The 57,671-nt window shown below is 53.4% G+C and carries 54 protein-coding genes and 1 pseudogene (2 of these 55 only partly in view); 37 read left to right on the forward strand and 18 right to left on the reverse strand.

Translation table 11 applies throughout. The features are described 5' to 3' along the window. Both KNV97_RS19920 and rpmE read right to left on the reverse strand, forming a co-directional pair. On the reverse strand, positions 1-793 hold the 5' portion of the coding sequence (locus tag KNV97_RS19920) for a malic enzyme-like NAD(P)-binding protein (RefSeq protein ID WP_136485354.1). 485 nt of this gene lie to the left of the window's left edge; only the first 793 of its 1,278 coding nucleotides appear in the window; the start codon lies at positions 791-793; the stop codon falls past the left edge of the window. A 236-nt stretch (positions 794-1,029) separates the two neighbouring features. After that, positions 1,030-1,248 carry a 50S ribosomal protein L31 gene (gene rpmE / locus KNV97_RS19925; protein ID WP_136485352.1) on the reverse strand — a complete coding sequence of 73 codons (219 nt, stop codon included), beginning with the start codon at positions 1,246-1,248 and terminating at the stop codon, positions 1,030-1,032. Between the two features lie 352 nt (positions 1,249-1,600). Between rpmE and priA the strand changes: the two genes are divergently transcribed. The 7 genes from priA (at position 1,601) to rraA (ending at position 9,560) form a co-directional block, all read left to right on the forward strand. Continuing rightward, on the forward strand, positions 1,601-3,802 hold the full coding sequence (priA, locus tag KNV97_RS19930; protein WP_218562632.1) for a primosomal protein N': 2,202 nt from the start codon (positions 1,601-1,603) through the stop codon (positions 3,800-3,802). 324 nt (positions 3,803-4,126) lie between these two features. Next, the gene (cytR, locus tag KNV97_RS19935; RefSeq protein WP_136485348.1) at positions 4,127-5,134 is read left to right on the forward strand and encodes a DNA-binding transcriptional regulator CytR; all 1,008 of its coding nucleotides are present in this window, start codon (positions 4,127-4,129) and stop codon (positions 5,132-5,134) included. 128 nt (positions 5,135-5,262) lie between these two features. Beyond that, positions 5,263-5,817, forward strand: coding sequence for an SPOR domain-containing protein (locus KNV97_RS19940; protein WP_218562633.1), 555 nt, complete (start codon positions 5,263-5,265; stop codon positions 5,815-5,817). Positions 5,818-5,963: 146 nt separating this feature from the next. Beyond that, positions 5,964-6,521 carry an ATP-dependent protease subunit HslV gene (gene hslV / locus KNV97_RS19945; RefSeq protein ID WP_218562634.1) on the forward strand — a complete coding sequence of 186 codons (558 nt, stop codon included), beginning with the start codon at positions 5,964-5,966 and terminating at the stop codon, positions 6,519-6,521. A 33-nt stretch (positions 6,522-6,554) separates the two neighbouring features. Further along, positions 6,555-7,886: an HslU--HslV peptidase ATPase subunit gene (gene hslU / locus KNV97_RS19950; RefSeq protein WP_136485341.1), complete on the forward strand. Its 1,332-nt coding sequence runs from the start codon at positions 6,555-6,557 to the stop codon at positions 7,884-7,886. 126 nt (positions 7,887-8,012) lie between these two features. After that, positions 8,013-8,930 carry a 1,4-dihydroxy-2-naphthoate polyprenyltransferase gene (locus tag KNV97_RS19955; RefSeq protein ID WP_136485339.1) on the forward strand — a complete coding sequence of 306 codons (918 nt, stop codon included), beginning with the start codon at positions 8,013-8,015 and terminating at the stop codon, positions 8,928-8,930. Positions 8,931-9,005: 75 nt separating this feature from the next. Then, positions 9,006-9,560, forward strand: a complete 555-nt coding sequence (gene rraA / locus KNV97_RS19960; RefSeq protein WP_136485337.1) for a ribonuclease E activity regulator RraA — start codon at positions 9,006-9,008, stop codon at positions 9,558-9,560. Positions 9,561-9,717: 157 nt separating this feature from the next. On the opposite strand, the gene KNV97_RS19965 is transcribed toward rraA, so the two are convergent. Both KNV97_RS19965 and tpiA read right to left on the reverse strand, forming a co-directional pair. Further along, complete coding sequence (locus tag KNV97_RS19965) at positions 9,718-11,088, reverse strand: MATE family efflux transporter (RefSeq protein WP_218562635.1); 1,371 nt, start codon at positions 11,086-11,088, stop codon at positions 9,718-9,720. Between the two features lie 202 nt (positions 11,089-11,290). After that, positions 11,291-12,061, reverse strand: coding sequence for a triose-phosphate isomerase (tpiA, locus tag KNV97_RS19970; protein ID WP_136485333.1), 771 nt, complete (start codon positions 12,059-12,061; stop codon positions 11,291-11,293). A gap of 231 nt (positions 12,062-12,292) precedes the next feature. On the opposite strand from tpiA, the gene KNV97_RS19975 reads away from it, so the two are divergent. Both KNV97_RS19975 and KNV97_RS19980 read left to right on the forward strand, forming a co-directional pair. Then, positions 12,293-12,640 (forward strand): 5-carboxymethyl-2-hydroxymuconate Delta-isomerase, encoded by a 348-nt coding sequence (locus KNV97_RS19975; RefSeq protein ID WP_136485331.1) that lies wholly within the window; start codon positions 12,293-12,295, stop codon positions 12,638-12,640. A 32-nt stretch (positions 12,641-12,672) separates the two neighbouring features. Then, positions 12,673-13,131, forward strand: coding sequence for a DUF805 domain-containing protein (locus KNV97_RS19980; RefSeq protein WP_256612378.1), 459 nt, complete (start codon positions 12,673-12,675; stop codon positions 13,129-13,131). A gap of 65 nt (positions 13,132-13,196) precedes the next feature. On the opposite strand, the gene KNV97_RS19985 is transcribed toward KNV97_RS19980, so the two are convergent. Both KNV97_RS19985 and KNV97_RS19990 read right to left on the reverse strand, forming a co-directional pair. Further along, positions 13,197-13,544 (reverse strand): DUF3135 domain-containing protein, encoded by a 348-nt coding sequence (locus KNV97_RS19985; RefSeq protein WP_218562636.1) that lies wholly within the window; start codon positions 13,542-13,544, stop codon positions 13,197-13,199. A 142-nt stretch (positions 13,545-13,686) separates the two neighbouring features. After that, the gene (locus tag KNV97_RS19990; protein ID WP_218563461.1) at positions 13,687-14,304 is read right to left on the reverse strand and encodes a helix-turn-helix transcriptional regulator; all 618 of its coding nucleotides are present in this window, start codon (positions 14,302-14,304) and stop codon (positions 13,687-13,689) included. A 252-nt stretch (positions 14,305-14,556) separates the two neighbouring features. Here KNV97_RS19990 and KNV97_RS19995 point away from each other — a divergent pair, with 252 nt between their 5' ends. The 3 genes and pseudogenes from KNV97_RS19995 (at position 14,557) to modF (ending at position 18,154) form a co-directional block, all read left to right on the forward strand. After that, on the forward strand, positions 14,557-14,847 hold the full coding sequence (locus KNV97_RS19995) for a co-chaperone GroES (RefSeq protein ID WP_136485327.1): 291 nt from the start codon (positions 14,557-14,559) through the stop codon (positions 14,845-14,847). A 54-nt stretch (positions 14,848-14,901) separates the two neighbouring features. Beyond that, a complete protein-coding gene (gene groL / locus KNV97_RS20000) occupies positions 14,902-16,539 on the forward strand; it encodes a chaperonin GroEL (protein WP_218562637.1) in 1,638 nt (545 codons plus the stop codon). A 161-nt stretch (positions 16,540-16,700) separates the two neighbouring features. Next, positions 16,701-18,154: pseudogene (modF, locus tag KNV97_RS20005) on the forward strand (molybdate ABC transporter ATP-binding protein ModF). An 80-nt stretch (positions 18,155-18,234) separates the two neighbouring features. On the opposite strand, the gene KNV97_RS20010 reads toward modF, so the two are convergent. Together KNV97_RS20010 and epmB are read right to left on the reverse strand one after the other, a co-directional pair. Next, the gene (locus KNV97_RS20010) at positions 18,235-18,708 is read right to left on the reverse strand and encodes an MgtC/SapB family protein (protein ID WP_136485320.1); all 474 of its coding nucleotides are present in this window, start codon (positions 18,706-18,708) and stop codon (positions 18,235-18,237) included. Positions 18,709-18,824: 116 nt separating this feature from the next. Beyond that, positions 18,825-19,847, reverse strand: coding sequence for an EF-P beta-lysylation protein EpmB (epmB, locus tag KNV97_RS20015; RefSeq protein ID WP_218562638.1), 1,023 nt, complete (start codon positions 19,845-19,847; stop codon positions 18,825-18,827). A gap of 33 nt (positions 19,848-19,880) precedes the next feature. Here epmB and efp point away from each other — a divergent pair, with 33 nt between their 5' ends. Both efp and KNV97_RS20025 read left to right on the forward strand, forming a co-directional pair. Further along, positions 19,881-20,447 (forward strand): elongation factor P, encoded by a 567-nt coding sequence (gene efp, locus KNV97_RS20020; RefSeq protein WP_136485316.1) that lies wholly within the window; start codon positions 19,881-19,883, stop codon positions 20,445-20,447. 228 nt (positions 20,448-20,675) lie between these two features. Continuing rightward, complete coding sequence (locus KNV97_RS20025; protein ID WP_136485314.1) at positions 20,676-22,079, forward strand: SPFH domain-containing protein; 1,404 nt, start codon at positions 20,676-20,678, stop codon at positions 22,077-22,079. Positions 22,080-22,149: 70 nt separating this feature from the next. Here KNV97_RS20025 and frdD read toward each other — a convergent pair whose 3' ends face one another. The 4 genes from frdD to frdA are packed head-to-tail and all read right to left on the reverse strand — an operon-like array spanning position 22,150 to position 25,472. After that, positions 22,150-22,512, reverse strand: a complete 363-nt coding sequence (frdD, locus tag KNV97_RS20030; RefSeq protein WP_218562639.1) for a fumarate reductase subunit FrdD — start codon at positions 22,510-22,512, stop codon at positions 22,150-22,152. A 10-nt stretch (positions 22,513-22,522) separates the two neighbouring features. Then, entirely contained in the window at positions 22,523-22,906 is a 384-nt protein-coding gene (gene frdC / locus KNV97_RS20035; protein ID WP_218563462.1) for a fumarate reductase subunit FrdC, read from the reverse strand. 2 nt (positions 22,907-22,908) lie between these two features. Next, positions 22,909-23,667 (reverse strand): succinate dehydrogenase/fumarate reductase iron-sulfur subunit, encoded by a 759-nt coding sequence (locus tag KNV97_RS20040; RefSeq protein WP_136485310.1) that lies wholly within the window; start codon positions 23,665-23,667, stop codon positions 22,909-22,911. Continuing rightward, positions 23,667-25,472 carry a fumarate reductase (quinol) flavoprotein subunit gene (frdA, locus tag KNV97_RS20045; RefSeq protein ID WP_218562640.1) on the reverse strand — a complete coding sequence of 602 codons (1,806 nt, stop codon included), beginning with the start codon at positions 25,470-25,472 and terminating at the stop codon, positions 23,667-23,669. The genes KNV97_RS20040 and frdA overlap by 1 nt, the downstream gene beginning before the upstream one ends. 306 nt (positions 25,473-25,778) lie before the next feature. On the opposite strand from frdA, the gene epmA reads away from it, so the two are divergent. From epmA to cysE, 5 genes are all read left to right on the forward strand, one after another. Next, positions 25,779-26,753 (forward strand): elongation factor P--(R)-beta-lysine ligase, encoded by a 975-nt coding sequence (gene epmA, locus KNV97_RS20050; protein ID WP_136485306.1) that lies wholly within the window; start codon positions 25,779-25,781, stop codon positions 26,751-26,753. A 149-nt stretch (positions 26,754-26,902) separates the two neighbouring features. Then, complete coding sequence (locus tag KNV97_RS20055; RefSeq protein WP_136485304.1) at positions 26,903-27,337, forward strand: rhodanese-like domain-containing protein; 435 nt, start codon at positions 26,903-26,905, stop codon at positions 27,335-27,337. Between the two features lie 179 nt (positions 27,338-27,516). Beyond that, a complete protein-coding gene (gene secB / locus KNV97_RS20060; protein WP_218562641.1) occupies positions 27,517-27,984 on the forward strand; it encodes a protein-export chaperone SecB in 468 nt (155 codons plus the stop codon). A 222-nt stretch (positions 27,985-28,206) separates the two neighbouring features. Continuing rightward, positions 28,207-29,244 carry an NAD(P)H-dependent glycerol-3-phosphate dehydrogenase gene (gene gpsA / locus KNV97_RS20065; RefSeq protein WP_218562642.1) on the forward strand — a complete coding sequence of 346 codons (1,038 nt, stop codon included), beginning with the start codon at positions 28,207-28,209 and terminating at the stop codon, positions 29,242-29,244. A gap of 91 nt (positions 29,245-29,335) precedes the next feature. Further along, positions 29,336-30,157, forward strand: a complete 822-nt coding sequence (cysE, locus tag KNV97_RS20070; RefSeq protein ID WP_136485297.1) for a serine O-acetyltransferase — start codon at positions 29,336-29,338, stop codon at positions 30,155-30,157. A 114-nt stretch (positions 30,158-30,271) separates the two neighbouring features. On the opposite strand, the gene KNV97_RS20075 is transcribed toward cysE, so the two are convergent. The 3 genes from KNV97_RS20075 to argE form a co-directional block, all read right to left on the reverse strand. Further along, positions 30,272-30,811 (reverse strand): PadR family transcriptional regulator, encoded by a 540-nt coding sequence (locus tag KNV97_RS20075; protein ID WP_136485295.1) that lies wholly within the window; start codon positions 30,809-30,811, stop codon positions 30,272-30,274. A gap of 348 nt (positions 30,812-31,159) precedes the next feature. After that, positions 31,160-33,793 carry a phosphoenolpyruvate carboxylase gene (gene ppc, locus KNV97_RS20080; RefSeq protein ID WP_136485293.1) on the reverse strand — a complete coding sequence of 878 codons (2,634 nt, stop codon included), beginning with the start codon at positions 33,791-33,793 and terminating at the stop codon, positions 31,160-31,162. A gap of 228 nt (positions 33,794-34,021) precedes the next feature. Beyond that, complete coding sequence (argE, locus tag KNV97_RS20085) at positions 34,022-35,158, reverse strand: acetylornithine deacetylase (RefSeq protein ID WP_218562643.1); 1,137 nt, start codon at positions 35,156-35,158, stop codon at positions 34,022-34,024. A gap of 179 nt (positions 35,159-35,337) precedes the next feature. On the opposite strand from argE, the gene argC reads away from it, so the two are divergent. From argC to argH, 4 genes are all read left to right on the forward strand, one after another. Beyond that, positions 35,338-36,342, forward strand: a complete 1,005-nt coding sequence (gene argC, locus KNV97_RS20090; protein ID WP_218562644.1) for an N-acetyl-gamma-glutamyl-phosphate reductase — start codon at positions 35,338-35,340, stop codon at positions 36,340-36,342. 9 nt (positions 36,343-36,351) lie between these two features. Then, the gene (gene argB, locus KNV97_RS20095; RefSeq protein ID WP_136485286.1) at positions 36,352-37,143 is read left to right on the forward strand and encodes an acetylglutamate kinase; all 792 of its coding nucleotides are present in this window, start codon (positions 36,352-36,354) and stop codon (positions 37,141-37,143) included. A 179-nt stretch (positions 37,144-37,322) separates the two neighbouring features. Next, the gene (locus KNV97_RS20100; RefSeq protein ID WP_136485284.1) at positions 37,323-38,540 is read left to right on the forward strand and encodes an argininosuccinate synthase; all 1,218 of its coding nucleotides are present in this window, start codon (positions 37,323-37,325) and stop codon (positions 38,538-38,540) included. Between the two features lie 264 nt (positions 38,541-38,804). Continuing rightward, on the forward strand, positions 38,805-40,679 hold the full coding sequence (gene argH, locus KNV97_RS20105; protein WP_136485281.1) for an argininosuccinate lyase: 1,875 nt from the start codon (positions 38,805-38,807) through the stop codon (positions 40,677-40,679). Positions 40,680-40,875: 196 nt separating this feature from the next. On the opposite strand, the gene KNV97_RS20110 is transcribed toward argH, so the two are convergent. Both KNV97_RS20110 and KNV97_RS20115 read right to left on the reverse strand, forming a co-directional pair. Next, positions 40,876-41,139: a DUF3624 domain-containing protein gene (locus KNV97_RS20110; RefSeq protein WP_136485279.1), complete on the reverse strand. Its 264-nt coding sequence runs from the start codon at positions 41,137-41,139 to the stop codon at positions 40,876-40,878. 252 nt (positions 41,140-41,391) lie between these two features. After that, positions 41,392-42,132 (reverse strand): glutathione peroxidase, encoded by a 741-nt coding sequence (locus KNV97_RS20115; RefSeq protein ID WP_218562645.1) that lies wholly within the window; start codon positions 42,130-42,132, stop codon positions 41,392-41,394. 143 nt (positions 42,133-42,275) lie between these two features. On the opposite strand from KNV97_RS20115, the gene oxyR reads away from it, so the two are divergent. Then, positions 42,276-43,196 (forward strand): DNA-binding transcriptional regulator OxyR, encoded by a 921-nt coding sequence (gene oxyR / locus KNV97_RS20120; protein ID WP_218562646.1) that lies wholly within the window; start codon positions 42,276-42,278, stop codon positions 43,194-43,196. A gap of 83 nt (positions 43,197-43,279) precedes the next feature. Here oxyR and KNV97_RS20125 read toward each other — a convergent pair whose 3' ends face one another. Beyond that, entirely contained in the window at positions 43,280-45,760 is a 2,481-nt protein-coding gene (locus KNV97_RS20125; protein ID WP_218562647.1) for a penicillin-binding protein 1A, read from the reverse strand. A 211-nt stretch (positions 45,761-45,971) separates the two neighbouring features. Between KNV97_RS20125 and pilM the strand changes: the two genes are divergently transcribed. From pilM to KNV97_RS20190, 13 genes are all read left to right on the forward strand, one after another. Further along, entirely contained in the window at positions 45,972-46,955 is a 984-nt protein-coding gene (pilM, locus tag KNV97_RS20130) for a type IV pilus assembly protein PilM (protein WP_218562648.1), read from the forward strand. Further along, a complete protein-coding gene (locus KNV97_RS20135) occupies positions 46,952-47,515 on the forward strand; it encodes a PilN domain-containing protein (protein WP_218562649.1) in 564 nt (187 codons plus the stop codon). The genes pilM and KNV97_RS20135 overlap by 4 nt, the downstream gene beginning before the upstream one ends. Continuing rightward, positions 47,512-48,120 (forward strand): type IV pilus inner membrane component PilO, encoded by a 609-nt coding sequence (locus KNV97_RS20140; RefSeq protein ID WP_218562650.1) that lies wholly within the window; start codon positions 47,512-47,514, stop codon positions 48,118-48,120. Before KNV97_RS20135 ends, KNV97_RS20140 begins: the two co-directional genes overlap by 4 nt. After that, positions 48,113-48,607 (forward strand): hypothetical protein, encoded by a 495-nt coding sequence (locus KNV97_RS20145; RefSeq protein ID WP_218562651.1) that lies wholly within the window; start codon positions 48,113-48,115, stop codon positions 48,605-48,607. Before KNV97_RS20140 ends, KNV97_RS20145 begins: the two co-directional genes overlap by 8 nt. A gap of 5 nt (positions 48,608-48,612) precedes the next feature. Then, positions 48,613-50,028: a type IV pilus secretin PilQ gene (locus KNV97_RS20150; RefSeq protein ID WP_407701912.1), complete on the forward strand. Its 1,416-nt coding sequence runs from the start codon at positions 48,613-48,615 to the stop codon at positions 50,026-50,028. Positions 50,029-50,216: 188 nt separating this feature from the next. Next, positions 50,217-50,735, forward strand: coding sequence for a shikimate kinase AroK (gene aroK, locus KNV97_RS20155; protein ID WP_136485260.1), 519 nt, complete (start codon positions 50,217-50,219; stop codon positions 50,733-50,735). A gap of 27 nt (positions 50,736-50,762) precedes the next feature. After that, on the forward strand, positions 50,763-51,848 hold the full coding sequence (gene aroB, locus KNV97_RS20160; protein ID WP_218562653.1) for a 3-dehydroquinate synthase: 1,086 nt from the start codon (positions 50,763-50,765) through the stop codon (positions 51,846-51,848). Between the two features lie 46 nt (positions 51,849-51,894). Next, complete coding sequence (locus KNV97_RS20165; RefSeq protein ID WP_218562654.1) at positions 51,895-53,382, forward strand: SPOR domain-containing protein; 1,488 nt, start codon at positions 51,895-51,897, stop codon at positions 53,380-53,382. Positions 53,383-53,496: 114 nt separating this feature from the next. Further along, positions 53,497-54,336 (forward strand): Dam family site-specific DNA-(adenine-N6)-methyltransferase, encoded by an 840-nt coding sequence (locus tag KNV97_RS20170; RefSeq protein WP_218562655.1) that lies wholly within the window; start codon positions 53,497-53,499, stop codon positions 54,334-54,336. A 113-nt stretch (positions 54,337-54,449) separates the two neighbouring features. Further along, positions 54,450-55,121 (forward strand): ribulose-phosphate 3-epimerase, encoded by a 672-nt coding sequence (gene rpe / locus KNV97_RS20175; protein ID WP_136485252.1) that lies wholly within the window; start codon positions 54,450-54,452, stop codon positions 55,119-55,121. A gap of 65 nt (positions 55,122-55,186) precedes the next feature. After that, a complete protein-coding gene (locus KNV97_RS20180; protein WP_136485250.1) occupies positions 55,187-55,867 on the forward strand; it encodes a phosphoglycolate phosphatase in 681 nt (226 codons plus the stop codon). A gap of 150 nt (positions 55,868-56,017) precedes the next feature. Then, positions 56,018-57,034, forward strand: a complete 1,017-nt coding sequence (gene trpS, locus KNV97_RS20185; protein ID WP_136485248.1) for a tryptophan--tRNA ligase — start codon at positions 56,018-56,020, stop codon at positions 57,032-57,034. A gap of 417 nt (positions 57,035-57,451) precedes the next feature. Next, positions 57,452-57,671, forward strand: partial view of an aminodeoxychorismate/anthranilate synthase component II gene (locus KNV97_RS20190; protein WP_218562656.1) — the beginning only. It continues 359 nt past the right edge of the window; 220 of the gene's 579 nt are visible here — the first part of the coding sequence; it begins with the start codon at positions 57,452-57,454; its stop codon lies off the right edge, out of view.

The following is a 57,671-nucleotide window of genomic DNA, read 5'->3' on the forward strand; positions in this document are numbered from 1 at the left end:
CGCCGGCAATCACATCTTCCAGGGTGCGTTTGTCGGTGTTGTTGGCAAACAGTTGCTTGTACTGGTTCAGATCGTCACGACGGGTGTGGATGACACCTTTACGGTCGAGCATGTAAATCTTCTCACGCATCGCACCGCACTTAATCAGCAGTTCCATACACGCTACCGCTGCGGCACCCGCACCCAGACAGACAATCACACACTCAGACAGTTCTTTGCCTTGCAGTTCAATCGCGTTCAGCATGCCTGCTGCGGTCACGATCGCCGTGCCGTGCTGGTCATCGTGGAACACTGGCACGTCACAACGTTCAATCAGGCGACGCTCGATCTCAAAACAGTCCGGCGCTTTGATGTCTTCCAGGTTGATACCGCCAAAGGTGTCAGCGATGTTAGCGACGGTGTCGATAAACTCATCGATGGTGCGGTGTTTTACTTCAATATCAATGGAGTCGAGGCCGGCAAAACGTTTGAACAGCAGCGCTTTACCTTCCATGACCGGTTTAGAGGCCATTGGCCCCAGGTTACCCAGGCCAAGGATTGCGGTACCGTTTGAGATCACCGCCACTGTGTTGCCTTTGGCGGTGTATTTGTAAACGTTATCGACATTCTGAGCGATTTCACGTACCGGTTCTGCCACGCCCGGGCTGTAAGCTAACGCCAGATCAGTGGCTGAGTCAGCCGGTTTGGTGATCGAGACCGCGATTTTACCCGGGGTCGGCTGCGCGTGGTAATCCAGAGCACGTTGGCGGAAGGCTTCTTCCGCGCTTAATTGTTGACGATTGTCGTCGGACATAGGGGAGGTTCTCTTATTATTTTTGGAAAAGGGGCGCACATTTTAGTTGATGCCTGAAATAGTGACTAGGCAGGGGTGCTGTATAATCGTACAAAATGCGTGAGTTTTTGGCTGATAAGACCAGCTGTTTTGTGATCAGGGTAGACTTTAGTCGTAGAGCGGGGGGACGGGCAGATGGCAGGCATCAAAAAAGGACGCCGTAGCGTCCTTTTTGAAATCTTCGCGTAAAGTAAAAATTACTTCTTGCTTGACAGTGCGCCGAAACGCTTGTTGAAGCGATCAACACGGCCGCCAGTGTCAACAACACGTTGCTTACCAGTGTAGAATGGGTGGCACTTGTCACATACGTCCAGGTGCATTTCTTCTTTACCTAGAGTAGATTTGAAAACGAAAGTGTTGCCGCAAGAGCAGCTTGCATTTACTTCTTTGTATTCTGGGTGGATACCAGCTTTCATGGGATAACCTCAAAAATTGGGCCGTGTCGCCATCCGAGTCTGAGCCGGACACCACACGTAACGTTAATAATACGATTGCCATGGTCACAGCAAACTGCTGAGGACCATTAAGGCGCGATATAGTAATGAATCTGCTAGCCCGGATCAACCGATTTCGGCGTTATTTTAGCCAGCCATAGCAAACAGCCGCTCAGAGCATGACGGGTTGGCGGTGCCAACGGCCAGACCCGATGCCCGAACTGCTGCCGGCGTGCCGCATACGGCCTTTTGCCCGCCATGTGCGGGTCGAATTTATGCCCGTCTTCCAGTAGACTGTGGCGTCCTTAACTGACTTAATTGCTGACGGATTGTTATGCGCCCAACTATTGCTCGCGTTGCCCTGCCGGTGCCGCTTGATAAGCAATTTGATTACCTGATTCCCGGCCACCTGTTTCCGATTATCGGCGGCCGCGTTTCTGTGCCGTTCGGGCGCCAGACTCTGGTCGGCATTGTGACTGCACTGGTGCAGGAGTCCGAGTTTCCGCGTGAGCAGCTCAAAGCGCTCAAGGCCGTGCTCGATACCCAACCAGTCTGGCCGGATAAACTGTATCACCTGCTGCAGTGGTGCAGTCAGTTTTATCAGCATCCACTTGGCGAGACCCTGGCTAATGCTCTGCCGGGAGCGCTGCGTAAAGGTAAAGCGGCTGATTTTGCCAGCAGTAAAGAGTGGCTCATTACTGCCGCCGGGCGCGATCAGCTGATGCAGGGCTTTGGCCGTGCGATTAAACAGGCCAAGGTGATGAATCTGGTCGCTTCTGGCCCGGTCCCTCATCAGGTGATGCTGGATGAGGAAGTGTCGAGTACGACACTCAACACCCTGCAGGACAAAGGCTGGATTGAAGTCAGTGAACAGCGTCCGCAGTTCCGGCCTTGGCCGGCAGAGCCGGAAGCCGCGGTCGATAAGCCCAAGTTGAACTCTGAGCAGGCCATCGCAATTGCAACGGTCAACCATCAGCCGGCATTCGGCTGTTATCTGCTGCAGGGCGTAACAGGCTCGGGTAAAACTGAAGTCTACCTTAATCTTATCAAGCCGGTGCTGGCACAAGGCCGCCAGGCGCTGGTGCTGGTGCCGGAAATTGGCCTGACGCCGCAAACCATTAACCGTTTTCGTAAACGGTTTAATGTCCCGGTTGAGGTGATTCACTCTGGTCTCAATGAAACCGAACGTCTCAATGCCTGGCTGGCCGCGCGCGACAAAGTAGCCGGTATCGTGATTGGTACCCGTTCCGCGCTGCTGACCCCGTTTGCCGATCTCGGCATTATCATTGTCGACGAAGAGCATGACTCTTCGTATAAACAGCAGGACAGCCTGCGCTACCACGCACGCGATGTGGCGGTGATGCGTGCCAATCTGGAGCAGATCCCGATTGTGCTCGGCAGTGCCACCCCGGCGCTGGAAACGCTGCATAATGCCCTGAGCGGTAAATACCATCATCTGCATCTGACCCAGCGTGCCGGAACGGCGCGCCCGACCACCAACCGGGTGCTGGATGTCAAAGGCCTGTATCTGGAAAGCGGTTTGTCCGCGCCGTTGATTGCGGAAATGCGCCGCCATTTATCGCAGGGCAATCAGGTGCTGCTGTTCCTCAACCGGCGTGGCTTTTCTCCGGCGCTGATGTGTCACGAATGTGGCTGGATCGCCGATTGTCAGCGTTGTGATGCTTATTATACCTACCATCAGTACAGTAACGAGATTCGCTGCCACCACTGCGGCTCACAGCGTCCGGTGATCCACCAGTGTCAGGGGTGTGGCTCGACGCATCTGGTCACGGTCGGGGTCGGCACCGAGCAGCTCGAGGCGCAACTGGGGGAACTGTTTCCGGACTTCAAGACGATTCGGATTGACCGTGACAGTACCCGGCGCAAAGGCAGTCTGGAATCAGCGCTGCAAGCGATCCGCAATAACGAATATCAGATTTTGATCGGCACCCAGATGCTGGCCAAAGGCCACCATTTCCCCGATGTAACTCTGGTGGCGCTGCTGGATGTGGATGGCTCATTATACAGCAGTGATTTTCGCGCCTCTGAACGTCTGGCTCAGTTGTTTATCCAGGTGGCGGGCCGGGCCGGGCGGGCGAGTAAGCCGGGCGAAGTGGTGCTGCAGACCCACCATCCAGAGCATACCTTGTTGCAGGCGCTGCTCAACAAGGATTACCACCATTTTGCTGAAACCGCACTGGCGGAGCGCAAGCTGGCCCAACTGCCGCCGTATACCTTTCTGACCCTGTTTCGCGCCGAAGGCAACCAGTCGCAGCAGGTAGAAGATTTTCTGCGTCAGGTACGCCAGACGCTGGAAGCTCACCCGCTCAGTGAACAGGGCTGTCTGGTGCTGGGGCCGACGCCGGCACCGCTCGCCAAACGGGCCGGAAAATTTCGCTGGCAGTTGCTGTTGCAGGCGCCCAGCCGTTCGGTGATGCAGAAGCTGTTAGCCAGCGCACGCCCGGCGATTCAGATGTTGCCGCTGGCCACTAAAGTGCGCTGGACGCTGGACATTGAACCGCAGGATTTGAGCTGAGCAGCCCCATCCGGCTTGCTGGTAAAATTGTCAAAAAATGAAATCCTTCTTATCGTGATAAATATCACACTTGTGATGCAAAAATTGTTAATCAGACCGTAACTTTCCCATCGGAAAGGAATACACTAAATGCCATAATCGCGCAGTGAATCGTTTTCGCTGGCCTAAATGTGGCGAACCTTAAGCGAACGTGCAGCAGGTAAGCGTGAATCCAAGCAATGTTAGCAGCCAAACCGGATGCCCGGCGGCGCTCTATAACGATAATCAGTGTCTCAGACACGATGAATTTTTATTAAGAACCGAGAAAAGAGGACAGTACCCCCTATGGCGACAATGAAGGATGTTGCCCAGCTTGCAGGCGTATCAACGGCGACCGTATCGCGTGCTCTGATGAATCCCGAGAAAGTCTCATCCTCGACCCGTAAACGGGTTGAAGAGGCGGTGTTAGAAGCTGGTTATTCCCCTAACTCTCTCGCGCGCAATCTGCGTCGCAATGAGTCCAAAACGATTGTGGCCATTGTGCCGGATATCTGTGACCCGTATTACACCGAGATCATCCGCGGCATTGAAGATGCGGCGATGGAACACGGTTATCTGGTGCTGCTGGGTGACAGCGGTCAGCAGAAAAAACGTGAAAGCTCATTTGTGAACCTGGTGTTCACCAAGCAGGCGGACGGTATGTTGCTGCTCGGGACCGACCTGCCGTTTGATGTCAGTAAGCCGGAACAGAAAAACCTGCCGCCGATGGTGATGGCGTGTGAGTTTGCCCCGGAACTGGAGCTGCCCACGGTACATATTGATAACCTGACCTCGGCGTTTGAAGCGGTGAACTATCTGACCCAGATGGGCCACAAACGGGTGGCGCAAATTGCCGGCCCGGATACGGCCGTTCTGTGCCAGTTCCGCCAGCAAGGTTACCAGCAGGCGCTGCGCCGCTCCGGGATTACCCGCAATCCAGACTACAGTGTGAGCGGTGATTTCTCATTTGAATCGGGTGCTCAGGCGGTGCGTCAGCTGCTGGCGTTGTCCGAGCCGCCGACGGCGATTTTCTGCCACAACGATACCATGGCGATTGGGGCGATTCAGGAAGCCAAACGTCTGGGTACGCGAGTGCCGCAGGATCTTTCGGTGGTCGGTTTCGATGACATTCAGTTTGCCCAGTACTGCGATCCACCGCTGACCACCATTTCTCAGCCGCGTTATGAGATTGGCCGCCAGGCAATGCTGATGATGCTGGAATTGCTGCGCGGCAACGATGTTCAGGCCGGTTCACGTTTACTGGAAACCCAGCTGGTGGTACGCGACAGCGCGGCTCCGCCATGTGCAATCTAGTGCTTTAACCACGAGTAATATCTCAGTGTGAGCGGCGTATTTTGACACGCCGCTTCCATTTCTGCTCTGTTATCCGGCAGGAAACTGCATTAACATGAAGACAAAATTGTCAACTTTTGAAATAGTTTGTGGCTAATAAAGATTATGTAAGACGTGGTCGTAGTCCGAAAAAGCCGACCCGGAAAACAACTCCCATTCCCCGACGCAGAAAACCCTGGCGCAGTGGCTTGCTGGCTCTCGTGCTGGCGGGCGGCTTTGGCTATGGTTTGTATCAGCTCAGTCAGGATCCCGAGCCACCAGCACCGCAAGTGGTGGAAACCAAGCCACAGCCGGTCAGTAAACCGCAGCCGGCCAACAGCCTGCCGCCGCCGCCAACCGAACAGTGGGATTACGTGGAATCGCTGCCTAATCGCCAGATTGAGGTCAAAGCCAAAGAGCTGCAGGTGTCGGACATTCCTTACATCATGCAGTGCGGGGCCTATAAAACCATGCACCAGGCTGAAACCCGCAAGCTGGATATCGCCTTTCAGGGGCTGAGCAGTAAGATCCGCAACAAGGAAGGCAGCAGCTGGTTCCGGGTGGTTCTCGGCCCTTACAAGTTCAAGCGCGACGCTGAGCGTGACAAGCATAAGCTGCAGCGTGCCAAGATTGAGCCTTGTGCTATCTGGAAAGAGCAGCAGTAAACCTGATAGCAGTAAACTTGATATCAGTAACGCCCGGAGTTTCTCCGGGCGTTTTGCGTTGTGGCGCTGATTCTTTCCCTTGAATTTTGATTTTCCAGCCTCATATAACCACTATCTTGATAGTGAAAACCACAAAGGGGTTCCTAGTGACTACCATCGTATCTGTACGTCGTAATAACAAAGTTGTCATCGCAGGTGACGGACAAGTCTCGCTTGGCAATACCGTGATGAAAGGCAACGCGCGCAAAGTTCGTCGTTTGTACAACAACAAAGTATTGGCCGGATTCGCGGGTGGTACGGCGGACGCATTCACGCTATTTGAGCGTTTCGAAAGTAAATTGCAAATGCACCAGGGACACCTGACCAAAGCCGCGGTTGAACTGGCTAAAGACTGGCGCAGTGACCGTGCGTTACGCCGCCTGGAAGCGATTCTGGCGGTGGCAGATGAAACCGCATCGCTGATCATTACCGGTAATGGTGATGTGCTGCAGCCGGAGCATGACCTGATTGCGATTGGTTCCGGCGGTAACTATGCCCAGGCGGCGGCGATTGCTCTGCTGGAAAATACCGAGCTGGATGCGCGCGAGATTGCGGAAAAAGCCCTGAAGATTGCCGGTGACATCTGTGTGTTCACCAACCACCATCATACGATTGAAGAGCTGGAGATCCCTGCGGGAATGCTGCCAGCGACCAGCGATCAGTAAGCGCTGCCAGCCACCGAATTGAAGGAAAGCATTATGTCTGAAATGACTCCTCGTGAGATTGTCCATGAACTGAACCGTCACATCATCGGACAGGATAAAGCGAAACGAGCGGTTGCGATTGCACTGCGTAACCGCTGGCGCCGTATGCAGCTCGAAGAGAGCCTGCGCGTTGAAGTGACGCCGAAAAATATTCTGATGATCGGTCCGACCGGTGTGGGTAAAACTGAAATTGCCCGTCGTCTGGCCAAACTGGCTAACGCGCCCTTCATCAAAGTTGAAGCGACCAAATTCACTGAAGTGGGTTACGTCGGCAAAGAAGTTGAAACCATCATCCGCGATCTGACGGATGTGGCGGTAAAACTGACCCATCAGCAGGCGATGGAGAAAGTGAAATTCCGCGCCGAAGAGCTGGCGGAAGAGCGTATTCTGGATGCCTTGCTGCCACCGGCGCGCGATGCGTGGGGCCAGGCCGAGCACAACGATGAGTCTTCCAATACCCGCCAGGTTTTCCGCAAGAAACTGCGAGAAAATAAACTGGATGACAAAGAGATTGAGATCGAAGTCGCTGCGCCGCAGATGGGCGTAGAGATCATGGCGCCTCCGGGCATGGAAGAGATGACCAACCAACTGCAGGGTCTGTTCCAGAATCTGGGTGGCGACACCAAGAAAAAGCGTAAGCTGAAAATCAAAGAAGCGCTCAAAGCACTGACTGAAGAAGAAGCGGCTAAGCTGGTTAATCAGGAAGAGCTGAAAGAACAGGCGATTTACAATGTTGAAAATAATGGCATTGTGTTTATCGACGAGATTGACAAAATCTGTAAACGCGGCGAGAGCTCAGGTCCGGATGTGTCCCGTGAAGGGGTGCAGCGTGATCTGCTGCCGTTGATTGAAGGCAGCACGGTATCCACCAAGCATGGCATGGTGCGTACCGACCACATCCTGTTTATTGCTTCCGGCGCGTTCCAGGTGGCGAAGCCATCGGATCTGATCCCTGAGCTGCAGGGCCGTCTGCCGATTCGGGTTGAGCTGGAAGCGCTGTCGAGCAATGACTTTAAACGCATCCTGACCGAACCCAAAGCCTCACTGACCGAACAGTACATTGCGCTGATGAAAACCGAAGATGTCAATGTCGACTTTACCGAAGACGGCATCAAGCAGATTGCAGAGGCGGCGTGGCAGGTCAACGAGACAACGGAGAATATCGGTGCCCGTCGTCTGCATACTGTGATGGAGCGTCTGATGGATGAAATCTCGTTTGACGCCACGGAAAAAGCCGGCGACAGCCTGACTATTGACGGTGCTTATGTCAGAGCTCGTCTGGGTGAGCTGGTGGAAGACGAAGACCTGAGCCGTTTCATCCTGTAATCGGCCCGGTTTTACTCTGACCGTATAAAATTGTGCATTTTTCTGAGCCCACCTTGATCTGGTGGGCTTTTTTGTGTTGTCAGGTTGGGCGTATACTGAACGTATGTTGATCAATCTCTCATCACTATGAATAATTCATTACGTATCTGGTTTGACGCCGCTCGCCCTAAAACGCTGCCGTTGGCACTGGTGTCGATTTTTACCGGCAGTGCTCTGGCTTTCTCATCCGGCCGTTTTACTCCGGCGATTGCGGTGCTGGCGCTGTTAACCGCGACGCTGCTGCAGATCTTGTCTAATCTTGCTAATGACTACGGTGATGCCGTCAAAGGCACCGATAATGAAAAACGGCTCGGTCCGATGCGGGCCATCCAGTCTGGTGAGGTATCACTGGCCGATATGAAGCAGGCGATCATCATTAATGTGGTGCTGACCATTGTTGCCGGTCTGGGACTGGTGCTGTATGCCCTCGACAGTCTGCAAAGCATTCTGGTCTTTATTGGTCTTGGCGTACTGGCGATGGCGGCGGCGATTGCGTATACCGTGGGTAATAAGCCCTATGGCTATGTTGGCCTGGGTGATTTGTCGGTGTTTATCTTTTTTGGTCTGCTCGGCGTATCCGGCACTTATTTTCTGCACACCGGCTCGATTGACTGGAGCCTGTTTCTGCCCTCGCTAGGTTGCGGTCTGCTGGCGGTCGCGGTGCTCAATGTCAATAATATGCGTGACATCGAGAATGATGCTGAATGCGGTAAGCGGACCGTGGCAGTACGTCTGGGTCAGCAACGCGCCAAGCACTATCACTTTCTGCTCCTGGCGGGTGCGCTGGTGGCATTTGGCGGCTATCTGCTGATGCAGAGTAAACCGGTCTGGATCAGCCTGCCGTTTCTGCTCAGCCTGATTATTGTTACCCGCCACAGCCGTGCGGTATGGGCGACCCAAAAGCCGGCCCAGATTGCCCCTATGCTACCGGCGATCGTCAAATGTTCGCTGGTGACTAACCTTTTGTTTGTTGGGGTAGTTATCGCGCAAACTCTGACGAGTTAATGTGCACAATGTCATTGCATTGACTCAACGACCCGATATACTCGTTTAAAGACTGTTCGCAAAGAGACTCAAGCTATGGAATATAACACCTCTGCGTTATGTGATATCTATCTCGACCAGGTGGATGTGGTAGAACCCATGTTTAGCAATTTTGGCGGCTGTGCTTCCTTCGCGGGGCAGGTCACGACCATTAAATGTTTTGAAGATAATGGTCTTATCCGCGAAACCCTCGAGCAGGACGGCCTGGGCCGGGTACTGCTGATTGATGGGGGCGGCTCACTGCGTCGTGCGCTGATTGACGCTGAACTGGCGGCATTGGCGGAAGAGAACGAATGGGAAGGCATCGTGGTCTACGGCTGTGTACGTGAAGTCGACGAGCTGGAAGACATGAGTATCGGCATTCAGGCCATGGCCTCGATCCCGGTTGGTGCCACCGCGCAGGGGATTGGTGAAGTGGATGTACCGGTCAATTTCGGTGGCGTCACTTTCCTGCCGGAAGATTATCTCTATGCGGACAATACCGGTATCATCTTGTCACAAGAGCCGCTCAACAGTGGTCTTGACGGTGAAGAAGATGAAGTGCTGGAAGAACTGGAAGAGATTCTGGACGATGACGACAGACTGCTCTGATCGTTACTGAAATTAAGCCGGCCTGACAGCCGGCTTTTTTGTCGCGACCAGACAGTGAGCTTGTTGCTGGCAGACAGATTACTGCTGGTAGATAGCTTACGGCTGACAGAGATCTAGTGATGCGGCTTAAGGGTCGCAATGCGACTGACGTGTTGGCTTAGTGTGTCGCCGCGGAGCTGCCTGCTTGGTGGTGCGCGGCGCTAAAACGGCGGCGCAGCAGCACGGCGTACAGATAACCGAACACGCCGCCGAGGACATTGCCGCAGGCAATACCGATAAATAACCCTTCAATATCGAACAGCCATGACCCAAGCCAGGCCGCAGGCAGGGTAAACACAAACAGACGCATAAAACTCCACTGAAACGCCTTGAGCGGCAGATGCAGGGCATTCAGCGCTGATACCAGCATCATTACCACTCCCTGACAGCCGTAGCTGAACGGCACCACCAGCAGGTAATGCCATAACAGATCACGCACCGCCTGCTCTTGTGAGAACAGCGCCGCGAGCGGAATGCTCAGTGGCACCATCATGATAAAAATCATCAGTTGAAACAGCAGGGCAAAACGCAGGCTGAGGAACAGGCCGGCAAAACTGCGCTGCGGATTCCCCGCGCCCAGATTCTGCGCCATAAACGGCGTCAGCACCGAAGTCAGCGACATCAGTACCAGGATCAGAATGGATTCAATCCGCTGTGCCGCACCATAAGCTGCCACCGCTGCCGTACCGTGACTGGAGAGCAGCTTCATCAGCAGTGCGCCGCAGATAGGGTTCATGGCGGTGGAGAGCGCGGCCGGAGTACCGATTTTCAGGATCTGGCGCCAGTCGTGCAGCAAATAATTGAGGCGCGGCACAGCCAGCAGGTGTTCGCGTTTGATCAGCACATACCCGGAGCCGAGCAGAGCGCCGAGCCAGGATACAGCGCTGGCAATCGCCGCGCCCTGCATGCCCAGTTCGGGAAACGGACCGTAGCCAAAGATCAGCAGCGGATCGAGGCCGCCGTTAATCGCTCCGGCTAGCAGCATCATTTTCGCCGGTGTTTTGGTGTCACCGGTGGCGCGAATCGCGCTGTTGCCGGCCATCGGGATCACCAGCAGCGGAATCGTCAGGTACCACACCTGCATATACTGTTCGATCAGCGGCAGTAGCTCAGGTTTGGCGCCCAGTGCCAGAAACAGCGGCTCGATAGTGAAGAAGCCGCTGAGTGAGGCGAGCGTGACCAGGCACACGGCCAGGATCAGACCATGAGTGGCAAAACGGGCGGCATTCGGGGCTTCGCCCTGGCCGAGCAGACGGCCGATGCTGGTCGATAGGCCAACGCCGATGCCCATGGTGATACAGTTGACGGCAAACGTGACCGGAAAGGTATAACTGATCGCCGCCAGGGCATCTGTACCGAGCAGAGAGATGAAAAAGGTGTCGACCAGATTGAACATCAGAATCGCTATCATGCCGACGACCATAGGGAGGGTCATCTGGCGCAATACCAGCGCAATCGGTGCCGAGAGCAGGCCGTGTTTATCGTTCATATCTGTTTCTGCAAGCCGGTTGGTGATGTATGAAGCCGCCGGGAGACTCGCGCCTGTGGGCTCAGATGAAGACGGATAGGCGAGTGTGGCAGCGCAATATAATAAGGATACCTGATATTGGCGGGGGGCACTAGCACGCTGACGGTAAGGCGCAGCAACGAAAAAAGGCCGGCAAGCCGACCTTTTTTATCCAGAAAAGCGATTAAGCTTTGGCTTTTGCTGCTGCTTTAGCAATCGCGGCAAAGCTTTTCGCATCCAGAGATGCGCCGCCAACCAGAGCACCGTCGATGTCTGGTTGGGCGAAGTAAGCTTCTGCGTTTTCTGGTTTTACTGAACCGCCGTACTGGATGATCACTTGCTCAGCCACCGCTGCGTCTTTGGCTGCGATCAGGGCGCGGATAGAAGCGTGGATGCGCTGTGCATCGTCTGCAGTCGCTGCTTTACCCGTACCGATTGCCCAGATTGGTTCGTAAGCGATGATCGCGCCGTTCAGGGCTTCTACGCCGTAAGCGTCGATCACTGCGTTGATTTGACGTGCGCATACCGCTTCAGTTTCGCCCGCTTCGTTTTGCGCTTCAGACTCACCGATACAGAAAACCGGAGTCAGGCCGTTTTCTTTCAGGAACGCAAATTTCTTCGCGACGAACTCGTCTGATTCGTGGTGGTATTCACGACGCTCTGAGTGACCGATGATGATGTGAGAAGCACCAAAATCTTTCAGCATAGCCGGAGACATATCGCCAGTGAACGCACCGCTGTTGTTCAGGTCAGTGTTTTGTGCACCCAGGATCATCTTGTTGCCGCCTTCTGCGATCAGACGCTCAGCCAGATCCAGGTAAAGTGCCGGTGGCGCGACTGCCACGTCAACACCAGTTACACCTTCAAGTTCTGCATTCAGGCCAGCCAACAGTTCAGTCACCATTGCTTTGCTGCCATTTAGTTTCCAGTTCCCCATCACTACAGGACGACGCATAGGAATATCTCCAATTTCAATTAATAAAAAAAACCTGATTGCGACTGAATATAACAGATAAAACTGAGCAGATCATGACTCCGGTCATGACTTTCTGGGATCTTATCCAGTGCCGCACGTGTGCGGCAGTGATCTGCTATACAGAATAGAGGGGATATGCTCGGATTTTGTGCTGCGACTTGCTATTAGTGTCAGTTTACTATGATGAAATGACGTAACAGGGAAGTGACTATGCCTAATTTGGTGCTGGAGTACTCTAATTCAGTTGAGGAGCGCGTCAATGTGCAGGGGCTGCTGGAAGATCTCCATCAAGTGATGATTGAGTCCGGATTATTTGATGTGCTGACGGTGAAATCACGCACCCTGCGCTGTCATCACTGGTTGATTGGCGATCAGGCCGACAGTGAAGACTTTATTTATATCAGTGTCGAAGTGATGTCCGGTTACAGCGCTGAGCAGAAGCAGGCGTTATCGCAGCAACTGATGCAAGTGCTCGACAGCCAGACCGGGCAGGTACGTAGCTTATCGGTCAGTATTCGTGAATTGGATCAGGCCTGTTTCCGTAGTGTGATGCATTGACATTCCGCCAGCCCGGGCCCAAAGGAGAGGTTATGTCGTTAAGAGTTATGTCTTTAGATTCACAATCGTTACAGCAGTTGCTGTTCTCTTTTCAGGGCCGGGTCGGACGGCGTACCTTCTGGATCTGGAATCTGTGCTACTACCTGAGTATCGTGGTCTTTATTCAGCTGTGTCACCGCCTGGTGCCGGGGCTGGCTCCGGTCCTGATCCCTTTGCTGCTGCTGGTATTACTCATCCCCGATCTGGCCGTCACCGCCAAACGCTGGCACGATCGCAATAAAACCAGCTGGTGGTTGCTGCTCAATGTGCCGCTGGTGATCGGGCGTATGATGGTGCCGGGCGCCGAAGATGACATGGCCACCACGCCGACCTTGCTGGATACCGGAGCGACCCTGCTGGCGCTGCTGTGTGGCAGTTGGATTTTAATTGAGTGTGGCTTGTTACCCGCCGTTGAAGACAACAACCGGTTCGGCCCGCCGGAGCAGGGCTGAAACCGCTGACTTATCGCTCCGCTTGGGAGGATACCCTGGCATCCCCAGGATGCCCAGGATGAGTGTTAGCGCCAGGTGTCATTGCGCGGCCGGAATGGAATAACCTGCGCTTCACTTTGTTCATCCAGATCGCCATCCAGTGCATTGCGGAATTTTACCATCTGCATCGACAGTTCGCGCATCAGGGTCACATTGGCGTGGTCGGGATTTTTGCAGTGACTGAGGATCAGGTCGATGTGGCTCTGCTGGGCCTGCAGTCTGGCCTGCATGCTATCTGAGGCCGACTGAATCATCTCCTGACACATGGTGTGCTTAAAGCGGTTGAATCCATCCGGATCGGTTTTGGCCATTTCGACCAGTTCATCAAACGGTGGCAGCGTCTGCAGGGCTTCATGGGTATGTGGGGGGGACATGGCTTGCTCCTGTGCCAGCATGGCATTGATGATGTTATCAATACCTCAAGCATAAGAGACAAAACGGCATACTGCCTGGCGGCTATGGGTGCTTCTCAAAAATGAGACGGCGCTGTTGGTGTGACGGCCAGTCAGCGCCTGATCAGAGCGGATAAATCTGGTAGGTACAGCGCCGCTCACCGGCAATGATATGTTCACTGCGTTCCACCCGGCATTCATCGCCGAGCAGGCGCTGAAACACGTTGAGCTCTGACTGACACAGATTCGGACAGCGTTGGGCGGCTTTACAGATAGGGCAGTGGTTTTCCACCAGCAGGTAGCCCTGCTCGGTCTGTTCCAGTTCGGCCATGTAGCCTTCCTGCTCGCGCAGTTCGACCAGTTTTTCCAGCTTCGCGGCCAGATCGGGGCAGTGTTGCACCGCTTGCTGATACTGGGCCAGTGTCTGCGCTTCACGCTCGGCGGCGACTTTAGCTAGCCCTTCTTTACCGAAAATGTGTTCTACCGCTTCGATAACCTGAATGGTCAGCTCGCCGTGGCGGTCGGCAAACTGATCATGGCCCTGTTTGGTCAGGGACCAGTGGCGGGTCGGACGGCCGACTTTGACCTTCACATCATGAAAGGCCAGAACACCGTCATCTTCTAAGGCCTGCAGGTGCTGACGGGCCCCCATGGTGGTGATGCCTAAGTCTTCGGCAAGCTGTTTGGCGGTCACGGCACCTTCACGTTTGATGGTGTGTAAAATCCGGTCGATCGTCTTCATCATTTCCCTCTTATTCCTCTGATCTATTATGGATAATCAGGTTAATAAAGCAAATTATTTACTATACACGGGCAAGGAAAACGTGCCGCAGTGCAGTGGCTGATGAATGACTGCGCAGATTCGTTAATTTCATCACATTTTTTTCACTTCACCCCCTTGGGTTATGCTGTTTTATCCCCCCACATATCATTCACAAGCTGGTCACCCAGCGTTACATCAACCAAATGGAAATTTAATCAGGAGAGACGACCGATGAATATTCGTCCATTACATGACCGAGTTATCGTTGAACGCCAAGAAGTTGAATCTAAATCTGCTGGTGGAATTGTTCTCACTGGTTCTGCAGCTGAAAAGTCAACGCGCGGTAAAGTGCTTGCAGTAGGTAAAGGCCGCATTCTCGAAAACGGTACAGTTCTGCCTCTGGACGTGAAAGTTGGCGATGCAGTGATTTTTGCAGAAGGCTACGGCACCAAGTCAGAAAAAATCGACGGCAAAGAAGTACTGATTCTGTCTGAGAACGACATTCTGGCAATCGTTGAGTAATTGCTCCGAATCAAAACGATTAATTAAAACCGAATTCAAGAGAGGAAATACAAAATGGCTGCTAAAGACGTAAAATTTGGTAATGACGCTCGAGTAAAAATGCTGGAAGGTGTAAACGTTCTGGCTGATGCAGTAAAAGTAACCCTGGGCCCTAAAGGCCGTAACGTGGTACTGGACAAATCTTTTGGTTCACCAACGATTACTAAAGATGGTGTATCTGTGGCGCGTGAAATTGAACTGGAAGACAAATTCCAGAACATGGGCGCACAAATGGTGAAAGAAGTGGCGTCGCAGGCAAATGACGCAGCAGGCGACGGTACCACTACCGCGACTGTACTGGCACAGGCTATCGTCAACGAAGGTCTGAAAGCCGTGGCTGCGGGCATGAACCCGATGGATCTGAAGCGCGGTATCGACAAAGCGGTCATCGCGGCCGTTGAAGAGCTGAAAGCGCTGTCTGTTCCATGTGCAGACAACAACGCCATCGCGCAGGTAGGTACCATCTCTGCCAACTCTGATTCAAGCGTTGGTAACATCATTGCTCAGGCGATGGAAAAAGTCGGCCGTGACGGCGTGATCACCGTTGAAGAAGGTCAGGCTCTGCAGGACGAGCTGGACGTAGTAGAAGGTATGCAGTTTGACCGCGGTTACCTGTCTCCTTACTTCATCAACAACCAGGAAGCGGGCAGCGTTGATCTGGAAAACCCGTTCATCCTGCTGGTTGACAAGAAAGTGTCTAACATCCGTGAACTGCTGCCAGTTCTGGAAGGTGTCGCGAAAGCATCTCGTCCGCTGCTGATCATCGCAGAAGACGTAGAAGGCGAAGCGCTGGCAACACTGGTTGTCAACAACATGCGTGGTATCGTGAAAGTCGCCGCAGTGAAAGCTCCTGGTTTTGGCGATCGTCGTAAAGCGATGCTGCAGGATATCGCAATCCTGACTGGCGGTACTGTTATCTCTGAAGAGATCGGTCTGGAACTGGAAAAAGCGGTTCTGGAAGATCTGGGTCAGGCGAAACGTGTCACCATTACCAAAGAAAACACCACGGTTATCGACGGTGCCGGTGAAGAAGCCGCGATTCAGGGCCGTGTGATTCAGATTCGTCAGCAAATCGAAGAAGCAACTTCTGACTACGACAAAGAGAAACTGCAAGAGCGCGTGGCTAAACTGGCTGGCGGTGTTGCGGTCATCAAAGTTGGCGCAGCCACTGAAGTTGAAATGAAAGAGAAGAAAGACCGCGTTGAAGATGCACTGCACGCAACTCGTGCAGCGGTAGAAGAAGGCGTCGTTGCTGGTGGTGGTGTGGCTCTGATCCGTGCTGCATCGAAACTGACTGAACTGACTGGCGACAACGAAGAGCAGAACGTCGGTATCCGCGTTGCTCTGCGTGCGATGGAAGCTCCAATCCGTCAAATCACTAAGAACGCAGGCGATGAAGAGTCTGTGGTTGCCAACAACGTGAAAGCGGGTGAAGGTAACTACGGTTACAACGCAGCGACTGGTGAATACGGCGATATGATCGCAATGGGTATTCTGGATCCAACCAAAGTAACCCGTAGCGCACTGCAATTTGCAGCGTCTGTTGCCGGCCTGATGATCACCACTGAAGCTATGGTGACTGAACTGCCACAGAAAGACGGCCCATCAATGCCTGACATGGGCGGTATGGGTGGCATGGGCGGCATGATGTAATCATCCCCTGATGCAGAAGAGAGCCGGAGTGAACACTCCGGCTTTTTTATGCCTGTTTGCCAGGCTGGCAGTAAAGATTTGTGCGCAGTGAAATGACACAAGCACTGGTAATTCGGCGGCGCTTTTTGCACACTAATCGGCTCTTACCAAGGAAGGACGTTATGCAGATTCAACAGCTTAAACACCAGACCGAATCGGTCTCACTCACCATAGAACAGTGGCAGCTTACACCTGGTCAGCACTGGGGCATGTTCTCGACCCACAGTAACGCCGCGTCTTTGCTGGTGCGGGTTTTAAGTGGTGAACTCAGCCCGCAGCAGGGTACAGTGACCGGTTTGCCTGAGCGTATTGCCTGTGTTTCGCTGCATGAACAGCAGCGTCTGCTCGATCTGGAACTGGCTAACGATGACACCGATTTTATGGACCGCATCGACTACGGTTCGAGTGTGGAACAGCTGGTGCGCGACACCGGCTGCAGTGCTGAGGAGCTGGAGCTGTTGCTGCAACAGACGGACCTGCTGGCTTTGCGTCAGCGCGGCTTTCGTCAGCTCTCGACCGGGGAAACCCGCCGGGTGATGCTGGCCCGCGCGATGGCGCTTAAACCACAATTGCTGATCCTCGATGAACCTTATTCCGGGCTGGATATCGCCCACCGGGCCCATCTATCTGAACTGCTTGAGCAACTGGCACTGCAGATGCAACTGCTGATCGTGACTGCGCGCGAAGATGAGCTGCCACCGTTTATCACTGATGTGGCGCTGTTCGATGAGCAGAAACTGGTGCAGACGTTAACGCGTGCTGACTGGCTCAGCCACCCATTAATGGCGCAGATGAAAGCGCTGTCAGAGCAGAAAAGTGATGCCATGCTGGCGCTGATGCAGGCGCATCAAAGTCCGCATGCGTACCCCGACCCGCTGGTGGAGATGAATAACGTCACCGTCGAGTATGTCGATGCGCCGATTTTCCACGGTGTGAACTGGCGGATTGAACGCGGTCAGCACTGGCAGGTGCGCGGGCCGAATGGCTGCGGTAAAAGTACCTTACTGGGCCTGATTCTCGGTGACCATCCGCAGTGTTACAGCAATGACATTCGTGTGCTGGGTATGCAACGCGGTAGCGGCGAAACCATCTGGGATGTCAAAAAGCACATTGGTGTGGTGTCGTCGGCACTGCACCTGCAGTATCGGGTCAATTGCAGCGCGCTGGAAGTGCTCGTGTCGGGTTTTTATGACTCGATTGGTCTGTATCAGCAGCCGAGTAAAAAGAGATCCTCCTGGCGCGTGAGTGGCTTGGGATGCTGGAGATGGCCGAGCTGGAAAAAGTCGGATTCCGCTCACTGGGTTATGGCCAGCAGCGCCTGCTGCTGATTGGCCGCGCGCTGATCAAACAGCCGGCTTTGCTGATTCTGGATGAGCCGTATCAGGGGCTGGATTTTCTCAATCGCAAGCTGGTATTCCATGCTCTGAACCGGATTGCCTCAAGCCAGATTAGCCAGTTGCTGTATGTGACTCACCACGAGGAAGATGCGCTGGATGCGGTGCATCATTTTGTCGACTTTGTCGCTGACAACGGACAGGGCTACCGGGTCGACATCCACTCGCGCAGCGGGCGGTAAGTCACAAAAAAAGCGTTGCCGGGGCAACGCTTTTTTACCGGTTCTTTTTACCGGGCATTGTTAGCGATCACTTTTGCCGGTTAATGGCGACGACGCAGGCGCTGATGCACACCGCGGCGCAGACTCTGGAAAGTATTCTCGACTTTGTCGACCCCGTACAGCACACTCAGTACCAGTACAGTGATCATCACGGACTGGGCCATATAGCCAAGACCAATCATCAGCCCGAGCGCCGCCAACACCCAAATTACCGCGGCTGAAGTCACGCCATGAATCTTACCATCCTGGGCCATCATTACCCCGGCGCCGAGAAAACCAACCCCGGTAATGATCTGACCCAGTACCCGCGCCTGATCAAGCGTATTGGGTGAAAGGGAGACGGCCATGGCCATAAACAGGTAGGTGCCGGAGATAATCAGAATCGAGGTGCGAATACCGACCGGCTTACCGCGTGTCTGGCGTTCGACGCCAATCAGAAAACCATTGATGGCACAACACATCAGCGCAGGCCAGCTGAACGGCCCGAAATCAAACAAAAAATCCAGCGCAGACATGTCGCCCTCCACAGATGCTGGGAAAGGGCGAAGTATGCGTTTTATTGCGTTGGGATGCGAATAAAAGCTTTTAGTGGTGTGGATAAAAAACGCTTGTAAAGCCGGGCCTGACGCGCTTATTCCAGGTGCAGATCGAGCGGTGTTTTGCTCTTGCGGCCACCGATTTCACGGGTCAGTTTAGGCACCAGATAGCCGGACACCCGGGTCATGACTTCCGCCATAATCGCTTTTGCCTGCTGATCGCTGATAAAGAAATGCGCCGCGCCCTGTACTTTATCCAGCACGTGCAGGTAATAGGGCAGAATGCCGGCATCAAACAGGGTTTCGCTCAGTTCAACCTGGGCATCGACACTGTCGTTAACCCCTTTTAGCATCACCCCCTGGTTGAGCAGGGTCACATTGACCGCGCGCAGGCGGGCCATCTGCTGTTTCAGTTCGAGGTTAATTTCGTTGCCATGATTGATATGGGTCACCATGATGACCTGCAAACGGGTCGTGGCGAGCAGATCGACCAGTTGATCGGTAATGCGGGCCGGGATCACCACCGGCAGACGTGAATGAATGCGCAGCCGTTTGATGTGCGTAATGGCACCAATCGCGTTAATCAGCCAGGCCAGTTCATGATCTTTGGCCATCAGCGGATCACCGCCGGACAGGATCACTTCATTGAGCTCCGGATGCGCGGCGATGTAGTCCAGGCTGTGTTGCCAGGTGGTTTTGTTGCCCTTGTTATCGGCATAAGGAAAATGGCGCCGGAAACAGTAGCGGCAGTTAATCGCACAGCCGCCTTTGACGATCAGCAGCGCGCGGTTACGGTACTTATGCAGCAGGCCGGGCGTGGTATTGTTCTGCTCTTCGAGTGGATCGCTGGAGTAGCCGGCATGCACTTCAAACTCTTCACTGAGCGGCAAAACCTGGCGTAGCAGCGGGTCGTACGGATTGCCTTTTTGCATCCGATCGACAAAACTTTGTGGTACGCGCTGTGCGAACAGCTGACGTGCTGCAAATCCGTTTTGCCAGGGCTTGGGATCGATCTCGAGCTGCTGGAGTAACTGCGCGGGATCGGAGATCCCATTCGCAAGCTGTTGGATCCAGTTTTGCTCAACAGATTCGACTTTTCGGGTTATGATGTGCGGCATTAAACTTTAACTCGAAGAATGTAAGAGGAAATAATGGCTACTGTTAGCACGAATGAATTTAAAGGCGGTCTTAAAATTATGCTTGATAATGAGCCTTGTGTCATTCTCGAAAACGAGTATGTAAAACCAGGCAAAGGTCAGGCGTTCAACCGCGTACGAATCCGTAAACTGCTTTCTGGTAAAGTTCTGGAAAAAACATTCAAATCTGGTGACACTGTTGAAGTCGCCGACGTGATGGATATCGATCTGGACTACCTGTACAACGACGGTGAGTTCTACCACTTCATGAACGCTGAAACGTTCGAGCAGATCCCGGCTGATCTGAAAGCTGTTGGCGAAAACGCAAAATGGCTGGTAGAGAACAACACTTGTACTCTGACCCTGTGGAACGGTAACCCAATCACGGTCACTCCACCAAACTTTGTGGAGCTGGAAGTGACGGAAACTGACCCAGGTCTGAAAGGTGATACTCAGGGCACCGGCGGTAAGCCTGCAACTCTGAACACCGGCGCAGTAGTGCGTGTTCCTCTGTTCATCCAAATCGGTGAAGTCATCAAAGTCGACACCCGCAGCGGTGAATACGTCAGCCGCGTGAAGTAATCCTTCCGGGTATGACTGTGAGTCAAAAGGCCGCTGATGCGGCCTTTTTTACCTCCTGAGCAAGCTGGCATCTGAGTAATCTTCGGAAAAACTATATTCATCAGGATAAATATTCGACTATTCCTTTGTGTCTTAAATTGTTACATTTACCTCCGTTATCAATTGGCTAGTTAAGTTGTTGGTTTATAAATATTTATATCAAAAATAACCATAACAAGGAGAATCAAAATGAACAGTGCGGACCTGGCAAAAGGTTTGAAAGTCGAACAGCGACGTCAGCTGATCCGTCGCGGACTCAAAGCGGCAGTGGTGGGTATTCCGGTTTTGGCGGTGGCCTTAACCATCAACAGCTCGGTATTGATGACTGATGCCGGCTACAGTTACGTGCACCAGAATAATATTACCGGTGAGTTGGATGTGTTTACCGAACCGGGTATTCATTTCCGGATGCCGTTTTTGTCCAAAATTACCCAGTATGACCAGGTGATCACGGTATCATTTGGCAACAATACCGGAGAAGATTTTTATCAGCGTCTCGATCCGGTTCAGGTGCGTTTCGCCGATACTTACATCGGCCAGATCCCGGTAACGTTCCGTTTCAAACTGAGCACCGATCCCCAGGCGCTGATTAAAATGCACCGCGAATTTCGTAACAACAGCAATTTAATTGACGCGCTGCTGGTCAAAAATGCCCGCAACGTTACGGTGATTACCGCCACCCAGTATACCGGCGAAGAATTCTTCCAGGGCGGTCTCAACCAGTTTAAATCTAAGCTGGGCGATCAATTGCGTGAGGGTATCTACCTCACCGAACGTCGTCAGGTCGAAGTAGAGGAGATGGATCTGGCTCCGGTGGGAATGAATCAAAGCAATCCGAACCAATTGCAACGGACCAATCAACTGGTGTGGAAAACCGTGCCGGTGCTGGATAGTACCGGGCAGCCAATCCGCCAGGACAACCCGCTGCTGCAGTACGGCATTCATGTGACCCAGGTGACGATTGGTGATCCGCAACCGGAAACCCAGCTTGATCAATTGCTGGCTGATAAAAAGCGTTTGGTAGCAGATCGTATCCGCGCCATCCAGGAGCAGGAAACATCCAAAGCTCAGGCTGAAACCGAACAGCTGCGAAAAGAAATTCAGCGTACCCGGGAAGTGCAGGATGCGCAGCGTCAGAAAGAACTGGCGTTGATCTCGCAGCAGAAAGACGTTGAGGTCGCACGTCAGATAGCGGAGCGTGAGATTGTCGAAGTAGAAAAAACCAAGCGTCTGGCTGAGGTTGAGAAAGAGAAAGAGCTGGCGATTGCAGAAGCGAACCTGGCGATTCAGAAAGCGAATGCCTTGTCATCCGAGTACGAAGCTAAAGCCATTCTGGAAAAAGGCCGTGCTGAGTCGGAAGTGTTAAAAGCCAAATACGCCGCGTTGGGGGCCAACCGGGAAGTGTACCTGGCAGAGCTGCAACGGGATGTGGCCAACTCACTTTACAGCAATCTGCAGAACTTCCAGGTGCAGATGCCGCAGAATTACATCGGCGGTGGCGAGGCAAGCGGGCTGAAAACCAACCTGGATGTGATTACCGGTTTCGGCGCACTAGGCCTGATGGACCAAACCAAGAAAGTCGTCAGCAAATAACCGGCTCAGCCACGGGCGAGCATTTACAAACCACAAGGCGGGCTCAAAGCCCGCCTTGTTCATTTCGATTTTAAATCATCAGGATAAACACCACCGCTAACACGCTGAACAGCGCGGCGATACCGTAGCAGGCGATTTTGCCGATCAGGCCAGTGTGTAGCTTAAGATCGTGCATACCGTGATGAACGCGGTGCATGGCGTGCCACATCGGCAGGGCGATAGTGGCGATGACAAACAGGGCCCCGATAATGCTGGTGGCAAAGTCGGCGACGCGTTCATAGCTCAGGGCTGCGCTGTCAATCACACCAAGTGGCACCAGAATACCGAGTACCAGAATCGTGATCGGAGTGACCATGGCAAACCAGGTACCGCCGGCACCGAACAATCCCCACCATACTGGTTCGTCTGAACGTTTTGGATTGGTATTAATCACAACAGGCTCCTTACACCAGAATGAGAACAAGCAGTGAGATCACCGCCACCGCGGCCCACTGCGTGACAACGATGACGCTTTTTTCTACCGGTTTGCCCTTGAGGCGAATCGGCATCACCTGCGGCACCATGGAGAAAAAGGTCTGCGCGTGCAGCAGGCTGCCGGCCAAAGCCACGATGTTGATGGCCACCACAACCGGATTAGCCATAAAGGCCAGCCAGCTGTGCCAGGCATCAGCACCTTTGACCAGCGATGCAAGGCCAATTAGCACAAACAGCGTGAACAGAATCAGCGGCAGTACTGTCGCTTCGCGCAGCATGTAGAAGCGGTAAAACGGATGATTCTGCCACCAGGTGCGTTTTACTTCACGCACATAAGGTTTACGGTTCGTCATCATCAGGCCTCCTGTGTTTTCACTGAACCGTCCGGCTTCAGCATCGCGATAACAAAATCCATCGATGACTCGACTTTACCCTGGTTGACGGCGGCAGCCGGATCGACATGTTTCGGGCACACTTCCGAGCAGTAGCCGACAAAGGTACAGCCCCAGGCACCATTTTCACCATTAATCAGCTTCATCCGTTCCGCTTTGCCGTGGTCACGGCTGTCGAGGTTGTAACGATGAGCCAGAGTCAGCGCGGCCGGACCGATAAATTCCGGATTGAGGCCGAACTGAGGGCAGGCGGCGTAACACAGGCCGCAGTTGATGCAACCGGCGAACTGTTTGTACTTTTCCATCTGCTGCGGGGTTTGCAGATTGGTGCCGTCTTCCGGTTTGCGGTCGTTGCCGATGATGTAGGGTTTGATGGCTTCGAGACGCTCGATAAACGGCGTCATGTCGACGATCAGATCTTTTTCAATCGGGAAGTTGGCCAGTGGCTCGATTTTGACCCCGTTCGGGTAGTCACGCAGGAAACTTTTGCACGCCAGTTTCGGCACCCCGTTGACCATGATGCCGCATGAGCCACAGATAGCCATCCGGCATGACCAGCGGTACGAGAGCTGTTTATCGAGATGGTCTTTGACGTAACCAATCGCATCGAGGACCGACATGGTCTCATCAAACGGTACTTCAAACGCCTGCAGATAGGGCTCGTTGTCACGCGCCGGGTCGTAGCGCAGAATTTCGACTTTCTGAATACGGTTAGCTGACATTAGTTCTGCTCCTGTGCAATCTGCGCGGCTTCTGCGGCGGCGGCTTGTTCGGCAGCTGCACCATACAGGCGGGCTTTCGGTTGCGACTTGGTAATAGTGACCGGGCTGTAATCGATCTTCGGTGCGGCGCCAGCCTGATAATAGGCCAGTGAGTGACGCAGAAAGTTGACGTCATCCCGTTCGGTACAACCTTCATCCAGACGCTGGTGAGCACCGCGTGACTCTTTGCGCAGAATCGCGGAATGAACCATGGCTTCGGCCACTTCCAGGCCGTAACCGACCTCAATCGCGTACAGCAGATCCGTGTTGAACACCTTACCCTGATCCTGGATGCTGATATGCTGGTAACGCTGTTTCAGCTCCGCCAGCTTGTCAATGGTTTGTTGCATCAGATCTTGCTCGCGGTAAATACCACAGCCGGCTTCCATCGCATGGCCCATTTCCGTGCGGATATCGGCCCAGTTTTCATCGCCCTGCTGATTGAGCAGGGCCTGAATGCGGGCTTCAACGGCTTCGACCTGCTGCGCAATGGCGCTGTCATTCCAGCCCTGGAACGAGGCGGCGCGCTGCACGGCGTGTTCACCGGCGACGCGGCCAAACACCACGAACTCAGCCAGCGAGTTGGAGCCGAGGCGGTTAGCGCCGTGCAAACCGACCGAGGCACATTCTCCGACTGCAAACAGGCCGCGGATACGGGTTTCACACTGGCCGTTGGTTTCAATGCCGCCCATGGTGTAGTGCACGGTGGGACGAATCGGGATCGGCTCTTTAGCAGGGTCGACGTTGACGTATGCCTTAGCCAGTTCACAGATGAACGGCAGACGCTCCTGCAGATACGCTTCACCCAGATGACGCAGATCGAGATGGACCACGTCGCCGAGCGGATGCTTAATGGTGTTGCCTTTTTGCTGCTCGTGCCAGAAGGCCTGTGACACTTTGTCACGCGGGCCAAGCTCCATGTATTTGTTTTTCGGCTCGCCGACCGGTGTTTCCGGACCCATGCCGTAATCCTGCAGGTAGCGGTAGCCATTTTTGTTGACGATAATCCCGCCCTCACCGCGACAGCCTTCCGTCATCAGGATACCAGTGCCCGGCAGTCCGGTTGGGTGGTACTGGACAAACTCCATGTCGCGCAGTGGTACGCCGTGGCGATAGGCCATCGCCATACCGTCACCGGTAACGATACCGCCGTTAGTGTTACAGTGGTAAACCCGGCCGGCACCACCGGTGGCCAGGACGACGGATTTGGCTTTGATCGTAACCAGTTCACCTTCGGACATGTGAATCGCGATCAGGCCCTGGACTTCGCCGTCCACCACCAGCAGATCAACCACAAAGTACTCATCAAAGCGTTTGATTTGCGGATATTTCATTGAGGTCTGAAACAGGGTGTGCAGCATATGGAAGCCGGTTTTATCGGCGGCAAACCAGGTGCGCTCGACTTTCATGCCCCCGAAACGGCGCACGTTGACTTCGCCGTTTTCTTTACGGCTCCACGGGCAGCCCCACTGTTCCATCTGGATCATTTCGCGGGTTGAGTTGGCGACGAAGTATTCCACCACGTCCTGTTCGCACAGCCAGTCACCGCCGCCGACGGTGTCGTTAAAGTGGTTGTCTAAGCTGTCTTCTGCTTTAACCACCGCCGCTGAGCCGCCTTCGGCTGCTACGGTATGGGAACGCATGGGATAGACTTTGGAAATCAGTGCGACTTCTAAATTCGGGTTCGCTTCGGCTGCGGCAATTGCCGTACGAAGACCAGCGCCGCCAGCGCCGATGACTGCGATATCTGTGGTGAGAGTTTGCACAGTTATCCTCCGGTGTATTGAGATTTGGGCGAGGCCGGACACGAGCCTCTTAATTATAATCAGCAGCGGGTTGGCTTCGGGAAAGAGACGGGAGCTGGCACTCGCTGCGCACCACCTGTTCCTAAGTGGTAGAGCTAGTGTAGAAGAGGCCAGCGGGGCAAATATTGATTCGGTTGGACTTTTGTGGCGGTATTGCACATGCGAGCATATTTAATGCTGCAGGTGTGAGTTTGATCACGTCACTGTTTGGAATTTGTTCTCCAGCAGGTAGAATTGGCGGCTTGTGCGTAGTGAAGAAGAACAAATATGAGCCAGCCAGAGTGGATGCCAACGGCATCAATCCAGCAACTTAAGCAGCGTGCTGCGCTGCTGAATACTATCCGGCAGTTTTTTGCTGCCCGTGATGTCCTTGAGGTCGATACGCCGGCCATGAGCCACGCCACGGTGACTGACGTCCACCTGCATACTTTTCAGACCGAGTTTGTCGGGCCGGGTTATGCTGATGGCGGGCATCTGCATCTGATGACCAGCCCGGAGTTCCACATGAAACGCTTGCTGGCCGCCGGCAGCGGTTCGATTTACCAGATAGGTAAAGCCTTTCGCAATGAAGAGAACGGCCGTTACCACAACCCGGAATTTACCATGCTGGAGTGGTACCGGGTCGGATTTGACCATCACATGTTGATGGATGAAATGGAGGCGCTGCTGCAACTTGTGCTTGGCATCGGCGCCGCTGAGCGCATGACCTATCAGCAGGCATTTATCACTGTGCTCGGTGTCTGCCCGCTGCAAGGCAGTATGACGGAACTTAAACAGGCGGCGGCGCAACTCGGCCTGAGTGATATCGCTGAGCCGGAGCAGGATCGCGATACCCTGCTGCAACTGCTGTTCAGTATGGGCATCGAGCCGCACATCGGCCAGCAGGTCCCGGCGTTTGTGTATGACTTTCCGGCCTCTCAGGCGGCGCTGGCCAAAATTAACCCGCACGACGCGCGGGTGGCTGATCGCTTCGAGGTCTATTTTAAAGGCATTGAGCTGGCGAACGGCTTCCATGAACTGGATAACCCGGCCGAGCAACTGGCACGTTTTGAGGGCGATAATGCCAAGCGTTTAGCAATGGGACTGACGGCGCAGCCGATCGACTACCACCTGATTGCGGCGCTGCAGGCCGGACTACCACCCTGTGCCGGTGTTGCGCTCGGTATTGATCGCCTGATCATGCTGGCGCTGGGCGAAGATCATATTGATAAGGTGACGGCGTTTCCGTTTCCACGCGCGTAAAGCCCGGTCACGGACGGCGGATCCCGGTAACATCCGGGATCAATTTCGTGGCCTGGGTCAGGGATTCTGCGCGCTAAGCGCTCGCGTCATGCGGGCAACCTCGCTATACTCCTTGACTGTTTTGAACCACCATTGCAAGAGCACAGGATATGCAAGAATACATTGAGTTTTTTCAACAGAACATGATCCTATCGTTGGCCTGGGTAGGTATTTTGGTGGCGTTGATCGTTACCACGTTTAAATCCGCTACGGCCGCCTACAAAGAAGTGAGTGCCTCTCAGGTGACTCAACTGATGAACCGTGAAAATGGTGTGGTGGTTGATATTCGTACCAAAGACGAATACAAACGTGGCCATATTACTGACTCAGTTCACATTTTACCGTCAGACATCAAAGCCGGTAATCTGTCTGCCCTTGAAAGTCATAAATCAGACCCAATCATTGTGGTATGCAAGACCGGTCAGACGGCGCGTCAAAGCGCTGAGCTGTTAGCCAAAGCAGGATTCGAAAAAGTGAATCTGCTCAAAAATGGCCTGGTCGCCTGGAACGAAGCGAATCTGCCGCTGGTACGTGGCAAGAAGTAATTCCGGGGCAACAAAACACGGTTGTAATGGTGGCGGTGGTGCTGGTTGCAAAGTCAGCACCCACTCGCACCGGATGTGATGGCCGGCACGGAATGACGCATCGTTCTAGTGCCGCAGCACGCTCTCGGTTAGTCTCCCCACCATTATGACCCGAATTTATCTGTATTAAGGACAAAATCATGGCTGAAGCAGCACAACAACAAGCTCCGCAACAAAACTTCGCAATTCAACGCATCTATCTGAAAGATGTGTCGTTTGAAGCACCGAACTCGCCAACCATGTTCCAGAAAGAGTGGAACCCGGATGTGAAACTGGATCTGGATACGCAGAGCCGTGAACTGGGCGAAGGTGTCTACGAAGTCGTGCTACGTCTGACTGTGACAGTGAAAAACGAAGAAGAGAACGCGTTCCTGTGTGAAGTACAGCAAGCGGGTATCTTTACGGCAGAACAGATGGAAGCCGGTCAGCTGGCTCATTGCCTGGGTGCATTCTGCCCGAACATCCTGTTCCCGTACGCACGTGAAACTATCTCAAGCCTGGTGGTAAAAGGTACTTTCCCACAACTGAACCTGGCACCAGTTAACTTTGATGCGCTGTTCATGAACTACCTGCAACAGCAGGCTGGTCAGGAAGAAGCGCAAGCGTAATCGCTGCGGGTTTCTGACTCATCCGGGCCGGCGGTGCGACAACCGGCGGCTTATTGAATGCACAACGCACTGACACATCAAGGTGCGGTGTGCATTTTTGTTTTCACTCAGGGAAAACAGACGAATGCGCCTGCACCTCGCGCTGTTTTGGGTATAGAATAACAAAACCGATGACCAAGCCCCGGGCTTTGGTGCATCTGAGCATAGCTATCAGGCGGAACAATGAGCGATTCACAAACAAATAATGCCGACGGTAAAGCGATTTCAATGAGCGTGATCGGTGCGGGCTCTTACGGTACCTCACTGGCGATATCTCTGGCTCGTAACGGAGCTAACGTGGTGTTGTGGGGACATGACCCTGAGCACATGGCGCGTCTGCAAGCCGATCGGGCCAACCACGCCTTTTTGCCGGGTATCGATTTCCCGCCATCTCTGATCATTGAAGCTGATTTGCAAAAGGCGGTGCAGGCGAGTCGTGATTTGTTGGTCGTGGTACCCAGCCATGTGTTCGGTATTGTGCTCAACAGCCTGCAACCTTATCTGCGCGAAGATACCCGTATCTGCTGGGCAACGAAGGGGCTGGAGCCGGAAACCGGCCGTCTGCTGCAGGATGTGGCTCGTGAAGTGCTGGGGGATAACCATCCACTGGCGGTGCTGTCCGGTCCGACGTTTGCCAAAGAGCTGGCGATGGGTATGCCGACCGCGATCTCTGTTGCGTCTTCCGATGCCGAGTTCCTGAAGCAGTTGCAGGAGAAAATCCACTGCAGCAAGACCTTCCGCGTCTATGCCAACAATGATTTCACCGGCCTGCAACTGGGCGGCGCGGTGAAGAACGTGATTGCGATTGGCGCCGGGATGTCGGATGGCATCGGTTTTGGTGCCAATGCGCGTACTGCGCTTATTACCCGCGGCCTGGCGGAAATGAGCCGCCTAGGCGCGGCTCTGGGCGCACAGCCGGAAACCTTTATGGGCATGGCTGGTCTGGGCGATCTGGTGTTGACCTGTACTGACAATCAGTCACGTAACCGCCGTTTTGGTCTGGCGCTGGGTCAGGGCAAAGATGTCGATACCGCACAGGATGAGATCGGTCAGGTCGTTGAAGGTTACCGCAACACCAAAGAGGTGTGGCTGCTGGCACAGCGTATGGGTGTTGAGATGCCAATCGTTGACCAAATTTATCAGGTATTGTATCAAGGCAAAGACGCGCGTCTGGCCGCTCAGGACTTATTGGCGCGCGACAAGAAAGCAGAACGAGAATGATCACCACCAAGCTGCTTGGTAGAATTTTGAAGGATTAAAAGAGCTGCGCGGTACGCCGTTGTGCCGAACACAGCCAGAGGCAGAGTGAATAATGAAACAGTGTGCACAAAGTAAAGTTTGGCAGACCATAGTACAAGAAGCCCGAGAGCAGGCAGAGCAGGAGCCGATGCTGGCCAGTTTCTACCATGCGACCATTATTAAGCATGACAGCCTGGCGGCTGCGTTGAGCTACATCCTCGCTAACCGTCTGGAGACGGCGTCGATGCCGGCGATTGCGGTACGGGAAGTGGTCGAGGAAGCATTTAAATCAGACCCGGCTATTGCTGAAGCCGCCGCCTGTGATATTTGCGCCACGGTCAACCGTGACCCGGCGGTGTCGATGTATTCCATGCCGCTGCTGTACCTGAAAGGTTATCATGCTCTGCAGGGCCACCGGGTTGCCAACTGGTTGTGGAAGCAAGGACGCCAGGCACTGGCAACCTATATGCAGAACCAGATTTCTGTCGCGTGTCAGGTGGATATCCACCCGGCGGCACAAGTCGGGCGTGGCATCATGCTGGATCACGCCACCGGCATTGTGATCGGTGAAACGGCCGTGGTCGGCGACGACGTGTCGATTCTGCAGGACGTCACGCTGGGCGGTACCGGTAAAGAGAGCGGTGACCGTCACCCGAAAATCCGTGAAGGGGTTATGATCGGTGCCGGAGCGAAAATTCTCGGTAATATCGAAGTCGGCGAGGGCGCTAAAATCGGCTCTTGTTCGGTGGTGCTGCAACCTGTGCCGCCACACACGACAGTAGCCGGGGTGCCGGCACGTATCGTCGGCCGGCCAAAAACCCAGAAGCCGTCGCTGGATATGGATCAGCAGTTCAATGGCCGCACTCAGACGTTCACCGGCGGAGATGGCATTTAAGCTTGCCTGACCGTAAGTGGTTTAAAATCTGCCTGGGTTGACAGCGTAAGGCGAAAACGAAAAAAGGATGATGCCGGGCATCATCCTTTTTGTTTGCTGTTCGGTTGGTGCGGCTTACGCCATTGCATCCAGTTCCGCAATCACTTCTTCTGCCCAGTTGATCCAGGCCTGGCGAACCAGCAGATTACGGCGTAGCGTCAGACGCTCCAGACGTTGCTGCTTATCCATTACCGCCGGATTGGCGTAGTAAGCCGACTCAATCTCTTTGTAGTGAGTCACCAGCTTACGGGATTCTTCAATCAGCTCGCCCAGTTGAGCCCGGTAAGGGTGTGCAGGCTGAACGGCACAAGCCATCAATTTAGCACTGAATTCATCCCTTACTGTCGGATGCGCGGTCGGCTGATCGAACCATTCGCCCAGAGCGCTGCGGCCTGCGTCCGTAATCGAATAAACTTTACGGTCAGGTTTGCCTTCCTGAGGTTCCAGGACACAAGTTACCAGGCCCTGCTGACCCATTTTATTCAGTTCACGGTAGACTTGTTGGTGGCTGGCTTTCCAAAAATAGCCAATGCTCGCAGAAAACTCTTTGGTGATATCGTAGCCGGTTGCATCGCGAGTGCTAAGAACAGTAAGGATAACGTGTGGTAATGACATGTCTTCAATCCAAATGGTTAATAAACTTTTTACACCAGATTCAGCTATCGTGGGTACTCTGCGGTACTCTCTGATGCAGTGCCTGATTCTGGTCAGCAGAAATCTGCTGTCATGTCACCTTAAAGCCGTTTATCACCTAGGGTTGATACTCTACGTATCGCTCTGCGACTTGTTGTTATTAAATGCCGTCATCGAGCAGCCGTAGTATATCTAAATAATAAGCATAAAGTAGAATACAATGCGGTTTTGAAATAAAAAACTGATATTGTTCTCAATAAGATTGCTAGGTAAAACAAAAGACCGCAAAGATGCGATCTTTTGTTAATTTTTAGAATTTTATACTGGCGATTAGCCGGTGTTACGCATGCCTGCGGCAATACCTGCGATGGTCACCATCAGTGCTTCTTCCAGCTCGGGATCCGGCTGTTCACTCTGACGGGTACGGTACAGCAGTTCAGCCTGCAGCATGTTGAGCGGCTCAACGTAGATGTTACGCAGGCGAATCGACTCATGGCCCCATGGGTCGCTTTGCATCAGGTTCTCGTTGTTTTCCACGTTCAGCACGGTTTTGATGTCTTTCTGCAATTGATCGCGCAGACGCTGGCCAAGCGGACGCAGTGGTTCATCCACCAGGCGCTCGTCGTAGTAACGGGCAATATCCAGATTACACTTGGTGTACACCATTTCCAGCATACCGAGACGGGTTGAGAAGAACGGCCATTCGCGACACATCTCTTCCAGCTGCGCCTGGTAACCTTGATCGATGGCGTGCTGAATCGCTTCGCCGGCACCAAGCCAGGCCGGCAGAACCAGACGGTTCTGGCTCCAGGAGAAGATCCACGGAATGGCACGCAGACTTTCCACACCGCCATTCGGGTTACGTTTCGCCGGGCGTGAACCGAGCGGCAGTTTACCCAGCTCCAGTTCAGGTGTGGCCTGACGGAAGTAAGGGACGAAGTCGGCTTCTCCACGCACGACCGCACGGTAAGCCGCGCAGGATACGTCTGACAGCACTTCCATCAGATCGCGCCACTCCTGTTTTGGCTCCGGAGGCGGCAGCAGGTTGGCTTCCAGAATCGCACTGGCGTACACGTTGAAGCTGTTGACCGCCACGTCCGGCAGACCGAGTTTAAAGCGGATCATTTCACCTTGCTCGGTCACGCGCAGGCCGCCTTTCAGGCTCTTTGGCGGCTGAGACAGCAGTGCGGCGTGCGCTGGCGCACCACCACGACCGATTGTACCGCCGCGGCCATGGAACAGGGTCAGCTCAATACCGGCTTCTTCGGCGACTTTAACCAGGGATTCCATCGCATGGTACTGTGCCCAGCCCGCCGACATCACACCGGCGTCTTTGGCGGAATCGGAGTAACCGATCATCACCATCTGGTGGTTCTGGATAAAGCCGCGGTACAGGTCGATGCTCATCAGCTGGGTAATAACGGCTTCGGCGTTATTGAGGTCATCGAGCGTTTCAAACAGCGGACATACATCGAGGCGGTAAGGACAGCCGCATTCTTGCAGCAGCAGATGGACTGCCAGCACGTCAGACGCAGTGCGCGCCATGGAAATCACGTAGGCACCAAAGGCTTCACGTGGCTGAGACGCGATAATTTTACAGGTATCGAGGACTTCTTTAACCGGCTCTGAAGGTTGCCAGTCGCGCGGCAGCAGCGGGCGTTTAGAGGCCAGCTCGTTAGTCAGGAAGGCAATCTTGTCCTGCTCACTCCACTGGTCGTAATCACCAATACCCAGATAACGGGTCAGTTCAGACAGCACATCAGAGTGACGGGTACTTTCCTGACGGATATCAAGGCGTACCAGGTGTACGCCGAACGCTTTCACGCGGCGCAGGGTATCGAGCAGTGAGCCATCGGCAATCACGCCCATGCCACATTCGTGCAGCGACTGGTAACAGGCGTACAGCGGCTCCCACAGCTGACTGATGTTACGCAGCGGTGCTTTAACCGCCAGTTGCTGGCCATGCACTTTGGCATCGAGGATTTCCAGCGTTTCCTGCAGCACCGAACGCACCCGTTTCAGGATGGCGCGGTACGGTTCGTGTTCTTCTTCACCTGCCAGATCGCGAACCGTGTCGTTACACTTGGTCATCGACAGTTCGGAGATCAGCTCATTGATATCACCCAGATACAGGTCCGCCGCTTTCCAGCGTGACAGCAGCATGACTTCACGGGTAATGGTGTGGGTGACAAACGGGTTACCGTCACGGTCGCCACCCATCCAGGAGGAGAAATGGACCGGACGGGCATCGATAGGCAGCCCTTCGCCGAGGTAGTTTTTCACGCTGACGTCCAGTTCGCGCAAAAATTCAGGTACCGCCTGCCATAGTGAGTTCTCAACCACAGCGAAACCCCATTTGGCTTCATCCAGCGGCGTCGGGCGCTGTTTACGGATAACATCAGAGTGCCAGCCCTGAGCGATCAGCTGTTCTAAGCGACGCTCGGTTTTAAGGCGCTCTTTGGACGAAAGGTCGCTCAGCTCAAGTTTCGATAAACATTCGTTAATCTTAACCAGATTATTGATCATGGTACGACGGGTGATTTCCGTCGGGTGCGCGGTCAGAACCAGCTCAATATTGAGATCTCGCACCGCCTGTGCGGTATCGAGTTTGCTGATGCTGTTGTCGCTCAGTTTACTGAACAGATCGTGAATGGCGTCAGGTTCACACACATGCTCTTCGCAGTGACGCGAGATGGTGTGGTACTGATCGGCAATATTGGTCAGATTCAGAAACTGGTTAAACGCGCGGGCAACCGGCGTTAACTGATCATTGTTCAGGCTTTTAATCTCTTCAATGAGATTATCGCGGTCGGCCTGATTGCCGGCGCGGGCAGATTTGGAAAGTTTTCGGATGGTTTCCACTTTCTCTAAAATAACGTCACCGCTGGCATCCTGAATTGTCTGCCCCAGAAGGCGACCCAGCATGCTCACGTTACTTTTGAGCGCGGCGTATTTCTCGTTCATTGTCATCCTGCCTTGTAAAAAAATTACATCCATTGTTCTTTTCTTAAGTACACAATCTAACTATGTTTGTCCACTACAGTCAAACCCGACATACTAAAATTCCATTTATGCCGTTGAGCAATCATTTGAACACTTGTTCAGTCAAATTCCCAATTTTGTTGAAAATTTCTTACAAAAACCCCCGAGCGAATAAAATCTGCTCAGGGGCTGTCATTCAAGATTTATGCTTTAAAAGCAGTATTTAACCATGGCTTTCGATAACACATTGATGGTCGGATCAATGAAGTCAAAGGCGAGGAACTCATCCGGCTGGTGCGCCTGATCAATCGATCCCGGACCCAGTACCAGGGTCGGACACAGCTGTTGCAGGAACGGCGCCTCAGTGCAGTAATTGACGGTTTGCGCCGGCTGCTCACAGATTTGACTGACGTCAGTCACGAACGGATGGTCGTGATCACAGGCATAGCCCGGAATCGCATCATGCAAAGGTTCAACTTCAATCCGGCCCGGCCATTTGTCCTGTACCTCTTTCAGGGCACCGCGCAGCATGTTATCCAGACCGTCCAGGCTGATGCCCGGCAGCGGACGTACATCGTAGTGCAGCTCACAGCAGCCACAGATGCGGTTTGGTGTGTCACCGCCATGGATATGGCCGAGGTTAAGCGTCGGGTGCGGGATTTCAAATCCCGGATGCTGATACTCTTTAATCAGCTTGTCGCGCAGTTGCATCATCGCGAACATGACTTCGTACATAATTTCGATCGCATTGACGCCCAGCGCCGGGTTGGAGGAGTGGCCCGACTTACCGGTCACGCGAATCGCATTGGCAACGTGACCTTTATGGCCGTAAATTGGCACCAGACTGGTGGGTTCGCCGATGATGCAGTAATCGGGCTGAAATGGCGCGTTTTCAGTAAAGTGACGCGCACCGAGCATGGTGGTTTCTTCATCACAGGTCGCCAGCACGTACAGGGGTTTGGTCTGCTTGCTCCAGTCGACTTTTTTCACCGCTTCGAGGATAAACGCAAAGAAGCCTTTCATATCTGCGGTACCGAGGCCGTAAAAGCGGTTGTCGGCCTGAGTCAGGGCATGGGGATCAAAATTCCAGCGTCCTTCGTCAAATGGCACGGTATCACTGTGACCGGCCAGCAGCAGGCCGCCTTCGCCCTGACCCTTTTTCGCAATCAGGTTCTGTTTGCCGGGAGCGACCTGGTCGATTTCAACGCTAAAGCCAAGCGCAGTAAGCCAGTCCGCCAGTTTGGCAATCACCTTTTCATTGCCCAGGTCCCATTGCGGGTCCGTGGAACTGATCGACGGGGTCGAAATCAAGCCTTCATAGACTTCGAGGAAACTCGGTAATTGCATATTATTCTTGCTCCTACTATTGACAGAATAACGCTGAAAATGTAAAAAACATATTAAATCACTTTTAATGAATAAAAAACCAAATAATCCGGTCTTTTTACAAATTAATAGTCAGTTTAAATGTAAATCAATAATCAGTTTTAACTATTATCATTTACCTTCACTTTGGATGCTTTGAGATGCTAAAAACCACCATTATCGGCGCAAGCGGCTACACCGGAGCAGAACTTGCTCTTATGGTTCACAAACACCCAGAGCTCACGCTATCAGGTTTATACGTTTCCGCCAACAGCGTCGATGCAGGAAAATCGATTGCCCAGTTGCACGGTAAACTGGCGGGGCTGGTCGATATGCCGGTACAGGCATTGACGGATGTGGAGCAGGTCGCGCAAGAGTGTGATGTGGTGTTTCTCGCGACGGCGCACGAAGTAAGCCACGATCTGGCACCGGTTTTCCTGGCCAACAACTGTCAGGTGTTTGACCTGTCAGGTGCTTACCGGGTGCAGAGTGAAGGTTTTTATGACCAGTACTACGGCTTCCAGCACCAGCATGGTGACTGGCTGGCGGAAGCGGCTTACGGACTGGCCGAGTGGAACCAGGAAGCTATTCTTAATAGTCAGCTGGTCGCGGTAGCCGGTTGTTACCCGACGGCTTCGCAACTGGCCATTAAGCCACTGCTGGCAGCGGGTCTGGTTGATAAAGCGCAGTGGCCGGTGATTAATGCGGTCAGTGGCGTCACGGGCGCAGGCCGTAAAGCCACCATGACCAACAGTTTCTGTGAAGTCAGCCTGCAGCCGTACGGTGTGTTTACCCACCGTCACCAGCCGGAGATTGCCACTCACCTGGGTTGTGATGTGATTTTCACGCCGCACCTGGGTAACTTTAAGCGCGGGATTCTGGCGACCATCACCATGAAACTGGCGGCGGGTGTCAGCGCTGAGCAGGTTGCACAGGCCTTTGCTGAGGCATACGGCGACAAGCCGGCGGTACGTTTGCATACCAGCACGCTGCCGCGTATTCAGGATGTTGAGTTCACTCCGTTCTGTGATATTGGCTGGAAGGTGCAGGGCGAGCACGTCATCGTGGTCTCGGCAATTGACAACTTATTAAAAGGCGCATCGAGTCAAGCGATGCAATGTCTGAACATACACTACGGTTTCGATGAACTGACCGCTTTGGTGTGAGGGTAAGGTATGACGGATACAAAACAAAATCCATTAGTGGTTAAGTTAGGCGGCGCGGCGCTGTCGTGCAGTGAAACGCTGAGCAAGTTGTTTGGCGCGATGGCTCAATACCAGGCTGAGGCGCAGCGTCCACTGGTGATTGTGCACGGTGGTGGTTATATCGTCGATGAACTGATGGAAAAACTGCAGCTGAAAACGGTTAAGAAAGATGGTCTGCGTGTTACCCCGTATGATCAGATTGGCTACATCACCGGCGCTCTGGCCGGTACAGCCAACAAGCTGCTGCAGGGCCAGGCGATTAAAGATGGCCTCAATGCGGTCGGTCTGAGCCTGGCGGACGGTGGTCTGTGTCAGGTCGAGGAACTGGACCCTGAGCTGGGCGCTGTGGGCCTGGCGAAACCAGGTAAAGCGGACGTGGTGAATGCGCTGCTGGCGGCGGGCGCTCTGCCTATCATCAGTTCCATCGGCATGACCAATGAGGGTCAGCTGATGAACGTCAATGCCGATCAGGCCGCAGTGGCAGTGGCAGCGGCGCTGGATGCCGAGCTGGTGCTGTTGTCGGATGTCAGCGGCGTACTGGATGGTAAAGGTCATCTGATCCACAGCCTGAATCAGCACCAGGCGGACGCTCTGATTGAAGCCAAAGTGATTACCGATGGCATGATTGTTAAAGTCCGTGCGGCTCTGGAAGCGGCACAGGATCTGGGCCGCCCAATTGAAGTGGCCACCTGGCGTTATCCGGAAAAACTGGCGCAGCTGTTTGCCGGCCAGAGTATCGGCACCCAGTTTTTACCGCAGTAAACATATTGAATTATTCACCCATCCGTTTTGTTAACTCGTCTGTTTGAAAAGATTGATTTTTAACGTAATGTGTTGAACGGATGGGAAACCAAACGAAGCAGATTTTTTACAGCATCATAGCAAAACAACCTGAGCACTAACCGCCAAGCGCAGAGCCAGGGAATCGGAGATAAAAGAACATGAGCAAAGTTCAAGTAAATAAAGTGGTTGTCGCTTATTCTGGCGGTCTGGATACCTCAGTGATCATTCCATGGCTGAAAGAGAACTACAGCTGTGAAGTGGTTGCCTTCGTGGCCGATGTGGGTCAGGGTGCTGACGAGCTGGTTGGCATCGAAGAGAAAGCGATCGCATCAGGTGCATCTGAGTGTTATGTGGTTGACCTGAAAGAAGAGCTGGTTAAAGACTACATCTACCCAACTCTGAAAACCGGTGCTTACTACGAAGGTAAATACCTGCTGGGTACCTCAATGGCACGTCCTGTGATTGCTAAAGCTCAGGTAGAAGTGGCACGTAAAGTGGGTGCGGATGCACTGGCACACGGTTGTACCGGTAAAGGTAACGACCAAATCCGTTTTGAAGGTGCATTTGCGGCACTGGCACCGGATCTGCACGTGATTGCACCATGGCGTGAGTGGGATCTGGTCAGCCGTGAAGAGTGTCTGGATTACCTGGCAGAGCGCAACATTCCGTGTGCGGCGTCACTGACTAAAATCTACTCACGTGATGCCAACGCATGGCACATCTCGACTGAAGGTGGCGTACTGGAAAGCACCTGGAATGCACCAAACGACGATTGCTGGGCCTGGACAGTGGATCCTGAGCAGGCTCCAAACGAAGCAGAATACGTGACGCTGAAAGTGGCCAAAGGTGAAGTGGTTGCGGTTGATGGTCAGGAACTGTCGCCATACGACGCACTGGTTGCTCTGAACGAAAAAGGCGTGAAACACGGCGTGGGTCGTATCGATATCGTTGAAAACCGTCTGGTTGGTATGAAGTCGCGTGGTTGTTACGAAACTCCGGGGGGTACCATCATCATGGAAGCTCTGCGTGCCGTTGAGCAACTGGTGCTGGATAAAACGTCTTTTGAATTCCGTGAAGAGCTGGGCATTAAAGCATCACACCTGGTGTATGATGGCCGTTGGTTTACTCCACTGCGTCAGGCAGTGTTCGCTGCGGCAGATGAACTGGCGCAGGACGTGAACGGTGAAGTAGTGATCAAGCTTTACAAAGGTCAGGCGACAGCAACGCAAAAACGTTCTGAAAACAGCCTATACTCAGAAGAGTTTGCCACCTTTGGCGCGGATGAAGTTTACGACCAGAGCCACGCGGGCGGTTTCATCCGTCTGTACTCTCTGTCTAGTCGTATCAGAGCGTTGAACGCCGCTGCGAAAAAATAATCCGGCGTAGTCTGCGTCTACACGCTTTAAACTGAATCTCAGCCCGCTTGTTTTGCAAGCGGGCTTTGTTGTATGTGTGAGATTATAAGCATAGTTATCTGGTTATTTTTGAATAAGTATGTTTAAAAAGTGAATTTTTACTTTATTTTTTGTTCAACTTCCCGTAACTTTGACGGGTAGGCAAATAACACAATAAATCGCCTGTTTCAGGTCGAATATCATATTAGCAAAAGCAAGTGATTAGTGAGCATTAGGAGAAACGCAATGGCATTATGGGGCGGAAGATTTACCCAGGCAGCAGACACCAGATTCAAACAATTTAATGATTCATTGCGCTTCGATTACCGCTTGGCGGAACAGGACATCGTCGGCTCGATTGCCTGGTCCAAGGCTCTGCTGTCAGTCAATGTGTTAACAGCAGAAGAACAGCAAAAGCTGGAGCTGGCACTCAATGAGCTGAAACTGGAAGTGATGGAAGATCCGGAACAAATCCTGTTGTCAGACGCCGAAGATATCCACTCCTGGGTTGAACAGCAGCTGATTGGCAAAGTGGGTGACCTGGGTAAAAAACTGCACACTGGCCGTTCACGTAACGACCAGGTCGCGACCGACCTGAAACTATGGTGTCGTCAGCAGGGTCAGCAACTGCTGATCGCGCTTGACCGTCTGCAAAATAAAATGGTGGAAGTGGCCAGAGAACATCAGGGCACAGTACTGCCGGGTTACACTCACTTGCAACGCGCTCAGCCGGTCACATTTGCTCACTGGTGTCTGGCTTACGTGGAAATGTTTGAACGTGACTATTCACGTCTTAGCGATGCCATCAAACGTCTTGATACCTGCCCGCTGGGTTCAGGCGCTCTGGCGGGTACCGCATACTCTATTGACCGTGAGAAACTGGCACACAATCTGGGCTTCCGTCGTGCCACCCGTAACTCACTGGACTCGGTATCTGACCGTGACCATGTGATGGAGCTGATGACCACTGCGTCTATCTCTATGCTGCACCTGTCACGTCTGGCAGAAGATATGATTTTCTATAACTCAGGCGAGTCAGGCTTTATTGAACTGGCAGATACTGTGACTTCCGGCTCTTCCCTGATGCCGCAGAAGAAAAACCCGGATGCGCTGGAGCTTATCCGTGGTAAAACCGGCCGGGTGTATGGTTCACTGGCTGGCATGATGATGACAGTGAAAGCACTGCCACTGGCTTATAACAAAGACATGCAGGAAGATAAAGAAGGCCTGTTCGACGCGCTCGACACCTGGAACGACTGTATGGAAATGGCCGCGCTGTGCTTTGAAGGTATCAAGGTCAATGGTGAGCGGACTCTGGAAGCGGCCAAGCAAGGTTACGCCAACGCGACTGAACTGGCTGACTATCTGGTAGCAAAAGGCATCCCGTTCCGTGAAGCGCACCATATCGTTGGTGTGGCCGTGGTCGGTGCGATTGCCAAAGGCAGTGCGCTGGAAGAGCTTTCTCTGGCAGAACTGAAAGAGTTCTCACCGGTGATTGAAGAGGATGTGTACGCGATTCTGACGATTGATTCGTGTCTGGAAAAACGTAGTGCGTTGGGTGGTGTCGCGCCGCACCAAGTAGCTTACGCAGTAGAACAGGCGGAAAAACGGCTGGCTAAACGTGATGCCTCATCGGTCAAAGTACGTCCGGCTCGTCTGACCGACATTGAACGTCTGGAAGGCATGGTGGCTTACTGGGCCAACATGGGGGAAAACCTGCCACGTTCACGCAATGAAATTGTGCGCGATATCGGCTCATTCGCCGTGGCAGAACATAATGGTGAGATCACCGGTTGTGCGTCACTGTATGTGTATGACTCAGGTCTGGCAGAAATTCGCTCCCTGGGGGTGGAAGCCGGCTGGCAAGGTCAGGGCCAGGGGACAGCGATTGTCGATTACCTGGTTAACAAAGCGCGTCAGATGGCCATCAACAAGGTGTTTGTTCTGACCCGTACCCCGGAGTTCTTTATGAAGCAGGACTTCATTCCGACCTCGAAGACGCTGTTGCCGGAAAAAGTACTGAAAGATTGCGAACAGTGCCCGCGTCAGCATGCCTGTGATGAAGTGGCTCTGGAAGTGAATCTGGATGACCAGCTGATCATTAAGGCGAGTGTTGCATAAGCTGCTGAATATAAAGCGTTCATGAATTTGTTTAAAAAAGATCAAAAAAGATCGATTTTTATCGGAACCAATAAGAGGAAGCAGGGTCTATTACTGTACCACTGCTTTTTCTTAGAACTCTCTAAGAGAGCCCTGAAACAGACTTAGTTTCAGGGCTTTTTTTCTTTTTTTGCCCCGCACCATTCACAATGGTGAATTATTCATCAGGCTTATCTTTGCCACTGTGTTTACGTAATGGCAGGATCACGAACTTCATCCAGACATGCAGCAACAGCAAACTATTGCAGGCAAAAGCGGCCATGAGCAGGGTAATGGATTCAATCGTGCGCGGTGTGTCGCGGCAGGTAAACCACCAGAGAATCCAGCACAATACCGACAGCACGGTTAATTGATTCATACAGCGTTGGCAGCGGCCGATTTTTTTCCAGAACCAGTGGCTTTGACAGTCGTAACAACTCATCGTCTTCTACTCATCGGTAACCGTTCATCCTTAATCACTTATTGTCAGTCTGAATTGAGAGTGCGGACTCCAGTATAAGGCGAGCAGGAAAAAAACAGCAAGCTGTGGCATCTATCCTCTTTAGCGCCATTCAGCCTGTGGGGCGCTCACAAAAAAGCCGCCAGCTTGTGAGGCTGGCGGCGGGTCATGTTTATAAGGTAAATGTCATCGGTGACTGAATGGCTTCCTGCAGTGTATGGCGCAGCCTGACTGTTATGCGCTGCGGTTGATTAAGTAGCTTTCCAGCTCTTCACTGCCACCAATATGTTTACCGCCGATAAACACCTGCGGCACTGTGGTACGCCCGGTGATGGCGCGCAGGCTGACGCTGGTGGCATCTTTACCCAGAATCACCTCTTCATACTGCAGACCGGCGTCAATCAGATTCTGCTTGGCTTTCGCACAGAACGGACAGCCCGGTTTGCTGAATACCGTAATCGATTCCTGGGTTTTAAACTCCGGTGCCAGGTAGCTCAGCATAGTATCGGCGTCAGACACTTTAAACGGGTCGCCCGGTTCGTTTGGTTCGATAAACATTTTTTCCACGATACCGTTACGTACCAGCATGCTGTAGCGCCATGAACGCTGACCAAAACCGAGATCGCGCTTATCGACCAGCATGCCCATGCCTGAGGTGAAATCGCCGTTACCATCCGGAATAAAGGTGATGTTTTCGGCTTCCTGATCGTTTTTCCAGGCATTCATCACAAAGGTATCGTTGACCGACATACAGAGGATGTCATCAACGCCATTTTCTTTGAAGACCGAAAACAGTTCGTTGTAGCGTGGCAGGTGGCTGCTGGAGCAGGTCGGGGTGAACGCGCCCGGCAGGCTGAATACAATCACGGTTTTGTTAGCAAACAGTTCGTCACTGCTGACATTGACCCATTGATCGCCCTGACGAGTCGGGAACGTAACCTGCGGGACTGACTGACCTTCTTTCGATACAAACATACGGTTTTCCTTCCAAGTTTTAGATTCGTGTCCAGGGCAAAGTGATTTCGCCCTGTTGATGACGCCATTATTGAATAAATACTTTGATAGCTCTAATCGTTTGATGTTATGGTTTTGATAGGTACATCCTATAGAGGTACACAATGAATATTCGTGATTTTGAATACTTGGTCGCCCTGGCCGAGCATAAGCATTTTCGCAAAGCGGCTGAGGCCTGCTTCGTCAGCCAGCCGACCCTGAGCGGTCAAATTCGCAAGCTGGAAGATGAACTGGGTACGGTGCTGCTTGAGCGCAGCAGCCGGCGGGTGCTGTTTACTGATGCCGGTCTGCAGCTGGTGGAACAGGCTAAACGGATTCTGAGTGAGGTGAAAACCTTTAAAGATATGGCCAGCGGACAGGGTGGGTCAATGACCGGCCCGATGCACATCGGCTTTATTCCGACCCTGGGACCCTACTTATTACCGCGTATTGTACCGACCCTGAAACAGCGTTTTCCCGAACTGGAACTGTACCTGCATGAAGCACAAACCCAGCAGCTGATCCATCAGCTTGAAGAGGGTAAGCTCGATTGTCTGGTGCTGGCGTCGGTCGCTGAAACCGAACCGTTTAAAGAGCTGGACATTTATGTCGAACCGATGAGTATTGCGATTCCGTGCGGCCATGAGTGGGCCGAGCGTGATGAAGTCGACATGATGGAGCTGAAAGGTAAAACCGTACTGGCTCTGGGCGATGGTCACTGCCTGCGCGATCAGGCGCTGGGTTTCTGTTTTGCCGCTGGTGCTCAGGATGATGAACGTTTTAAGGCCACCAGTCTGGAGACGCTGCGCAATATGGTTGCGGCGGGAGGCGGCATTACGCTGCTACCGGAGCTGTCGCTGCCGGCGGAAAAGGTCAAAGACGGTGTGTGCTATGTTAAAGCGGTCAATCCGGTTCCATCGCGTAGGCTGGTACTGGTGTATCGTCCGGGCTCACCGCTCAGACAGCGTTTTGAGACTCTGGCTGCGGCGATGCATGACTGTCTGATGGCGCTGCCGAACACCGCCACCGGTCTGACTGCCGCCTGATTATTAATCTCAGGCTGATAAACCACAAAGAGAAACAAAAAAAGAGGCTGAATATTCAGCCTCTTTTTTATCTTACCTGACGATTAGAACAGGGATTCGTTCTCATCGTTGGTGTAGGTACTGTTGGTCGATGACTCGCTAACGTAATCTTCAGGTTCGGTGCCGTCGGCAAAATACTCAAACATTGAGCTGCCATCAAGCTTATTGGTCAGCAGCCCGGTGTTGCGGTCGATACGCACTCGTGAGATGCCATCCGGCACTTTCTTATCCTGCTCGCCAACCCCTTGCAGGGCTTGCTGCATGAATTCGATCCAGGCTGGCTGAGCCGTTTTCGCACCCGCTTCCACACCGGAGACATCATCTTCAATCGCAGGGTTTGGTGTACTGCGACCCAGATCGCGGCTGTGCTCATCAAAACCGACCCAGGCGGTGGCGACAATGCCCGGAGCAAAGCCGTTGTACCATGCATCTTTTGAATCGTTGGTGGTCCCGGTTTTACCGCCGATGTCGCGGCGTTTCAGTGCTTGTGCGCGCCAGCCGGTGCCGTTCCAGCCGGTGCCTTCACGCCAGTCACCACCACCCCAGATGTTGCTGTACATCATTTCGCGGACCAGGAAGGCGTTCTGCTCAGAGATCACTTGTGGTGCATACTGAGTGTCCGCATCCTGCTCGCTGATGCCGTTCATATCGGTCTGGTCACAGGCCTGGTGGCAGACTACTTTCGGAGTTGCCTCATATTCAGGTTCGCCGAACGGGCCCATCACTTTGCTGATGTAGTATGGCTCAACATAGTAGCCGCCATTGGCAAAGACGGAGTAACCTTGTGCCATTTTGACCGGAGTCAGGCTACCGGCACCGAGTGCGATGGTTTCTGAACGCGGTAATTTATCCAGTTCAAAACCAAACCGGGTCAGATACTGACGCGTATCATCCAGGCCAACTTCACGCAGTACCCGTACTGCCATGACGTTTTTCGACTGCGCCAGACCAATACGGAGACGGGTCGGACCGCCATAAGTCGGTGGCGAGTTCTTTGGACGCCATGCGGTGCCCTGGCTCTGATCCCACTGGTTAATCGGTGCGTCGTTGATCAGACTGGCCAGGGTCATGCCTTTATTCAGTGCGGCAGAGTAGATGAATGGCTTGATACTGGAGCCGACCTGACGCACGGACTGCGTAGCACGGTTGAACTTGTTATGGACGAAGTTGAAACCGCCGACCAGAGCACGGACCGCACCGTTTTCCGGGTCCATGGCAACAAATGCGGTCTGCGCATTCGGTACCTGGCTCAGTTTCCAGTGTTGCTGCTCTGCATCATCTTGATGTAACTGACGTACCCAGATTTGCTGACCGGCCGCCATAATGTCACTGGCCGCTTTTGGCAGCGCGCCCTGACGTTCATCGGTGATGAAGCGGCGGGCCCAGTTCATATCATCCCAGGCGATGGTTTGCAGGCCGTTGTTTTTGACCCACACCTGAGCCGATTGCGGCTCAACGTTCACTACAACAGCAGGGTAGAGATCGTTGTAGGTCGGCTCATCCTGCAGATGGTCGCGAATTTTCTCTTCGTCCCATGCAGCCTGGCCGGATTTCCACAGTTCTTTTTCCGCGCCGCGGTAACCGTGACGTTCATCATAAGCCAGCAGGTTATCCAGAGCGGCGCGATTGGCCGCTTTCTGCAGTTTTGAATCGACAGTGGTGTAGACGTTCATACCTGAGGTATAAGCATCTTCGCCGTAGCGGTCGATCATCCAGGCACGGGCAATTTCGGCGACGTAAGGTGCGTTAAGAGAAATCTCTGCACCGTGGTAGCGTGACTGCAACACTTCGTTCCGCGCTTCGTGATACTGCGCCTGGGTGATGTATTTCTCATCCAGCATACGTTGCAGTACCACGTTACGACGATGGGTCGCACGCTCAAGCGAGTAGATAGGGTTCATGGTCGACGGTGCTTTTGGCAGACCGGCAATCATGGCGATCTCACCTAAGGTCAGATCTTTCACTTCTTTACCAAAATAGGCCTGTGCGGCTGCGCCGACCCCGTAAGAACGGTAGCCGAGATAGATTTTATTCAGGTACAGCTCAAGGATTTCGTCTTTGCTCAGCAGTTGTTCGATATGCACAGCGATAAAAATCTCTTTGATTTTTCGCATGATCTTCTTCTCGTTAGACAAGAAAAAGTTCCGTGCCAGCTGCTGGGTAATGGTACTCGCACCCTGAGAAGCGCTGCCGGTTGCAATCACAGCGAACGCGGCACGAGTGATACCGATCGGATCAAATCCGAAATGTTCGTAGAAGCGTGAGTCTTCGGTGGCGATGATCGCCTCGACCAGCTCTTTCGGCATTTCGTCCAGTTTGAGCGGAATACGGCGCTGCTCACCAAACTGAGCAATCAGTTTGCCGTCGCGACTGAAGACCTGCATTGGCGTCTGCAACTTTACATCGCGCAGTGTCGCCACATCTGGGAGGTCAGGCTTTACATAATAGTAGAAGCCAAAGATTGTTGTGACTCCAAGAATAATGCAAATCAATGAAAATACTAATAAACGCTTTATGAACTTCACCGGAGAATCCCTGTTTAGTAGAGGCTGCCCTAATGGAAACCCTTGTACTCTAGACTAAAACCTCAGCACTTAAAAATGTAACGCAGCTATTTTTCACATAAAGCTGTTTGGCGAACTGAGCTCTGTTACGAATATCGCTTTCAGCGACCTGGCGCTGTATTGCATATCACTGCGTGGTCACAGAGTGTTGTTACTGGAGTTAATCTTATTTATGGGTCAATCATTAGTTGCAGGTGTCGATATCGGCCACCACAGTATTAAAGCCGTGCTATTAAAACCGCATCGTGAATCTTACTCGCTGCTCGGTTGGCAGGAGATAGTCGTACCTGATGATATTTTCGCTGATAACCACACGCTGAATTATCAGAAAATTGTAAAGAAACTCAAAGAACTAAAAAAGGCATTACCGCTATTTAGTCGTAAAGTGGCGCTGGCAGTGCCGGACAGTTCGGTAATAACCAAACAAATACAAATAGATAGTGCTTTAGACAGCCATGAACAGCAGTTTGCGGTCTACCAGGCCTTTGCCCAGCAGTCTCCCCTGCCTCTTGATGCGTTGCAGTTGGATTACATTATGCAACCTGGATCCGTTAGCGCTGAGGGCAAGCAGGAGGGGCAGGTGTATGCGACCCGGAGTGAAGTGGTGCAAAGCCGGGTTGCCGCACTGCGCGGTGCCGGATGGCAACCTTTGCAACTGGCTCTGCTCAGTCAGGTGATGCGTGGTTTGTGGTGCTGGTACAGCGTGCAGCAGGGACGCAGTGACTGCCTGCTGGTCGATGTCGGCCAGCGTTGGCTGACTTTAACGATGCAACTGCCCGACGGCAGTTTTTACTACAGGCAACAGAGTTTTAATCAGCCGCCGGCTTTAACCTTCCCAGCTATGTCCTCCGCTGCCGAAACGGTGGCGGACGCCATGTTATGTGATTGCCTGCAGCGTGAGCTGCAACGGCTGTCCGCTCTGCACGGCAGTGATGTAGTGGCCGGACTATGGCTGTGTGGCGGCGGCGCAGAGCAACTGCTCAGCAGCCCGCTGACTGAGGCTCTGCCTTGTGAACTGCTCTCGGTGTTCGATGGCCTGGATCGGGCGGGCGGCGCAAGCCTGCCGGAGAAACCGCATTGCTATAGCCTGGCGATGGCTCTGGCGTTATCGGGTTTACGCTGGCAGCAGCAGTTATTGTCAGGGGCGAAGCGATGAGCGCGGAGGTGAACTTCCTGCCCTGGCGCGAACACCAGCGCGTCGCCGCTCAGCACCGTTTTGTTGCCGCCAGTCTGGCGGCAGTGATGTTCGGGTTGGTACTGCTCGCATTGGTGGCCTGGCAGCAACAAAGCAGAATCACGCAGCGTCAGCAGCAGCTTAGCGCGTTACAGCTGCAGTCAGCTCAGTTGGCGCGCTATCCGCAGCAACTTGCCGAGTGGCAGCATAAGCTGGCTCGCTCACGTGCGCATCAGGAAAGCCGACAACAACTGCTGGACCAGCGTCATCATGCTGAGCGACTGATGCAGCAACTGGCGTCAACCGTGCCGCCTGGTGTCTATCTCGACAGCGTTATTCAGAGTGTTGCTGTGGTTGAGGTGCGCGGAGTCAGCCTGGCCGCCGACCATCTGCATAATCTGCTCGAACAGCTGCAAGAGGCAAGGTCAGTCAGCGCAGTCAACATCGAACTTATTGCTGCGCCTGAACATCGCTTTGGCAGCATCTATCAGCCGTTTGAGCTGTCATTCCGGTGGCAGCCGGAGCGGGCGGTGCAGCCATGATGCGTGAATTACAATTTGATCTCAGCGAGATGGCGCAATGGTCACCAGGCGCGCAGTGGCTGCTGCGTCTGCTGCTGGTGCTGATTGTGGCAGCTATCGGCTATCAGTCGCGCCTGCTGCCTCAGCAGCAGTTTGCAGCATCCCTCGATCAGCAAATTGAGCAGATAAGCCAGGAGCTGCGTCAACGGGCTGAGGCGAAACATGAACTGCAGATGCTGCAGGACCAATATGCCGACCAGCGGGCGAGCCATGACGCATTACTGCGTCACTTTCCGCGTCAGCAGCAGTTGGCGCCTTTGTTAAATCACATCAGTCAGTTGGCTGCTCAGCATCAGCTTGTGCTGACCCGGCTTGAGTGGCAAACCGTGGTGCCTGAGGCCCAATTACTGCGTGTACCACTGCGTCTGGAAGCCAGTGGTGAGTATCCGGCGTTGCGCCACTTTATGCGCGATCTGGCGGCGCTGCCTTTTGGCGTGCTGTTGACTGATGTGCGCTGGCAGCGTATCTCCCCGGATCTGTCACGGCTGCAGATCCGTGCCCGCGGCTTTACCTATCTGGCTGATGAGTTGCACAGTGATGATGAGTTCGGGAGTGAGGATGACTAGGTCAGGAATGCGGCTTATCAGCCATAGACTATTGCCTGCGGTGCTGGTGCTGACGGGACATTGTGTCTTTGCCGTCGCCCCCTTTACTGCCGACTCTTTGACCGCTGAAACAGGGCCGTTGACCGGAGCGGAGGCTGAGCGGCATAGCGCGGCGAGTAATCCGTTTGCGGTGCCGTCCACAGCCAGTGATGCTTCCGAACCATGCCGCAGTTTGTTGCCACTGCCGCTATCGTTGCGCCCGGAAAATGAAGGATGGCCTGCTGAGGGCAGCTGGTTATTGAAAGCCGTGCTCGGTAATGAGCAGCAACGCCTGGCTGTGATTGAAATTCAGGCCGGGCAACTGGTGCAGGTTAAGGTCGGCGACCAGGTGGCAGATGCGCGGGTGGAACGAATCGATGCTCGTTCGCTGTGGCTGGTGCTGGCTGAGAATAACAACTGTAACCGGCCTGAGCTGCTGAGGATCAAGATGGAGTTGAGTGCAGCGTGAATATGATGCGATGTCCCGCAGCGGTCAGTCGCTTTGCCTGGGTGAGATTGCTGGTGGTGAATCTGCTGCGCCTGCTGATCCTGGTGCTGGCTGTGAGCGGTCCGCTGACCGGGCTGGCGAGCGAGCAGGCGACCAGATCCGCGTCGAATACCATCACAGCTAAGCCCGGTGAAAGCGCCCGGATTTCACTTAATTTTCAGGCGATAGCGCTGCGCAGTGTGTTGCAGTTACTGGCGGATTATCAGGGGGTCAATCTGGTGGTGTCGGATAGTGTGCAGGGTGAGCTGACGCTGCGCCTGGAGGATGTCACCTGGCAGCAGGCTCTGAATCTTATCCTGCGACACAGCGGGCTGGAGATGCAACGGGTGGATGGTGTGATGCTGATTGCGCCGCAGGATGAGTTTGCCCGTCAGGCCCAGCACCACAGGGAGCAGGCGCAGCTCCTGGCACCGCTGCATAGCCAGGTGGTCACGGTGCATTATGCCAGAGCGCAGGACATGGCGGCGATCATTGCGACGGACGGTAATTTTGGCCTGCTGTCTGAGCGCGGTTCGCTTAGCGTTGATGAACGCACCAATGCGCTGCTGGTGCGCGATCTGGCACCGAACGTTGCGGATATCGCGAGAATGGTCAAAGCGCTCGATGTGCCGGTCAAGCAGGTGCAGATTGAGGCGCGCATTGTCAGCATCAATGAAGGTGATTTGGATGAGCTGGGGGTACGCTGGGGATTTCATTCTTCCCCCGCGCATGGCCGGATAGGGGCCTCTCTGGAGGAGAATCTGTTTGCCGGCGCAGGCCTGGCGGATGAGTCGGGCGATCTGGCACTGGAAGACCGTCTCAACGTCAATCTGGCGGCCACCTCACTGAATGCGTCCACGATTGCGTTTCAGGTGGCGCGCCTTGGCTCTGACACCTTGCTTGATCTTGAACTGTCGGCTTTGCAGCGTGAGTCGAAAGCGGAAATTATCTCCAGTCCGCGTCTTATCACCACTAATCAACAGCCGGCTTTTATTGAGCAGGGCACAGAAATTCCGTATCTGGAGTCGTCGTCGAGCGGGGCGACCAGCGTGGCGTTTAAAAAGGCGGTGCTGAGCCTCAAGGTGACCCCGCAGATTACGCCGGATAATCGACTGGTGCTGGATTTGAATGTCACTCAGGACCGGCCGGGGGAAGTGGTGCAGACCGGAACTGGTGAAGCGGTTGCCATTAACACTCAGCGTATCGGTACCCAGGTGCTGGTTAATGACGGTGAAACCGTGGTGCTGGGCGGTATTTTCCAGCACAGTGTCACCCATACGGTGGATAAGGTGCCGCTGCTGGGGGACTTGCCGTGGCTGGGGGCATTGTTCCGGCGCAGTTACCAGCAAAGTGGTAAAGGTGAGCTGCTGATCTTCGTCACGCCGAAAGTTGTGATTCAGTAACTTACCCGTCAATATTGGTGGTCGGTAAAAATTAAAGTTGCATTACTGGCACCATATCTAGATAATTTCGGGTCTTATCACGAAATATCTGTGAGGAATAGGTGCCACAAGCAATCCTATCGCTGACTTCTGTCCGGCGTAACCTTGTGGCGATGTCATTGAATTAACGTTGTAAATTACTGCTAAACATGGCTGAAAAACGCAATATTTTCCTTGTTGGCCCAATGGGCGCTGGCAAAAGCACAATTGGTAGACACCTGGCTCAGCAACTGCATATGGAGTTTGTTGACTCTGATACTGTGATTGAAGAGCGCACTGGCGCAGATATCGCATGGGTATTTGATGTCGAAGGTGAAGAGGGCTTCCGTAAACGCGAAGAAGCTGTGATTAATGATCTCACTGAGCAGCAAGGTATTGTTCTTGCCACCGGTGGTGGTTCTGTGAAAAGCAAAGAGAACCGCAACCGTCTATCTGCACGTGGCATCGTTGTTTACCTGGAAACCACCATCGAGAAGCAACTGGCGCGTACCAATCGCGACAAAAAACGTCCGTTGCTGCAGACTGACAACCCTCGCGAAGTCCTGGAAGGCCTGGCGGGTGATCGTAACCCACTGTATGAAGAGATCGCAGATATTACTGTACGCACTGATGATCAAAGTGCAAAAGTGGTAGCCAACCAGATCGTAAAAATGCTAGAAGAACATTAAGTTGTTCTTTGACGTGGAGTGCATACCATGGAACGGATTACGGTCAGCTTAGATGAACGTAGCTACCCTATCTCTATTGGCGCCGGATTGTTCAATGATCCGGCTCTTCTTTGTCTGTCGGCAAAGCAAAAAGTCCTGATTATCACTAACCATACCGTGGCCCCACTGTATGCGGATAAACTGACAGTGATGCTGGATAGCCTCGGTTGTCAGTCGGCAGTGCTTGAACTACCGGATGGCGAGCAATACAAAACTCTCGACACCTTTAATACCATCATGAGTTATCTGCTTGAGCACAACTACAGCCGCGATGTGGTGATTGTCGCGCTCGGTGGCGGCGTGATTGGTGATTTGGTTGGATTTGCCTCGGCGTGTTATCAACGCGGAGTCGACTTCATCCAGGTGCCGACCACACTGTTATCGCAGGTCGATTCATCGGTCGGCGGTAAGACCGCGGTTAACCATCCGCTGGGCAAAAACATGATCGGTGCTTTCTATCAACCGAAAGCGGTGCTGATTGATACCCAGTGTCTGTCAACGTTGCCGGAGCGTGAGTTTGCGGCCGGGATGGCAGAGGTGATCAAATACGGCATCATTTATGATCAGGATTTCTTTGTCTGGCTGGAGCAGAACATGTCTGCGCTCTACGCTCTGGATGAAGAGGCGCTGACCTACGCTATTGCGCGCTGTTGCCAGATTAAAGCTGAAGTTGTGGCGCAGGATGAGAAAGAAGCGGGTATCCGTGCTCTGCTCAACCTCGGACACACGTTCGGTCACGCGATTGAGGCTGAGCTCGGCTACGGTAACTGGCTGCACGGTGAAGCGGTCGCTGCAGGCACTGTGATGGCGGCCAAAACCGCTCAGTTACAGGGGCTGATTAGCGAGCCGGAACTGGAGCGCATCAAAGCTATTCTGCTGCAGGCCAAACTGCCTATCCATACTCCGGACAGCATGTCGTTCGATGATTTCATCAAGCACATGATGCGGGATAAAAAAGTATTGGCAGGTGAGCTACGCTTAGTATTACCGACTGGTATTGGTACCTCTGAAGTAGTGAAAGGCGTACCGCAAGCCATCATTCAACAGGCGATCGATTACTGCCGCACGGTATAAACCTGTCTCGGGCTGCAGTCATCCCGTCTTATCACTAGGATAAGTCATGAGTTTGGCACATGAGTTGACACTGGATTCTCAGGTGGAGTTGCTGGAACGCTTGCAGCTCCTGACCCGGTATAGTTCCAATTTTGTCAATGTCGCCGGAAGCAAAGGCGCCGGAAAATCCTGGCTTGCCCAACGTTTTCTGGAGCACTGGGCTGAGGATAAAAATCAGTCTTTGCTGATGTGCCATCCTAATCAGGATGACGAGCAGCGCCGTACCACCATTCTCAATCAGCTGGTTTCTGACCCGCTGTTTAACCCCAAAGATTCCCTCAGCGATAGCTTCTCTGCTCTGTTTGCCGACAGCAGCTGTGATGTTGTGATTGTGGTCGACGATGCCCACTTGTTGTCAGACGTCCTGCTGTCAGAGCTATGGATGTGGCTGCTTGAAGCGCAAAGCCATCCGTTATGGCGTGTTAATGTGGTGCTGTTTTCACTGCCAAGTCGTCTGGATACCTTACTGACCCGGCTCAGCTATGGTCAGGAGTTAAAACCGGTCGATCTGGAAATTGAGTCGCTTTCACAACCTGAGGCGGACAGACTGTTTGAACAGCGTGTTATGCGTTATGTTGATGATGACAGGGAACGCCAGGTTCGTCAGGCGTTTAAAAAGGTCAAGCGGTTACCGGGAGACATTATGGCGCTCGCAGAGCAGAAGATGGAAAAACGCATCGTGATTCGTTCAATCATAGGTTCACCTCTCAATATCGCCTTGCTGGTGATTTTACTGCTGTTGTTGATCGGTGGTGGTTACTGGTGGATGTGGTCGCAGCCGTCCGCAGATGAGACTGCGCAGCAACTAACACAAGGGATTGAACAGACGGCAATTCCAACCCTGGAATCAAATGAGCAGGTGCGGATGGACGATGTGGCCGCCGAGGCTGCCGATAACCGAACCCGGGCCGATGATGATTCATCAGCCCTGCCGCCGGCGGTGATCGAATCGAGCGAAGGGGTGGGCAAGGCTGATGGTGATCAGCAGCGCGTCGTGATTACGTCTGATGTGGTCGATGCGCTGCTGGATGACAAAGCGGCAGTGCCAGCCCAATCTCAGTCTCAACCGCAAGCCAGCGCCGACGCGGCACCGCAAAACAGCGCTGCAGCGGCTGAAAGCGAAACGAACGACCAGGCTGCTGGCGCTGAAAATAGTGCCGCCGAGGCCGGTCAGAGCGATAGGCCGGTGCGTTTTTCATTCGGGCGGGACGAGCTTAATGCCATGTCGCCACGCAGCTACACCTTGCAACTGGCTGCGGTGAACTCATTGCCGGAAGTGCAGCGTTTTATCGACCAGTATCAATTACAGGGCGAGGTGAATGTGTATCCGACGGTGCGTAATGACACCGAATGGTACATTATCACGTACCGCAACTATGCGACGATTCAGCTGGCGCGTGATGCGGTTGAGACTCTGCCGCAGCCGCTGCAGTCACTCGGCCCGTGGGCTAAGTCACTCAGCCAGGTACAACGCGAGATTGCCCGCGGTCAGTAAAAGGCACACATTCTCGGGCTATTCGCGTCTTACGGCGCCAATTACGTTGGGTCTGACCTGAAAATATGTTACATTCCGCAGCCTTATTTTTTCGGTGATTGATTAGAGCAGTAGATGAAGAAGCAGCGTGCCTTTCTGAAATGGGCTGGAGGAAAATTTAGCCTGGTTGAAGACATTCAACGTCACCTGCCGCCAGCGGAGCAGCTGGTTGAACCGTTTGTCGGTGCAGGATCTATTTTTCTCAATACCGAGTTTGAACGCTACCTGCTGGCGGACATTAATCCGGATCTGATCAACCTGTACAACCTGCTCAAGCAGAGTCCACAGCAATATATCGATGAAGCACGGCGCTGGTTCGTGGCCGATAACAATCGCAAAGATGCGTATTTGTCTATCCGGGCCGAATTCAATCAGAGCGATGATGTGATGTACCGTTCGCTGGCGTTTCTGTACATGAACCGTTTCGGTTTTAACGGCTTGTGCCGTTACAACAAGAAAGGTGGCTTTAACGTGCCGTTCGGTTCGTACAAAAAACCGTATTTTCCGCACGCCGAGCTGGAATTTTTTGCCGAGAAAGCCCAGCGAGCGACCTTTGTCTGTACCAGCTATGTCGACACCTTTGCCCGCGCGGATGAGAACAGTGTGGTCTATTGTGATCCGCCGTACGCACCGCTCTCCAACACCGCCAACTTTACCTCCTATGCCGGTAACGGCTTCTCTCTTGATGATCAGGCGGCGCTGGCTGACGTGGCGGAAAAAACCGCTTCTGAACGCGGTATCCCGGTGCTGATTTCCAACCACGATACCATCCTGACCCGCCGGCTGTATCACGGCGCGCAGCTCAATGTGGTGAAGGTCAAACGTACCATTAGCCGCAACGGAGCCGGGCGTAATAAAGTCGATGAGCTGCTGGCGCTGTTTAATCCGCGTGCGCTGAGTGCCGCCCGCGACTGAAAGATCCTGCCGCTATCTGACGATCCTTGCCTTGCTGCTAGGATCTCGCCGCTCGCTTAGGTAGAATGCGAACATAAACTGTTCATCGTATTCCATCGCCTAAGAGGTCAGGTATGAAAGATTTTCTCATTGCGCCATCCATTCTCTCCGCTGATTTTGCCCGTCTCGGAGAAGACGTCGAACGTGTACTTGCGGCCGGTGCCGACGTCGTTCACTTCGATGTGATGGACAATCACTACGTACCTAACCTGACGTTCGGTGCGCCAATCTGTAAAGCGCTGCGCGACTACGGCATCACCGCTCCGATTGATGTGCATCTGATGGTTAAGCCGGTCGATCGCATCATTCCCGATTTTGCCAAAGCCGGTGCGTCGATGATCACTTTCCATGTTGAAGCGTCTGAACACGTTGACCGTACCCTGCAACTGATTAAAGAGCATGGCTGTAAAGCCGGTGTCGTGCTTAACCCGGCCACCTCTCTCAGCCATCTGGATTACCTCATGGACAAAGTGGACATGATTCTGCTGATGTCAGTGAATCCGGGTTTTGGCGGTCAGTCCTTCATTGCGCATACCCTGGATAAACTGCGTGCAGTACGCAAGCTTATCGATGCCAGCGGGCGCGATATCCGGCTTGAAATCGACGGCGGAGTCAAAGTGGACAACATTCGCGAAATCGCCGCCGCCGGTGCCGATATGTTCGTCGCCGGTTCGGCGATTTTTGGCCAGCCGGATTATCAGGCAGTGATTGCCGAAATGCGCGCTGAACTGGCCCGGGTTGAATAACCGACTTGGTCACCATGATTACTCTTAATCAGCCTCATGATTATAACCAGCCTAGGAAGAATATTTTGAACCAGATTAAACTGATTGCTTTTGATCTCGACGGTACTTTGCTCGACAGTGTGCCGGATCTTGCGGTTGCGGCTGACCAGGCCGTGCGTGCTTTGGGTTACCCTGGCGTGTCTGAACTGCAGGTGCGCGATTACGTCGGTAATGGCGCCGATGTGCTGATTGGCCGCGCGCTGAGCCAGAGCCTGACTATAGATCCAGAGCTGAGCGCCGCAACCCGCAACCAGGCGCGCGCTCTGTTTGACGACTTCTATGAGCAGACCGGCCACAAGCTGAGCCATCTGTACGCGAATGTCAAACAGACGCTGAGCGAGCTGCATGATGCCGGTTTCACCCTGGCAGTGGTGACCAATAAACCGTCTAAGTTTGTGCCGCATATCCTCGAGCAACATGGCATCGACGGCTTTTTCAGCGATGTGATCGGTGGTGATACCTTCCCGCATAAAAAACCGGATCCGATGGCACTCAACTGGCTGCTGGAAAAACATCAGCTCAGTGCAGCGCAGATGCTGATGGTCGGCGATTCCAAAAATGACATTCTGGCGGCTAAAAATGCCGGCTGCGCGTCGTTTGGTCTGACTTATGGCTACAACCATGGTGAGCCGATTGCCAATGCTGGTCCGGATGTGGTCGCGGATAACATTGCCGAACTGCTGGAACTCCTGGCGGTTTGCGCCTAAAGTTGGCAATCTTCTCTGGCAAAATACTCGTTAATGAGTACACTGCTGAATTACTGTTTTCGAATTAACACCCGCCCGCTCTAGCCTGGCGGGTGTTATTACAGATTTGTTCTGTCTTATCTCATTTTAAGTAACAAGGAAATCATTCTCATGAGCAAACCCATCGTATTGAGTGGTGTTCAACCGTCAGGTGAACTTAGTATCGGTAACTACCTGGGTGCTCTACGTCAGTGGCAACAAATGCAGGACGATTATGATTGTCAGTACTGTGTGGTGGATCTGCACGCGATTACGGTTCGTCAGGATCCTAAAGCGCTGCATGAAGCGACCCTGGACGCGCTGGCAATTTGTCTGGCGGTTGGCGTTGATCCGCAAAAGAGCACGCTGTTTGTCCAGTCACATGTACCGGAGCATGCTCAATTGGGTTGGGTGCTGAACTGTTACACGCAAATGGGTGAACTGAACCGCATGACTCAGTTCAAAGATAAGTCAGCCCGTTACGCCAATGATGTTAACGTGGGTCTGTACGATTACCCGGTTTTGATGGCGGCCGATATTCTGCTGTACGGTGCCCACCAGGTACCGGTTGGCAGCGACCAGAAACAGCATCTGGAACTGGCGCGTGATATCGCGACTCGTTTCAATAACATCTACAGCCCGGATGCGCCAATCTTCACCGTACCAGAGCCGTATATTCCGGAAGTGAATGCGCGCGTAATGAGTCTGCAGGATGCGACTAAGAAGATGTCGAAATCCGACGACAACCGTAAGAACGTGATCACCCTGCTGGAAGAGCCGAAGTCGATCATCAAGAAGATTAACAAAGCGCAAACGGATACCGATACACCGCCACGCATTGCTTATGATGCGCAGAATAAAGCGGGCATTGCGAACCTGATGGGCCTGTATGCAGCAGCGACCGGTAAGACATTTGCCGAGATCGAAGCCGAGTACGCCGGGGTGGAAATGTACGGCCCGTTTAAGAAAGATGTCGGCGAAGCGCTGGTGGCCATGCTGGAACCTGTGCAAGCAGAGTACCACCGTGTGCGTGCGGACCGCGCATTCCTGGACAGTGTGATGCGAGATGGTGCCGAGAAAGCCTCTGCCCGTGCTTACGAAACCCTGAAACAGGTTTACCAAGCGGTCGGCTTTGTTGCTCGTCCGTAAGCGCGAATGCATGAGTTATCAGCCCTGGCTTCGGCCGGGGCTTTTTTTGTTCCGCGTCAGGTAGGTCAGGAGAACGCAGGTTGAGACAGCGGCGGCCTGACGAAAAACCCGTGTAATCAAGGCTTAATCTAAGCGTCATCTCAATTGTTACTCGCTCTGTTTAAAATGCATGTATCCGGCCGGTTGTCCGCATTCGCCGTACGGCAAAGGTCGCTGTCAGGCGCCACGCTGAGCCGATAAAGCGCAGCATAGGTGATTGAGGGGGCTTAGGTCCCCTTATTTATGGCAGCTCGACGCCGGTGAGCGGCATGGCGCAGACAAAAACAGTCATGATTAGCGGCAAAACGCTTTTATTGATTGAATCCGCATCGGGGATTTGTAGAATGCGGGGGTTGTTCTCTAACCTGTAACACCACTATGCTTCTGATTATCGATAACTATGATTCGTTCACCTATAACTTGTACCAGTACTTTTGCGAACTGGGCGCAAAGGTTGAGGTGGTGCGTAACGATGAGATCTCGCTCGAACAGATTGAAGCAATGGCGCCAAGCCATCTGGTGATTTCGCCCGGGCCGTGTACGCCCAATGAAGCCGGTATTTCACTGGCGGCGATTGCGCATTTTGCCGGCAAGCTGC

Origin of the sequence: Vibrio ostreae (assembly GCF_019226825.1) — a bacterium.
GTDB lineage: Bacteria > Pseudomonadota > Gammaproteobacteria > Enterobacterales > Vibrionaceae > Vibrio > Vibrio ostreae.

Bases quoted from the DNA above. Each gene is read 5' to 3' on its own strand.
- rpmE (WP_136485352.1), bottom strand. From the start codon at position 1,248: ATGAAAGCTGGTATCCACCCAGAATACAAAGAAGTAAATGCAAGCTGC.
- priA (WP_218562632.1), top strand. From the start codon at position 1,601: ATGCGCCCAACTATTGCTCGCGTTGCCCTGCCGGTGCCGCTTGATAAG.
- cytR (WP_136485348.1), top strand. From the start codon at position 4,127: ATGGCGACAATGAAGGATGTTGCCCAGCTTGCAGGCGTATCAACGGCG.
- hslU (WP_136485341.1), top strand. From the start codon at position 6,555: ATGTCTGAAATGACTCCTCGTGAGATTGTCCATGAACTGAACCGTCAC.
- KNV97_RS19955 (WP_136485339.1), top strand. From the start codon at position 8,013: ATGAATAATTCATTACGTATCTGGTTTGACGCCGCTCGCCCTAAAACG.
- rraA (WP_136485337.1), top strand. From the start codon at position 9,006: ATGGAATATAACACCTCTGCGTTATGTGATATCTATCTCGACCAGGTG.
- KNV97_RS19965 (WP_218562635.1), bottom strand. From the start codon at position 11,088: ATGAACGATAAACACGGCCTGCTCTCGGCACCGATTGCGCTGGTATTG.
- tpiA (WP_136485333.1), bottom strand. From the start codon at position 12,061: ATGCGTCGTCCTGTAGTGATGGGGAACTGGAAACTAAATGGCAGCAAA.
- KNV97_RS19975 (WP_136485331.1), top strand. From the start codon at position 12,293: ATGCCTAATTTGGTGCTGGAGTACTCTAATTCAGTTGAGGAGCGCGTC.
- KNV97_RS19980 (WP_256612378.1), top strand. From the start codon at position 12,673: ATGTCGTTAAGAGTTATGTCTTTAGATTCACAATCGTTACAGCAGTTG.
- KNV97_RS19985 (WP_218562636.1), bottom strand. From the start codon at position 13,544: ATGTCCCCCCCACATACCCATGAAGCCCTGCAGACGCTGCCACCGTTT.
- KNV97_RS19990 (WP_218563461.1), bottom strand. From the start codon at position 14,304: ATGAAGACGATCGACCGGATTTTACACACCATCAAACGTGAAGGTGCC.
- KNV97_RS19995 (WP_136485327.1), top strand. From the start codon at position 14,557: ATGAATATTCGTCCATTACATGACCGAGTTATCGTTGAACGCCAAGAA.
- groL (WP_218562637.1), top strand. From the start codon at position 14,902: ATGGCTGCTAAAGACGTAAAATTTGGTAATGACGCTCGAGTAAAAATG.
- KNV97_RS20010 (WP_136485320.1), bottom strand. From the start codon at position 18,708: ATGTCTGCGCTGGATTTTTTGTTTGATTTCGGGCCGTTCAGCTGGCCT.
- epmB (WP_218562638.1), bottom strand. From the start codon at position 19,847: ATGCCGCACATCATAACCCGAAAAGTCGAATCTGTTGAGCAAAACTGG.
- efp (WP_136485316.1), top strand. From the start codon at position 19,881: ATGGCTACTGTTAGCACGAATGAATTTAAAGGCGGTCTTAAAATTATG.
- KNV97_RS20025 (WP_136485314.1), top strand. From the start codon at position 20,676: ATGAACAGTGCGGACCTGGCAAAAGGTTTGAAAGTCGAACAGCGACGT.
- frdC (WP_218563462.1), bottom strand. From the start codon at position 22,906: ATGACGAACCGTAAACCTTATGTGCGTGAAGTAAAACGCACCTGGTGG.
- KNV97_RS20040 (WP_136485310.1), bottom strand. From the start codon at position 23,667: ATGTCAGCTAACCGTATTCAGAAAGTCGAAATTCTGCGCTACGACCCG.
- epmA (WP_136485306.1), top strand. From the start codon at position 25,779: ATGAGCCAGCCAGAGTGGATGCCAACGGCATCAATCCAGCAACTTAAG.
- KNV97_RS20055 (WP_136485304.1), top strand. From the start codon at position 26,903: ATGCAAGAATACATTGAGTTTTTTCAACAGAACATGATCCTATCGTTG.
- secB (WP_218562641.1), top strand. From the start codon at position 27,517: ATGGCTGAAGCAGCACAACAACAAGCTCCGCAACAAAACTTCGCAATT.
- gpsA (WP_218562642.1), top strand. From the start codon at position 28,207: ATGAGCGATTCACAAACAAATAATGCCGACGGTAAAGCGATTTCAATG.
- cysE (WP_136485297.1), top strand. From the start codon at position 29,336: ATGAAACAGTGTGCACAAAGTAAAGTTTGGCAGACCATAGTACAAGAA.
- KNV97_RS20075 (WP_136485295.1), bottom strand. From the start codon at position 30,811: ATGTCATTACCACACGTTATCCTTACTGTTCTTAGCACTCGCGATGCA.
- ppc (WP_136485293.1), bottom strand. From the start codon at position 33,793: ATGAACGAGAAATACGCCGCGCTCAAAAGTAACGTGAGCATGCTGGGT.
- argE (WP_218562643.1), bottom strand. From the start codon at position 35,158: ATGCAATTACCGAGTTTCCTCGAAGTCTATGAAGGCTTGATTTCGACC.
- argC (WP_218562644.1), top strand. From the start codon at position 35,338: ATGCTAAAAACCACCATTATCGGCGCAAGCGGCTACACCGGAGCAGAA.
- argB (WP_136485286.1), top strand. From the start codon at position 36,352: ATGACGGATACAAAACAAAATCCATTAGTGGTTAAGTTAGGCGGCGCG.
- KNV97_RS20100 (WP_136485284.1), top strand. From the start codon at position 37,323: ATGAGCAAAGTTCAAGTAAATAAAGTGGTTGTCGCTTATTCTGGCGGT.
- argH (WP_136485281.1), top strand. From the start codon at position 38,805: ATGGCATTATGGGGCGGAAGATTTACCCAGGCAGCAGACACCAGATTC.
- KNV97_RS20110 (WP_136485279.1), bottom strand. From the start codon at position 41,139: ATGAGTTGTTACGACTGTCAAAGCCACTGGTTCTGGAAAAAAATCGGC.
- KNV97_RS20115 (WP_218562645.1), bottom strand. From the start codon at position 42,132: ATGTTTGTATCGAAAGAAGGTCAGTCAGTCCCGCAGGTTACGTTCCCG.
- oxyR (WP_218562646.1), top strand. From the start codon at position 42,276: ATGAATATTCGTGATTTTGAATACTTGGTCGCCCTGGCCGAGCATAAG.
- pilM (WP_218562648.1), top strand. From the start codon at position 45,972: ATGGGTCAATCATTAGTTGCAGGTGTCGATATCGGCCACCACAGTATT.
- KNV97_RS20135 (WP_218562649.1), top strand. From the start codon at position 46,952: ATGAGCGCGGAGGTGAACTTCCTGCCCTGGCGCGAACACCAGCGCGTC.
- KNV97_RS20140 (WP_218562650.1), top strand. From the start codon at position 47,512: ATGATGCGTGAATTACAATTTGATCTCAGCGAGATGGCGCAATGGTCA.
- KNV97_RS20145 (WP_218562651.1), top strand. From the start codon at position 48,113: ATGACTAGGTCAGGAATGCGGCTTATCAGCCATAGACTATTGCCTGCG.
- KNV97_RS20150 (WP_407701912.1), top strand. From the start codon at position 48,613: ATGCGATGTCCCGCAGCGGTCAGTCGCTTTGCCTGGGTGAGATTGCTG.
- aroK (WP_136485260.1), top strand. From the start codon at position 50,217: ATGGCTGAAAAACGCAATATTTTCCTTGTTGGCCCAATGGGCGCTGGC.
- aroB (WP_218562653.1), top strand. From the start codon at position 50,763: ATGGAACGGATTACGGTCAGCTTAGATGAACGTAGCTACCCTATCTCT.
- KNV97_RS20165 (WP_218562654.1), top strand. From the start codon at position 51,895: ATGAGTTTGGCACATGAGTTGACACTGGATTCTCAGGTGGAGTTGCTG.
- KNV97_RS20170 (WP_218562655.1), top strand. From the start codon at position 53,497: ATGAAGAAGCAGCGTGCCTTTCTGAAATGGGCTGGAGGAAAATTTAGC.
- rpe (WP_136485252.1), top strand. From the start codon at position 54,450: ATGAAAGATTTTCTCATTGCGCCATCCATTCTCTCCGCTGATTTTGCC.
- trpS (WP_136485248.1), top strand. From the start codon at position 56,018: ATGAGCAAACCCATCGTATTGAGTGGTGTTCAACCGTCAGGTGAACTT.